Raw genomic sequence first — 53,700 nt, 5'->3', positions numbered from 1 at the left:
TGCTGTTCAACAACGCGGGCACGTTCGGCCCCGGCGGTGTGCCGGTCGAGGAGCTGCCCTACGACGCCTGGCGGCACGTGGTGGACACCAACCTCAACGGGGCGTTCCTGTGCGCGCAGGCGGCGTACCGGCAGATGAAGGAGCAGGACCCGCGGGGCGGCCGGATCATCAACAACGGCTCGATCTCCGCGCACACGCCCCGCCCGCTGTCGGTGGCCTACACGGCCACCAAGCACGCGCTGACCGGCCTGACCAAGTCGCTGTCGCTGGACGGGCGCTCGTACGGGATCGCGGTGGGGCAGATCGACATCGGCAACGCGGCCACCGACATGACGTCCCGTATGCAGACGGGAGCCCTGCAGGCAAACGGGGAAGTCGCCCCGGAACCGGTCATGGACGTCGCTGACGTGGCCCGCACGGTGCGGCACATGGCGGAGCTGCCGCTGGAGGCGAACGTGCAGTTCGCGACCGTGCTGGCGACGGCGATGCCGTACGTCGGACGCGGCTGAGCGCGCGGCGGATTTCGTCAAGTCGTCAACCTGCACAAGCGGAATAAGAACGTCCGACCCATTGCGGCCGGTAGGGGAATTATGCTCAACTCTTCTACACCAAAGCTTCACACTTGGAACAGAGCGCTTCCGTGGGCCACATCCGAGGGGGGAGGCGGCAGTCGTTCCACCGCACCGGTTGGGGGTGGACTTCGCGAGGGACCGCGGAGTACACACCGGTGCGCGTGGAACGACTGCCGCACACGTCAAGGACCGGATGCCGCGAGTCGGAGCGCACACGGGGACAAGCCCCTGCGAGGGGGGCGGGTTTCAGGCCTGCCCGGTCTCGAAGCGCGTGATCCTGCCGTCGTCGTCCACGGTGAAGCTCCACCGGGTGCGCATCTCGCCCCAGGTGTCGTTGCTGTAGCGGGCGATGAGGGAACGGCCGCCGTTGGACTCGTTGTCGACCTCCATGTGGCCGTGGGAGGAGAAGATCTCCCGGTCCACCCAGTCGGCGAGGTCCCGTTCGGAGCCGTCGTCCGTCATGGTGGCGTCCGGCGCGAGGAGCCCCATGAAGCTCTCGCGGTCGTGGTTGTTCACGGCGGCCACGAAGGCCCGGACAGCCGGATCGCTGAGGCGCGTGATCTGAATCGTCATACGAGCCAGCCTCGTACCGGCCACCGCCCCACGCCACCCGTGCCACCCGAACGGCGTCCCGGGCGGCTCCGCCAGGTGTAGCCCGGGGCCGCGGGTGCGACGGTGGAACCGGCGAGAGACGCCCTTCTGTTCCTGCTGCTCTGTCCCTGCTGCTCTGTTCCTGCTGTCCGCTCCGGGAGACGACGTGACGCGTAACGACCGACGTGATCTGGGCCTGCTGCTGCTCCGGCTGGGGGCGGGCGGCGCGCTGGCCGCCCACGGCGCGCAGAAGCTGTTCGGCTGGTTCGGCGGGCACGGCATCGAGGGGACCGGCCAGTTCATGGAGTCCGTCGGCTACGTCCCCGGCAAGGCGAGCGCGACGGCGGCGGGCCTCGCGGAGACCGGCGGCGGCACACTGCTGGCCCTGGGCCTGGCCACCCCCGCCGCGGGTGCGGCGGCGGCCGGTGCGATGGCCGGCGCGGCGGCGGTGCACGCCCCGAACGGCTTCTTCAACCAGGGCGGCGGCTACGAGTACGCGGCGACCCTGGGCCTGACCGCCGCGGGCCTGGCCGTCACCGGCCCGGGCCGCCTCTCCCTGGACCACCTGCTCGGACACGCGGTGAACCGCGGCTGGATGATCCCGGCGGCCTTCGCGGCGACGGCGGCGGGCACGGCGGTGGTGGTGGGAGCCCGGGCGAGGCGGCTGCGGAAGGCGAAGGAGGGGGAGCAGGAGGCGTTGTTCGAGGAGGAGTACATGGAGTAGGGGGCCGGGACCCGGGGCATTGTCAGTCCCGCATGGCAGGCTGCGCCTCCATGAACGAACAGTCCTCCGCCCCTGAACTCTGGTCCACCATCGACGCCTTGTCGGAGTGGCTCGACACCAACCGCCCGGTCGAGGGCCGCGAGGGCCTCTTCCTGCGCATCCTGAAGCTCACCGAGGAGGTCGGCGAGGTCTCCGAGGCCGTGATCGGGGCGACGGGGCAGAACCCGCGTAAGGGTGTGACGCATACGTGGGACGACGTGCAGTCGGAGCTGTGCGATGTGGTCATCACGGCGCTGGTGGCGTTGCGGACGTTGACGCCGGAGGCTCGGGAGGTGTTCGGGGGGCATCTGGAGCGGGTCAGGGAGAGATCGCTGACGTCGACGCGCCCGTGACCGGTCCGTAGGTCCCGTCCGGGTCGACCAGAACTGCATCCTGCCCCGGCTCAGGCGGCCGAGTGGACCAGTTCGGCCTTGTGGCGACCATGGCGTTCCCTGCAATCCCGGCAGAGTGCGCGCGGATCCTGCGAGCGGAGGGCGCGTTCACAGCCGTCGCAGCCGACCAGCGGTACCGGTTGCGATGGAGACGTCACCGTCGCCGTACGGGCAGGTCCTGGCGGCAACGGCGGTGGGAGAAGAGTGGTCGGGCGGTATTCGAGGAGCCGGGCCGGATTACGGAGGGCGTCGGCCTCGTTCGGACACGAACCGGCTGCACGATGCCGCCGGTGGGGACTTCCACCTGGCGAAGATCACGGAGCACGAGGCGCGGGAGACCTGCGTACACGAGCTCGAGCAGGTCTATGACCTGCTGCCGGACTTCCGGATGGGTTTCATCCAACGTGTCGACGTCGTCTCCCCAACCCTGCGGGACATCCGTCTCCAGACCGCCAGCCTGCCTGGTGCGCAGGACAGTTACCGGAATCCACCGTCCACTGCGCAGGGCCGGGCCGATTGGATCGCTGCGAACAAGGAGATCATCAAGGCTGCGGCACCAAATGTGGGGCTGCCGCCGGACATGGTTGCCGGTATCGCGTGGCAGGAGGTCGGCGGACAGCCCGGCATCCTGGACGACATGACCGAACAGCTCAAGGCGGAGAGCGAGTTCGCCGCGCGCTACAACGGCGGGCCGTACTGGGAGACCGACGACGCCCAGGACTACGGGCGTCGGTTCGCGAACAATCTGGACGAGCCAAGGAACGCACTGCGCTGATGACCAGCCCTTCCCACGTGGACGACGACCGCGGCTGCCTCCGTCTCGTCCTCGCCGTACCCCTCACGCTGCTCACCCTCATCGCCGCGTACTTCTGCTGGACGGCACTGACCATCACGCCGTCCGGCTCCTGGGACGACGACGCGTACGCCGGAATCGTGCTGTCGTGCGTCGTCACCATCGCGGCCGCCGGGGCTGCGGGGGCGCTGTGGCTGGCGCCTTCGGTGCGAAGGGCCATGCCGTGGTGGTGGACATCTCCGGCTCTGCTGTTGGGCGTGGTTGCAGGAGCGCGGTGGGTGGTGGGCGGTTAGGCCCACCACCACCGTCTCGGGTTACATCCGCCGTGCCTTGCGATCAGGACATCCCGGACCACCGATGCCGGCGGCTGGACGAAACGCAGGACAGGGCACGGGTTGACGGGTTCACCGCCGACTGCCGCACACCGCCGCGTACACGAAACACACCGTCGCCTACCGCACCTCGCTGTGTGCGCATCGGATCTGGGCGCCGTGGGCGGTCCCGCCAACGTAGGCGCCATGAACAGCAAGCATTCTCCGCCGCGCTCTGCACCGGCTCGGCTACTCAGGGGGCCCGCTGCCCCGGAGATGGGCTACCCCCCCGCGGAAGGCGCCGGCGGAGCGACTTCTGCTCCTTGCTCTGTGCGGGAGCGGGCGGTTGCGGCTGGGGCGCGCCGGCCGCGTGAGCGAGGTCGTTGCTCATCCGGAGCGACACCGCGGTGCTCCGCAGGTGCGGGTGCCGTGGTTTCCCTCGGCACCCGCACGGTGCATCAGGAAACGGTGCCCCGAAGGGATCTCCGTCAAGGACGCGGGCCTCCGTCCCAGATCAGAGGCCCTTTCCCAGGTAAAGCCGCCGCTGGCGGCAGACGAGTCGGGCTGTACGCCGGGTTCTGTTCCCCGGTTCCCTCGCGGGAGCCGGGGCGACGGCCATCCATCTAGGGCCGGCGTTGCCACCGGCCTCGTGCGGTCTACCCGCGGACTCGGGCGGGCAGCCCTCGATCGTCCGCGCAGAGACACCGAGGTGTCTCCTCTTGACCTTGCTCCGGGTGGGGTTTACCTAGCTGCCCAGGTCACCCTGGGCACTGGTGGTCTCTTACACCACCGTTTCACCCTTACCGAGGGCCGTACGGATACGGTCCCCGGCGGTTTGCTTTCTGTGGCACTGTCCCGCGGGTCACCCCGGGTGGCCGTTAGCCACCACCCTGCCCTGTGGAGCCCGGACGTTCCTCGGGAAGCTCCCCGTCAGGGGGACTCCACGCGGCCGTCCGCCCGGCTCGTCTGCCGTGTCGACCATGGTACCGGTCGGGAGGACGGCTTCGGTCCCGCGGCCGTCGCCAGGACCGAGCCCGCGAGGATCAGGGTGAAGGCCACGCCGATGCCGAGGGTCAGCTCCTCGTCCAGGAAGAGGGCGCCCGCGGCGACGGCGACCGCCGGGTTGACGTAGGTGATCACTCCCGCCCGGGTCGGGCCGATCTCCTTGATCAGCTCCAGGAAGGCCACGAACGCTACCGCGGTGCAGATGACGCCGAGGCCGGCGAGGGCGGCCAGGACCTCACCCGAGGGCATGGTGGCCGGCCGGGTCAGGAAGGCGGCGGGGGCGTAGACGACCGCCGCCAGGGTGAGGCAGGGGGTGATCAGCTGGAGGGTCGGCACGTCCTTGAGGTGCCGGGCGGCTATCAGAGGGGCGGTGGCGTAGCCGACGACCGTGACCAGCACCTCGGCCAGCGAGCGGGCGTCGCCGCCGGTGAGGTGCGGCAGGGTGAGGACGGTGACGCCCGCGAGGCCGAGGGCGAGTCCGGTGGCACGGCGGGCGCCCACGCGTTCCTCGGCGCCGAAGAAGCGGGCCAGGAGTACGGCGACGATCGGCACGCCCGCGATGAGGAGCCCGGCGGTGGAGCTGGACAGGTGGCGTTCGGCGTCGGTCAGGGTCCACCAGGGGCCGACGATCTCGATGACGGCGAAGGCCAGCATCGGCTTCCAGTGGACCCGGACGGTACGGGCGAAGCCGCCCTGGCGGAGAGCGAAGGGGAGCAGGAGCGCGGCGCCGAGGGCGCAGCGTGTGAACACCACCATGGACGGGGACAGGTCGTCCACCGCCACCTTGATCATCAGGTAGGGGACGCCCCAGACCACTCCCATCAGGGAGAACAGGAACCAGCCGCGTGCAGTCATGCGGTGAGTCTCGGCCGTCTCAACCCGCTGTGTCTTGAACGCTGTTGCGGTACGCCGCCGGGGTCACCCCCAGCACCCGGCGGAACCAGCGGGTGAGGTGCGCCTGGTCGGCGAAGCCGACGAGGCCGGCGACCTCGGCGGGGCGCAGTCCGGCTTCCAGGAGGCCGCGGGCCCTGGCGACCCGGTGCTGGGCGAGCCAGGCGTACGGCGGTACGCCCATCGTCGTGCGGAAGGCGCGGAGGAGTTGGTAGCGGGAGAGGCCCAGGTCGGTGGCGAGGGCAGCCAGGGACGGGGGGTCCAGCAGTTCGTCCGCCAGGCGGTCGCGTACGGACCTGGCGATGTGGCCGGTGCCGGGCACGGTGTCGTCGGTCGCCCGGGCCGTGGAGTGGCGGCGGGCCAGGGCCGTGAGCAGCCAGGGCAGCCGGGATTCGGTCTCCAGCGGGTCGGGGCAGGTGCTGATGTCGGTGTGGGCGGCGCGGAGGGCTGCCGCCAGTTCCGGGTCGTGGAGGACGGGGTTCCGGAAGTGCGGATGGCCGCCGAGGGTGCCGTCGGTGAGGAGGGCCGGTTCGGCGTAGAGGGCCTGGTAGGCGTAGCCGTCGGCCGCTGCCGGGCCGCCGGTGTGCATCTCGCCGGGCTCCAGGACGACGATCGAGCCGGGGTAGGAGTGGATGTGCCCGCGCCGGTACGCGATGACCTCCGAGCCGCCGACGGTGACGCCGATGGTGAACTCGTCGTGGGCGTGGGGGGCGTAGACGTGGCTGTCGAAGTGGGCGGTGAGGAGGTCGAGGGGCGGGCCGGCACGGCCCAGGCGTGCCCTGGTCCAGCTGGTCTGTTCGCGCATCCCCATATCGCACCCCCGCCCACAGGGGATCAGAGGAGGTCGGCCGTGTCCAGGTCGAAGGCGAACGGTTCCGGAAGAGCGATGGGCTTGCCGAAGGGGCGGGCGCAGTGCTCGCGGTAGTCGTCGTCCTTCGGCTCGCTGAACACCGTGACTTGCGCCGTGTCCCGGTCGACCAGCAGGTAGAGCGGGATGCCCGCGCGGGCATAGCAGTGGCGCTTGGCCTCTCGGTCGGCCGGCGGCCTGGTGGAGGTCACCTCCATCACCATGGCTACGCCGTCGCACGACATCCAGGAGCCGACTCCGCCGAACAGGTCGCGCTCGATGGGGCCGAAGGTGACGTCCGGAACCAAGTGGTTCTTGGGGCAGGAGCCTCCGCTCCGCACCTTCAGCCCCTTGTTCCCCGAGAAGTCCATGTCGGTCCGGGAGTACCTGATCACTTGCCTCACGATCCGGCTGATGCACTTCTCGTGATCCCCGTCCGGCGGCGGCGTCACAACGATCTCCCCCTCGATCAGCTCGGCCCGGAAACCCTCCGGGGTGTCCAGGGCGAGAAAGCCCTCCAGCAGGACGTCTTCCTGCGAGAGCGGCTCGTGGGCGATGGCAGTCATGTCACGCCCCTCCTTCGGTCGCTCGCCAGACTGGGACATCGGCTGATCACCTGTCCGTGAGATCGGGACCCCTTCCCTCGATCGTGGCACACGATCAACGCCGCCGTCAGGCACCGAGCCGCTCGCTTGACCTTGCCGCAGCGTCAACGTCTTCACTGGTGGCATGCGGATCGGAGAACTCGCCGTCACCGTCGGCGTCACCACGCGGGCCGTGCGGCACTACCACCATCTGGGGCTGTTGCCCGAGCCCGAGCGGCGGGCCAACGGGTACCGGGAGTACGGGTTGCGGCATGCCGTCGTGCTGGCACGGATCCGGCGGCTGACGGAGCTGGGGCTGGGGCTCGCGGAGGTGCGGGACGTGCTCGCGGACGATGCCGGGAAGGACCTCGTCGAGGTGCTCACCGAGCTGGACGAGGATCTGGCGCGGCAGGAGGAGGCCCTCCGGGAGCGGCGGGCGCGGTTGCGGACCTTGCTGGACGGGGAGGGCGGGGTGCCTGCCGAGGGGCCGGTGTCGCCCGAGCTGGCCGCGCTGTTCGCCGGGACCGCGCATCTCTCCGACTCGCCCATGGCCGCCAGGGACCGCGAGATCATCGCGTTCCTGGAGACCGCGATGCCGGCCGAGGACCGGGAGCGGTTGATGTCGTCGGTGGGTGAGGCGCTGGGCAGTCCGGGGGCCGTGGCGCGGGCCGGTGAGGCCTATGCGCTGCTCGACGGGCTCGCCGGTGCCGAGCCCGATGACCCGCGCGTCGACGAGGCGGCCCGGGCGCTCGCCGGCTGCATCCCGCCGGGGGTGTTCCCGGAGGCCGGGGAGCTCGACCAGGACGGCGGCTTCCTGCGCGCCTTTTACGACGATCTTTCTCCGGCCCAGGCGGAGGCCGTACGCCGTACGCTGCGGATCCTCGCCGAGGAGCGGCGATGAGGGCCGGGTGGCTGCTGGTCCGGCACGAGGTGCGGTTGCTCGCGAGTCTCGCCCTGTGGGTGGCGCGGCGTACACATGGGGCGGGGAGCGGGCGGGCCTTCGGGTACGCGCGCGGGCAGGGCGCGATGATGGCCGGGTTCGCGTTCGTGTGCCTGGTCGAGACGGTCGCGCTGTCCGTGCTGCTGCGGGACTGGCCCGCCGTGCACGCGGCGTTTCTCTTCCTGGACGTGTACACGATCGTGTTCGTCGTGGCGCTGCACGCCTCGTCGGTCGTACGTCCGCATGTGCTGGATGATGACGGCGGCTCGCTGCGGATACGGCGGTACGTCCATGTCGATCTGCTGGTGCCGCTGGAGCGGATCGGCTCCGCGCGGCGTGAGCTGCGGATGACGCACGAACCGGCCGACGGCGAGCTGAACGTCGAGGTCGGCTCGCAGACCACCGTCACGCTCGAACTGACGGCACCGGTCACGCACGTCACCTTCTTCGGGCGGCGCCGGGAGGTGCGGCTCGTCCGTTTCCACGCCGACGACGCCGACGGCCTGGTCCGCGCCCTCGGCCGGGCGCGCGTCTGACCCCCCGTACGCCCCCGTACGCTGTCGGCTGCAGTTCGATCGAAGGAGTACGCGTGCTTGTCCTGCTGCCGCCGTCCGAAGGCAAGGCCTCCTCCGGCCGCGGTGCCCCGCTGAAGCCGGAGTCGCTGTCGCTGCCGGGGCTGACAGCCGCCCGGGAGGCCGTTCTCACCGAGTTGGTCGAGCTGTGCGCCGGCGACGAGGACAAGGCGCGTGAGGTGCTGGGGCTCAGCGAGGGGCTGCGGGGCGAGGTCGTCAAGAACGCGGAGTTGCGCACGGCGGGGGCGCGGCCGGCCGGGGAGATCTACACCGGCGTGCTCTACGACGCTCTCGGCCTGGCGTCCCTCGACACGGCCGCCAAGCGGCGGGCGGCGCGGTCGCTGCTCGTGTTCTCCGGGCTGTGGGGTGCCGTGCGGGTGACGGACCGGATTCCGTCCTACCGGTGCTCGATGGGCGTGAAGCTGCCGGGGCTCGGTGCGCTGGGCGCGCACTGGCGTGCGCCGATGGCGTCGGTGCTGCCCGAGGTGGCCCGGAGCGGGCTGGTGCTGGATCTGCGGTCCGCCGCGTACGCCGCCGCCTGGAAGCCGAAGGGCGAGGTCGCCGAGCGGACGGCGTCCGTGCGGGTGCTGCACGCGCCCACGCGGAAGGTGGTCAGCCACTTCAACAAGGCGACCAAGGGGCGGATCGTGCGCGGCCTGCTGACCTCCGGGGCCGACCCGAAGGGACCGGCCGAGCTGGTGGAGGTGCTCCGGGGTCTCGGGTACGTCGTGGAGGCGCAGGCCCCGGCGAAGTCGGGGCAGGCGTGGTCGCTGGATGTGCTGGTGGACGAGGTCCACTAACGCGCCATTGCACTGTGCGCAACGTCCTTTGCGCGCTGTGCTCGGGCGACGGCAGGATGACGCCATGGCCTCCGCCTCTCCCCTGCCCGCCTCGGTGCTGGATCTCGCGCCCGTCGTCCCCGTCGCCGTCGTCGAGGACGCCGGTGACGCCGTACCGCTGGCGCGGGCGCTGGTCGCGGGCGGGCTGCCGGCGATCGAGGTGACGTTGCGGACGTCCGTGGCCCTGACGGCGATCCGGGAGATCGCCCGGGAGGTGCCCGGGGCGCTCGTCGGGGCCGGGACGGTGATCAGCCCCGAGCATGTCACCGAGGCGGTGGCCGCGGGCTCCCGCTTCCTGGTCAGTCCCGGCTGGACGGACGTCCTGCTGGAGGCGATGCGGGCGTCCGGGGTGCCGTTCCTGCCGGGGGTGTCGACGGCGTCCGAGGTCGTGGCGCTGCTGGAGCGCGGGGTGCGGGAGATGAAGTTCTTCCCGGCGCAGGCCGCGGGCGGTACGGCGTATCTGAAGTCGCTGTCGGGGCCGCTCCCCCAGGCCCGTTTCTGCCCCACGGGCGGGATCGGCCCGGCCTCCGCCCCGGATTACCTCGCCCTGCCCAACGTCGGCTGTGTGGCCGGGAGCTGGATGCTGCCGCGGGATGCCGTGGCGGCTCGCGACTGGGGGCGCGTCGAGGCCCTGGCCCGTGCGGCGGCGGGGCTCAGCGCAGGTGGGACGTGTCGTTGAGGAGGCGGACGCTGGCGTTTCCGTCGGCGTAGTACGCGACCACCGACAGGGACGCGGCCGACAGTTCCATGCGGAACAGCGACTCCGGCGGGGCTCCCAGGGCGAGCCGGACGAGCGTCTTGATCGGCGTCACGTGCGTGACGAGCAGGACCGTCCGGCCCGCGTGGGCCGCGACCAGCTTGTCGCGGGTGGCGGCGAGCCGGGTGGCCGTCGCCGCGAAGCTCTCGCCGCCGCCGGTGGGTTCGGCTTCCGGATTGGCCAGCCAGGCGTTCAGGTCGTCGGGGTGGCGCTCGCGCACCTCGGCGAAGGTGAGTCCCTCCCAGGCGCCGAAGTCCGTCTCGCGCAGCCCGTCGTCGATGCCGACGTCGAGCCCGAGCCGGGCGGCGACGATCCCGGCGGTCTCCCGCGTACGGGTGAGCGGCGACGACACGACGGCCTGGATGGTGCCTCGCCGGGCCAGCATCACGGCGGCCCGCTCGGCCTGCTCCCGCCCGGTGGCGGAGAGGGAAGGGTCGGTTCCGCCGCTGCCGGAGAACCGCTTCTGGGGCGTCAGCGGGGTCTCGCCGTGCCTCAGCAGGACGAAGGTGGCGGGGGCACCCATGTCGGCGGGGGCCCAGCCGGGGGCGGCTACGGCTTGGGCGGCGCGGGTGTCGGCGTCGGCGCCTGTCTTCGCGGCACCGGCATCGTCATCGGTCTTCGCGGCACCTGCGTCCCCGACCGCCCTCGCGGCACGCGCATCGGCATCGGCCTTCGCCGAGCCGGACGGGATCCCGGCTTCGCCGCCCTGTGCACCACCCTCGGCCCTCTCGGCTTCTCCGCCCGGTGGGTTCGTCGTGACGTGGCCGGAAGCGGGCGCCGCGCCCGGAACGTCCCGGAAGGGGTGTGCCGCGGCCCGCACGGCATCCGGGCCGGAGCCCGCCGCCGCGGCCGATGCGCGGCCTTCCGCCAGAGCTCCGCGCACCCGCGCCGCGCCCGCCGCCGCGTCACCGGGCGGCCCGGAGGGCGCGACGGCCTCAGCGCGCCCGGGACCCCCGGCAGCCGAGTCCAGCTCAGCCGTGGATCCCGACTCCGACCACCGCTCCCCCCTGGCCCCCGCGTCCATCGCCTCGTTGGCCAGCCGGTCCGCGTGCTTGTTCCGCTCCCTCGGAATCCACTCGTACGTGACCCGCCCGGGTGGGAAGACCCGGGCCGCCTGCGCGGCCAGGGGCTTCATGTCGGGGTGCTTGATCTTCCAGCGGCCCGACATCTGCTCGATGACGAGCTTGGAGTCCATCCGGACGTGGACCGTCGCCGCCGGGTCCAGCTCGTGGGCGGCGCCCAGGCCGGCCAGGAGGCCGCGGTACTCGGCGACGTTGTTCGTGGCGACGCCGATGTACTCGGCGGTCTCCCGCAGGGTCTCCCCCGTCGCCGCGTCGCTGACCACGGCCCCGTAGCCGGCGGGCCCCGGGTTGCCCCGTGAGCCGCCGTCCGCCTCGACGATGAACTCCCGCACCGGAAAGTCTCCTTGCAGGCCTAGAGGCCGGACTCGGACGTGCGCACCAGGATGCGGCGGCAGTTCTCGCAGCGGATCACCGTGTCGGGGGCCGCCTTGCGGATCTCGGCCAGCTCGGTGATGGCGAGCTCCTGCCGGCAGCCCTGGCAGCTGCGCGCGTACAGCTTCGCCGCGCCGACGCCGCCCTGCTGCCCGCGCAGCTTGTCGTAGAGCTTGAGCAGGTCGGCGGGGATCGAACCGGCGATGACCTCGCGCTCCTTGGTGACCGTGGCGACCTCGCCGTCGATCTGCTCGCAGGCCGCGTCGCGGCGCGCGGTCGCGTCGTCGATCTTCGACTGGACGGAGGTGACGCGCTCGGTCAGCTCGGCGACCCGCTCCTGCGCGGACTCCCGGCGCTCCATGACCTCCAGCACCACGTCCTCCAGATCGCCCTGCCGCTTGGCGAGGGAGGTGATCTCGCGCTGGAGGTTCTCCAGGTCCTTGGGGGAGGTGACGGCACCGGAGTCGAGGCGCTGCTGGTCGCGGGTGGCGCGCTGGCGCACCTGGTCCACGTCCTGTTCGGCCTTGGTCTGCTCGCGGGCGGTGTCGCTCTCCTCGGTCTGCGCGGCCACGAGCAGGTCGCGCAACTGGGTGTGGTCCTTGGTCAGCGACTCGATCTCGGCGTGCTCGGGCAGCGACTTGCGCTTGTGCGCGAGCTGCTGGAGGCGGACGTCGAGGTCCTGGACGTCGAGGAGTCGGATCTGGTCGGCGGGCGCGGCGTTCAGTTCGGGGCTCCAAGGGGGTCAGAAGTGGCAGAGGCCGCGTGCGCGGTCCAGGGGTCGGTGACCGTCTTCGAGACGTGGACGCGCAGGTCCCATCCGTGCCGGTCGGAGATCTCGTCGAGCTGGCTCGCGGCCAGCTCGCACCAGGGCCACTCGGTGGCCCAGTGCGCCGCGTCGAGCAGCGCGAGGGGACTGTGGGCGCGATCCGCCAGGAACTCGGACGCGGGGTGGTGGCGCAGGTCCGCGGTGAGGAAGGCGTCGGCCCCGGCCGCGCGGACGTGGTCGAAGAGGCTGTCGCCGGAGCCGCCGCTGACGGCGACCGTGCGCACGAGCGCCTCGGGGTCGCCGGCGACCCGGATGCCCTGCGCGGTGGCGGGCAGCCGCGCGGCGGCGCGGGCGGCGAACTCGCGGACGGTCACCGGGTGGTCCAGCGCGCAGAGGCGGCCGAGGCCCCGGCGGCCCTCGGGGTCGGTGGGGTCGGGCACGAGCGGCCCGGTGACGCGCAGGTCCAGCGCGGACGCGAGGGCGTCGGAGACACCCGGGTCGGCGGTGTCGGCGTTGGTGTGGGCGACGTGCAGCGCGATGTCGTTCTTGATGAGGGTGTGCACGACACGGCCCTTGAAGTGCGTCGCCGCGACCGTCGTCGTGCCGCGCAGATAGAGCGGGTGGTGGGTGACGAGCAGGCCGGCGCCCAGTTTCACCGCCTCGTCGACGATCTCCTGGACCGGGTCGACGGCGAACAGGACCCGTGTGACCTCCTGGTCCGGGTCGCCCGCGACGGTGCCGACCGCGTCCCAGGACTCGGCCCGCTCGGCGGGCCACAGGGTCTCCAGCGCGGCGATGACTTCAGACAGACGGGGCACGGAAGCAAGGCTACCCGCCTGATCTGTGGCGTTGCACCGCCACCGCCCGCTCCCGGCACCCATGGCCCCGCTCAGCACAATCGCCCCCTTTCCCTCAGGCGAATCGTTCCTGGAACACCCTTATGTGTGAAGTCTGCGCCCGTGGAATTCCCCGCCCGCGTGCGAAAACTACGTTCGTCACTGGAGGTGACCGAACGATGACTGCCTGTGCGATCGAGCCTTCGGCGGGACACGAGGACGAGGACGGAGCCGCGCCGGCAGGCTGCACGCTCACCGCGGACGGTGCCTACGGCGCGCGTCTCGCGTCGGCCGGCGACTCCTGGTTCCCGGAGCGCTGGACCCTGGACGGCCCCGAGCCGTACGCGGTGCCGCTGCCGCGCAACCAGCCGGAGGAGCCCGGCACCGAGGTGCAGCCGATGGGCGACGGGCGGGTCCTCATCCACCGGGTGGTGGCCGGGCGGCACGCCTTCTCGCTGCTGTACCCGACCGGGCCCGGTACCGGAGAGCTGCCCCTGGGCGCGGTCGAGTGCCCGGATGTCAGGGCCCGGCTGCGGCTGCTGCCCCCCGCCCCGGGCGGTGAGCGGGCCTACGCCCTCGCGGTCGGGCCGCGTACGACGTCGGTGTGGCTGGTGGCGGGCGGCGCCTTCGGGCCGGAGCGGCTGGCCGAACTGCCCGGCCGCTGCTCGGGCGGGGTCTGGCTGGACCGGGCGGGACGGCTGCTGGCGCTGGACCGGGAGACCGGCGGTCGCACCAAGGCCGTCGTGGTGGACCTGGAATGCGGCGGCGAGGTGTCGCCGCTGCTGCAGATCGCCGCCGACAGCGACGACCGGCTGCTGCTCGCCGACCACGACAGCGGGCTGCTGATCGTCCGCTCGGACGCGCCCTCGCCGGGGCAGGAGCGGCTGGGCTGGGGTGTCCTCGGCAGCACGCTGCCGGTGCGCTTCCCGGAGTGCCTGCGGCTGCGGGACTGCTCCGTCACGCCGTTCGCGATCCAGCCGGGGCAGGTGCTGACGCCGGAGAGCTGCGCGGTGGCGCTGCGGGTGGACGGACCGACGGGCAGCTGGGTCGGTGTCTGGCGGCCCGCCGAGCGGCGCTTGCATCATCTCCGGGCACCCGAGGGGTGGTTGGCGGGCACGGGCCTGTGGACGGCGGAGGGGGTGCTGCGGCTGCCGTACGCGACTCGGGCCGTGCCGTGCGGGGTGGCGCGGGTGAGCCCGCCCGGGGCCGTGCTCGCCCCGCCGGAGCCGGACCCGGCACCCCCGGTTCCGGAAGACCCGGGACACCCCGGACACCCCGAGGAGCCCGAATCACCCGACTCACCAGCGCAGGCCACCCCGCCCGCGACCCCTGCGGCGGCACGCCCTGTGCCCCTCCAGGAGGCGCCGTTGGGACGCCTTGTAACGAACTAGTGCCGGTTGGCGTGGCTGGCTGGATCCGAGGTCAGGGGTGCCGGTTAGACTCACCCGGCTGTAAAAAAGATCATGTTGACGGGGTGAATTCCATCCGATGAGCGACGCCAGCACGACCCAGCCGCGTACTGCCGACGTCCAGCAGACCTCCTCCTCCGGCCGTGGCCGGCACCGTGGTGAGGTCTCCACGCAGGACGGCGAGACGGCTCCGCGCGGACGCCACCGCAAGCCGGTGGCGGAGACCGAGCAGGCCGTGACTGCGGCCTGACGGCACGTCAGTCACCAGACAGCGAACGGCCCTTCCCGCCGAGCGGGGAGGGCCGTTCCGTGTCTCTCACCCGCGTCTCAGGCCCAGCACCTCCGCCGCCGCGAAGGTCTCCCCGGCCGGCCGGTCCGCGTAGTAGGGCCCGAGGACGGCCTCCAGCTCGTCGTAGGTGAAGGTGTCCTGCTTGCTGTCGAACCTGGCGGCGACCCGCGGGCGTTCGACGACGGCGACCATCCCGCCGTGCACCACGAGGAGCTGCCCGTTGACGTGCGCGGCGGCGGGTGAGGCCAGATAGCCGACGAGCGGCGCGACATGCTCGGGGGCGAGCGGGTCGAGGCCCGTGCCGGAGGGCTGCTCGATGCCCGCGAAGACGTCCTCGGTCATCCGGGTGCGGGCGCGCGGGCAGATGGCGTTGGCCGTCACGCCGTACTTGGCGAGGGCCAGGGCGGTGGAGGTGGTGAGGCCGACGATCCCGCCCTTGGCTGCGGCGTAGTTGGGCTGCCCGGCGGACCCGGCGAGGAACGCCTCCGAGGAGGTGTTCACGATCCGCCCGAACACCGGCTCCCCGGCCCGCTTGGACCGCTCCCGCCAGTGCGCGGCGGCGAACCGGGTGGTGTTGAAGTGGCCCTTGAGGTGCACGCGGAGGACGGAGTCCCACTCCTCCTCGGTCATCGAGAACACCATGCGGTCGCGCAGGATGCCCGCGTTGTTGACGAGGATGTCGAGCCTGCCGAACGCGGCGACCGCCGACTCCACGAGCGTGCGCGCCTGCTCGAAGTCGGAGACGTCACCGGTGTGTGCGAGCGCGGTCCCGCCCGCTGCCCGGATCTCGGTGGCGACCTCCTCGGCGGGCCCCGCGGACGCCTCGCCCGTTCCGTCGCGGCCGGGCTGCCCGTGGTCGTTGACGACGACGGCGGCGCCGAGCCGGGCGAGTTCCCGCGCCTCGGCCCGGCCGAGTCCGCGGCCCGCGCCGGTGACGATCGCGGACAGTCCCTGGAGCGGCAGCGGCATATCGGAGGTCCTCACATCTCGATGCACGTACGCAGGGCGGTCCCGGTCCGCATCTGGTCCAGGGCCTCGTTGATGTCGGCGAACGGGACCCGGTGGGTGATCAGGCCCGCCAGGTCGACCCGGCCGGCGCGCCACAGGGCGATGGTGCGTTCGTAGGAGCGCAGGACGTCTCCGCCGCCGTACATGGACGGCAGGATCCGCTTCTCGTCGAAGAACAGCTCGAACATGTTGAGCTGGAGGAAGTCGTCCATGGCGCCGGCGCCGACCACGACGAGGGTGCCGCCGCGCCGGGTGTTCTCGTACGCGGTGCGTGCCGTGGCCGACCTGCCGACGACCTCGAAGACGTGGTCGAAGCCCTCGCCGGCGGTGATCTGCTGTTTTGCGTCGGGCAGTTCGTCGGGCGAGAGGGCCCGGGTGGCCCCGAACTTCAGCGCGGACTCGCGGCGCGCGGCGATCGGGTCGACGGCGACGATCTCGGCGGCTCCCTTGAGCCGGGCGCCCTGGATCACGGAGATGCCGACGCCCCCGCAGCCGATGACCGCCACCGACGAACCGGCCTCCAGGTCGGCCGTGTTGAGCGCGGCGCCGAGGCCGGTGGTCACTCCGCAGCCGATGAGGGCGGCGATGTCGAAGGGCACGTCGTCGGGGATCGGCACCGCGCAGCCGGCGTCGACGACGACCTCCTCGGTGAAGGTGCCGGTGCCGGCGAAGCCGAAGAGGTCCCCGCCGGGGCGCTTGAAGTTGGGGGTGCCCGCGTTCATGAACCCGGCCAGGCACAGCTCGGTCTGGCCGCGCCTGCAGGCGGGGCAGGCGCCGCAGGCGGGCAGCCAGCACACCACGACCCGGTCACCGGCCTTCAGGTGGCTGACACCCTCGCCGGCTTCGAGGATCTCCCCTGCGCCCTCGTGCCCGGGCACGAACGGCGCGGGCTGCGGCAGCACTCCGCTCATCGCGGACAGGTCCGAGTGGCACAGCCCCGTGGCGCGCACCCGGATCCGTACCTTTCCGGGTCCGAACCCCACCGCCTCGACGTCGTCGAGGACCTCCAGCTTGTCCTGGCCGATCTCGTGCAGTACGGCTGCGCGCATGGTGCGGACTCCCCTCGTACGGCGGTGTGGACTCAGGCGTGTTCGACGATGGTGTCGGCGAGGACGGGCGCGTCGTCCCGCTCGACGGCGCTGACGGCGACCCGGGTGGACTCCGGCGTGTGCCACATGCGGATCCGCAGGGTCTCCCCCGGGTACACGACCCCGGCGAAGCGGGTGGTGCAGGACCGCACCCGGGTCACGTCCCCGCCGAGCAGCGTGTCGACGACCGCCTTGAGCGTGATGCCGTAGGTGCACAGGCCGTGCAGGATGGGCCGCTCGAATCCGGCGACCTTGGCGAACTCCGGGTCGGCGTGCAGCGGGTTCCAGTCGCCGGAGAGGCGGTAGAGCAGGGCCTGGTCGTCGCGGACGGGCCGCTCGACGGTCCGGTCGGGTTCTCCCACGGGCGGTTCCAGGCGGGCCGAGGGGCCGCGGTCGCCGCCCCAGCCGCCCTCGCCGCGGATGAAGATCTGGGCGTCGTTGGTCCACAACGGGCCCTCGGCGTCGGCGACCTCGGTGCGCAGGACGAGGACGGCCGCCGTGCCCTTGTCGTACACGGCGGCGATCCGGTTGGTCGCGGTGGCGGTGCCCGCCGCCGGGAGGGGCCGGTGGATGACGAGGCTCTGGCCGCCGTGCAGGACGCGGGCCAGCTCGACCTCGATGCCGGGCATGGACAGACCGCTGGTCACGCCGGGCTTTCCGGCGCCCGCGACGGTGGCGAAGCTCGGCAGGACGTGCAGCCGGGACTCCAGGGTGTAGCGCAGTTCGTCGGGGTCGGTGGCGGGGCTGCCCGCGCCGATGCCGAGGTGGTAGAGCTGCACGTCCTTGTGGTCCCAGGAGAGCTCGCCGGTCCGGGGTCCGGCGGCGAGCGCCTTGGCTGCGTCGATGGGCATGGGGCTCCTGATCGCCGGAGGAAGGACCTCGGTACGGCCGTCCGCACCGTCGGCCGCACCGAGGCCGTCTGGGACCGGACCGGGACGCGAACTGAAACGCGTTCCAGTCCCGCGCCCTCTGTATAGCCGAGGCCCCGGCACTTGTGAAGACTCCTGACACTGCGTCAGATCGGCGTGGCGATGACATTTGTCCTGCCGGAGTCCGTACAAGCGCATCTGCCGCAGACCCCCCGCCGGTCCGTAACGTCACTGCCATGACCACGCAGACCCCACGGGCCGTGCCCTCGACCGGCACAGCCGGGAGGAGGACCACGACATGTCCTGGAAAGACAAGGCCGGGTGCCGGTTCGAGGCGATCCGGCCGAAGGTCCGCGAGGCCCGGGAGCACCGGCACCACCGCGAGGCGGACCAGGACCGGCTCAGGGCCGGGTGGCGAGCGGCCCGGAAGGAGGGCTGTCCCGAAGCGGTCACCGGCCCGCCGCCCACCGCCTTCACCCTGCTGCCGTGGCTGCTGATGGGGATGGGCGCGTTCTCCAACCTCTTCCAGGGCCGCGCCCCCAACCCGTGGATCGGCGGCCTGGGGCTGCTGACCTTCAACAGCCTCTACATCTACGTGGCGTTCCGCTCGTTCGACAAGTGGAAGCGCGAAGCCCTCTCCACCCGGGTGGCGCTCGCCCTGCTGGCGGCCGTGACCTGCGCACTCGCCGCCGGCTACGGCGGCAACTGGCTGCTGTTCCTCCCGCTGCTCGGCCTCGCGACCGGCGCGGCCCTGCGGCTGTCGCACCTGCGGCCCGCCGGTGCGGCCGTGGCGGTGGCGGCGGGAGCGGTGGCCTGCTTCCACGACGGCTGGGGCGGCCTCGGCATCGCGTACGCCACCTTGATCTCGATGATGGTGACAGCAGCGATCATGCGCCTCTCCGAGACGGTGCGCGAGCTGCGCGCCGCCCGTGAGGAGCTGGCCGACCGGGCGGTCGAGAAGGAACGGCTGCGCTTCTCCCGCGACCTGCACGACCTGCTCGGGCACACGATGTCGGTGATCGTCGTGAAGTCGGAGGCGGCCCGGCGGCTGGCCGGCCGCGACCCGGACGCGGCGCTGGCCCAGGTCACGGACATCGAGGCCGTGGGCCGGCAGGCCCTGACGGAGATCCGTGAGGCCGTGACCGGCTACCGGCAGGGCAGCCTCGCCACGGAACTCGACCGGGCGCACTCGGCCCTGACGGCGGCGGGCGTCACGCTCGTCGTGAGCCGCTGCGGCCCACCGCCCGGGCCGCAGACGGAGGCGCTGCTGGGCTGGGTGGTCAGGGAGGCGGTCACCAACGTCGTACGGCACAGCGGGGCCGACCGCTGCGAGATCACCCTGTGGGGAGGCGGGGAGCGGGTGCGGCTGACGGTCTCCGACGACGGGGGCGGCGGGGCCGTCGCCGGGGGCACGGTGGTCTCCCCCGGCACGGGTCCGACCTGCTCCCACGGCACGGGGCTGACCGGGCTGACGGAACGTCTCGCGGCGGCGGGCGGTTCGCTGACGGCGGGGTCGCGGGCCGGGGGCGGGTTCGCGGTGACGGCGGAACTGCCGCCGGACACGGCGGAGGAACGGCCGGCGGGGGCGGGACGATTTCGCAGCGAAGCGGACGTGTACGTTGGCCGGTGGTCCGCGCCGGCGCAGGTCGAGCGCGTAGGCAACCGCTAGGGGAACGGGAGCACATGGGACGCGTCGCCGTCATCACCGCGCCGAACATCGGGTACCGCAACACGGGCATGCTGACCGTGGACTTGGCGTTCGAGTCCCTGCGGCGGCGGATGGCCACCGACGTCGACGCCACCTGGTACACCCTGCACACACCGGAGACCGTGCCGCTGCGCGACGGTGCGCTCGGCGCCGGATTCCCCTTCCGCTTCCGTCCGCTGGCCGACCACCTCGACACGCTCCGCGACCATGACGCGGTCGTCTTCTGGGGCGACTTCCTGCACACCCGCCACTACCTGGCGCAGGACGCCACGAACCGCCTGCTCGACTTCGGCTTCGCCGCGGACCGCGACGACGCCCGGGGGCAGCTGAACCGGGCCCTGCTGTTCGCGGACCAGCCGGACGAGGTCCTCGCGCGGACCCTCAGCTACGGCGGGACGATCCTGCACAACACGCAGTCCGACTACGAGGACAAGGAGTACGGCCCGCTGTTCTCCCGCCTGGTGAGGCGCAGTCACCGGATGTGGGTGCGGGATCCGCTCTCGGCGGCGAAGATCGCGCACCTGCGGGGGGACCGTACGACCGACCACTTCGGTTCGGACGCGGCGCTGCTGTCCCGCCCCGGCGACCTCGACCACCTGCCGACCACGCCGTGGTCCCGGTCGGTGCCCGACGGCGGTGCGATCGGCGTCTTCCTCGGCGCCCGTACGCCGATCCCCGACTGGCTGCCCGCCTTCTGCCAGGGCCTGTCCGGCCGGCTGGGCGCCCCGCTGGAGTGGCTGCCCTGGTTCGACCGGGACGTCCCCGCTCCGGTCAGCCACATCGCGGCCCGCCCGGGAGACCCCACCGTCGGCGACCTGGTCGGGGTCCTGCCCCGCTACCGGCTGGTCATCACGGACACGTACCACCTGGCCGTCAACGCGTGGGGCGCCGGTACCCCGGCGGTGTGCGTCGGTGCGCCCGAGCCGACCCCCAAGACGCACGACGACTACCTGACGCTGAGCGATGTGAAGAAGCACGTCTTCCACATGGCGTACGACGCGACGGACTTCTACCTGACCACCCAGGAGGGGCACGGCCAGGACCTCGACCGGCTCGTCCACCTCCTGGAGGGCGGCGGCGCCGAGGCCGTCGCGGCGCGCATCCGCGACCACGCGGACCATTCGGCGAGGGCGTTCACGCGGACGCTGACCTCGCTGCTGGACACCGGCCGCCCTGCCCTGAGCCCGTGACCGGCCGGCCCATCCGCGTGCTGCTCGCGGAGGACCAGGGCATGATGCGCGGTGCGCTCGCGCTGCTGCTGGGGATGGAGGACGACATCGAGGTCGTCGCACAGGTCGCCGCGGGCGACGCCATCCTGGACGCGGCACTCGCCCACCACCCCGACGTCGCCCTCCTCGACATCGAACTCCCGGGCAGGAGCGGCCTGGACGCCGCCGCCGACCTGCGCGCCCGGGTCCCCGGCTGCCGCGTGCTGATCCTCACGACCTTCGGCCGCCCCGGCTATCTGCGCCGCGCGATGGAGGCGGGAGCCACAGGCTTCCTGGTCAAGGACGGCCCCGTGGAGGATCTCGCCGCCGCCGTCCGCCGGGTGCTGGCCGGCGAGACGGTCGTCGACCCCGACCTGGCCGCCGCCGCCCTCAGCGCGGGCCCCAACCCGCTCACGGCCCGCGAGAGCGACGCGCTCAAGGCCTCCGCGGACGGCGCTACGGTCGCCGACATCGCCGCCGGGCTCCACCTCTCGGAGTCCACCGTCCGCAACTACCTCTCCTCCGCCATCGGCAAGACCGCCACCCGCAACCGGATGGAGGCCCTGCGCGAGGCCCGCCGCCAGGGCTGGCTCTGACGCTCTGCGTCCGCCTGTTCCCTGTTGCACGTCGTCGACAGGGCGTGTGTTCCGGTCCGTCCGGCCCCCTTCCGCGACCGCCAACGGTAGGCCTGGACCCCGAGAAAGGCCAGGTCAGAGCAGCTTTCTCGGCGGGTCGGGAGGCGCTCCACCGCCCGTGGGGAAGCGCGCGGGCCGCGCCGACGGACCACTGCGGCCCCGGAGCGCGCAACAGCGGCGGCGCACCCGGGGAGGGCCGTCACGCCCCTGTTGCGGGCCACGCCGCCCGTGGTTTTCAGGCACCCTGCTGTTCGCCCGCCCGCCGCGGCAGCCACACCCACATCAGCACGACGCCGGCCGTCAGCACCCCGGCCCCCACGCGGAACGCGAGTGCGTAGCCGTCCGTCAGGGCCTGCGGGGTCGTACGGCCCGACGACTCGGCCGCCGCCAGGGTGGACAGGACGGCCAGCCCCAGGGAACCGCCCATCGTGCGGGACGTGTTGACCAGACCGGAGACCAGGCCCGCCTCTTCGGGGGCCGTGCCGGAGGTGGCCAGGGAGGCGAGGGGGGTCGCCGCCAGGCCCGCGCCCAGCATCATGAGGATGCCGGGGAAGAGGATGGCCGTGGCGTAGGAGCCGTCGGGGGTCATCGTGGACTGCCAGGCGAAACCGGCCACGGCGACCAGGGTGCCCAGCGCCGCGACGTTGCGCGGGCCGACCGGCCGCATCAGGCGGGGTGCGAGCTTGGAGCCGAGGATGACGGCGAGGGAGCTCGGGACCAGGGCGAGGCCCGCCTCGAGCGGGGTGTAACCGAGGACGTTCTGCGCGTAGAGGGTCATGAAGAACCACATGGCGAACATCGCGGAGCCGCACAGGAGCATCGAGACGTTCGCGGAGGAGACCGACCGGACGCGCAGGAGGCCGAGCGGCATCAGCGGGCTCACGGTACGGGCCTCGACCGCGAGGAACGCCCCGAGCAGGACCAGCCCGGCGAGCAGCGGCAGCAGGGTGGCCGGCGCCGTCCAGCCCTCCGCCTCCGTCTGGGAGATGCCGTAGGCCAGCGTGGCCAGCCCGGCCGTCACGAGCAGCGCGCCCGGCAGGTCGAGGCGCCGGCCGTCCCCGGCCCGGCCCTCGGTGAGGAACCAGGCGGCGGCGCACAGCACCACGGCCCCGACGGGCACGTTGATCAGCAGCACCCAGCGCCACGACAGGGTCTCCACCAGCAGCCCGCCGACCAGACCACCCGCAGCGCCACCGCCGGCGCCGACCGCCGTCCACGTCCCGATGGCCCGCGCCCGGGCGGCGCCCTCCGGCACCGACGCCGTGAGGATCGTCAGCGTCGAGGGCGCCAGCACCGCCGCGCCCAGCCCCTGTACGGCCCGCGCCGCCAGCAGCTGCCAGTCGTCCTGCGCCAGTCCGCCGGCGGCCGAGGCGAGGGTGAACAGGCCGAGCCCGACGAGGAACATGCGCTTGCGGCCGTAGAGGTCCCCGGCGCGCCCGCCGAGCAGCATGAACCCGGCGAAGGCGATGGAGTAGGCGTTCACGACCCATTGCAGACCCTGCTCGCCGAGTCCCAGCCCGGTCCGCATCGACGGCAGCGCCACGTTGACGACGGACACGTCCAGCACGACGAGGAACTGCCCGGCGCACGTGAGCGCCACCACGAGCCACATCGGCGGCGCCCCGCGCGGACGCAGCCGGGACAGTCGGGATATGGGGGCGGGGGCGGCGTCGGCGGATTCGAGCATGGGTGTCATGCTCTCAACCGCCTTGCACCCCTTGCATCGGGATTTCGCCGGGCCGGGCCTCGGTCCCGGGGCCTAGGACTCCTGCGATCCCAAGGAAGGGTCAAGTTTTCGTTAGGGTGCCAAAGCAATGGAATAGTTGCCTGGACATACAAGGTTCAGAGTCCACGTAAGCCGACGCTCCCCGGCCTGGAGGCCCCCTTCCATGACGCAGACGACAACAGACCGCCCGGCCGGCAGAGCGAGCGGGGCCGTGGTCCCGGTGCTCGCCTTCGCGGGCATCGTTGTCGCGGTGATGCAGACCCTGCTCGTCCCGGTGATCAAGGATCTGCCGCAACTGCTGGACACCTCCCCCAGCAACGCCACCTGGGTCCTCACCTCGACCCTCCTCTCGGGCGCGGTCGCCACCCCCATCATGGGCCGCCTCGGCGACCTCTACGGCAAGCGCCGCATGCTGATCCTGAGCCTGGCCGTGATGGTCGTCGGCGCCCTGGTCAGCGCGCTCACCAGCGATCTGCTGCTCATGATCACCGGTCGTACGCTCCAGGGCTTCGCGATGGGCGCGATCCCGCTCGGCATCGGCCTGATGCGCGACATGCTGCCCCGCGAGAAGCTCGGCTCGGCGATGGCCCTGATGAGCTCCTCCATAGGCGTCGGCGGCGGCCTCGCCCTGCCCGCCGCAGCCCTGGTCGCCCAGCACAGCGACTGGCACGCCCTCTACTACGGCGCCGCGGGCCTCGGCGTGCTCGCCATCGCCCTCACCCTCCTCGTCGTACCGGAGTCCCCGATGCGCGCCGAGGGCTCCTTCGACCTGCCGGGCGCGCTCGGCCTGTCCGCCGGGCTCGTCCTGTTCCTGCTGCCGATCACCAAGGGCAGCGACTGGGGCTGGGCCTCCGGCACCACGCTCGGCCTGTTCGCCGCCTCGGCGGTCGTGCTCGTGCTGTGGGGCGTGATGGAACTGCGCGTGAAGGCCCCGCTGGTCGACCTGCGCACCACGGCCCGCCCGGCCGTCCTCTTCACCAACCTCGCCTCGATCATGGTCGGCGTCTCCTTCTACGTCGTCTCCCTGGTCCTGCCCCAGCTGCTCCAGCTGCCGGAGTCCACCGGCTACGGCCTCGGGCAGTCGATGGTCGTCGCGGGTCTGCTCGTCGCGCCGCTCGGCCTGACGATGATGTTCACGGCGCCCGTCTACGCCCGGCTGTCCGCGAAGTACGGTCCCAAGTTCACCCTGATCCTCGGCCTGCTGATCATCGCGATCGGCTACGGCGCCGGCCTCGGCCTGATGAGCGCCGCCTGGCAGAGCCTGGTCATCTCGGTCCTCCTGGGCGCGGGCATCGGCCTCGCCTACTCCTCGCTGCCCGCGCTGATCGTGGGCGCGGTCCCGGCGTCGGAGACGGGTGCGGCGAACGGACTCAACACCCTGATGCGGTCCATCGGCACCTCGGTGTCGAGCGCCGTGATCGGCATGGTGCTGGCGAACACCGCGAACAACGTCGGCGGCGTCGAGATCCCGACCATGCACGGCTTCCGGGTCTCCTTCCTGATCGCGACGGGCGCGGTCGCCGTGGGCCTGCTCCTGGCGCTGTTCCTGCCGGGCCGACGGCCGTCGGACAAGCCGCAGTTGCGGGCGAGCAGCGAGGAGGACGCGGCGCTGGAGCGTGCCGAGGAGGTCCTGCGCGGCTTCCGCGGCCGGGTGCTGGGCGCCGACGGCTCCCCGGTCGCCCGCGCCAGGGTCACGCTGATCGACCGCCGCGGCCGCCGGGCCGGTGCGACGCTCTCCGCCGAGGACGGCAGCTACGCGCTCACCGTCCCGGCCCAGGGCTCCTACGTCGTGGCCGCCCGGGCCACGGGTCACGGCCCGCTCGCCTCGTCCGCGGCCCACGCGGGCGACGAGCGCCCGGTCGACCTGGACCTGTCGCTGCCGGGTGAGACGGTCTCCGCCTGACCCCGCCCGCCCCTCCTGCTCACCGGTATCCCCTGTCGTCCCCCGTGGCAGGGGATACGGCACGATGGGCGCGCTGACCGCCGTACGACCGAGAGGAACCCCATGCACGCGGCCCCGAAGCCCGAGATCCTGGCCGCCTTCGAGGCGGCGAAGGGGTTCATGCCCGCCGGCGAGGGGCTGGCGTTGTACGCGGCGGCCGTGGAGGCCGGGCGGCTCGGGCTGCCACTGCTGGAGGTCGGCACCTACTGCGGCCGGTCCACGATCCTGCTCGCCGACGCGGCCCGCGAGGCCGGGGTCAGCGCGCTCACCGTCGACCACCACCGCGGGAGCGAGGAGCAGCAGCCGGGCTGGGAGTACCACGACCCGGAGACGGTCGACCCGGAGATCGGCCTGATGGACACGCTGCCCACGTTCCGCCGCACGCTCCACCGGGCGGGTCTGGAGGAGCACGTGGTGGCGCTGGTCGGGCGTTCCCCGCGGATCGCCGCGTTCTGGCGGACGCCGCTGGGGTTCGTCTTCATCGACGGCGGCCACACCGACGAGCACGCCACCGCCGACTACGAGGGCTGGGCCCCGCACGTCGCCGAGGGCGGCCTGCTGCTCATCCACGACGTCTTCCCCGACCCGCAGGACGAGTTCACCGGCCAGGCCCCCTACCGGATCTACCTCCGGGCGCTCGCCTCCGGCGCGTTCACGGAGGTCTCGGCGACGGACTCGCTGCGGGTCCTGCGGCGCACGGGGCCGGGCGTCTGACGCGCTGCCACGCCCCGCGGCGGCTGGGCGGGTGAACTGCACCCCCCGCACCCCCGCACGGTCGGCCCACGGGCGGCGTGGCGAGTCGGCGGGCGACCGGCACTGCCCAAGGATCCGGGCGCGTGGCACACACCTTCGGAGAGCTCGTGGAGAAGCAACGCGCGGCGGACGATGCGTACGCCCGCGTGCGTCACCTCCAGGACGCGTACGGCCCGCCCACCCAGACCAAGTGGAGCGACCAGCAGACCACCACCTGGGAGACGGCCTGGCGCGCCTGGCGTGATCTCGCCCGGGACGTCCAGGCTGCGGTGACCGGGTACGCGAGGCAGGAGGACACACCGCGCCAGGAGATCGAGGCGCGGGTGAAGGAGGCGGTACGGCACGGGGACGGCGACGGGAACGGGGCGTAGCCGCCACCCGATCGGGCCGTCCACTGCCCACCTCCCCAGCGGGCGGCGGCTAGGGTGGCAGACGTGTCGTACGCAGGCCCGGACTTCGAACCTCCCCAGCCCCGCCGCCCCCGCCGCGGCCCCCTGACCGTCGCGCTCGCCGCGCTGGTGCCGGGGGCGCTGCTCGGCTGGCTGGTGTACGAGACGGTCGGCGGCCCGGGGGACGACGGGGGTTCGGGGCGGGCGACCGTACGGTCCTCCCCGCCCGCCGCGTCGAGCGCGCCCTCCGACGACGCCAAGGAGCCGAGCGCCTCCCCGAAGCCCACGGAAACGCCCTCGGCCTCCGCGCCCGCCGCCTCCGGCCCGCTCAAGGGCAAGGTCGTCGTCATCGACCCGGGGCACAACCCGGGCAACTTCCGGCACGCGTCCGAGATCAACCGCACGGTGGACATCGGGACGAACCGCAAGGAGTGCGACACCACGGGCACATCCACCAACGACGGTTACATCGAGGCCGAGTTCACGCTGGACGTGGCGCACCGGATGCGCACGCTCCTTCAGGAGCAGGGCGCCACGGTGAAGCTGACGCAGGACGGCGACCGGCCGTACGGGCCGTGCGTGGACGAGCGGGCCCGGATCGGCAACGAGGCGAAGGCCGATGCCGTGGTCTCGGTCCACGCGGACGGCTCGGGCGCGGGCAACCGCGGCTTCCACGTGATCCTGCCCGGCGCCGTCCACGCGGGCGCCGCGGACACCCGGGCGATCGTCGCCCCCTCCCGCGACCTCGGCGACCACATCGCGGGGCGCTTCGTGGCCGTCACCGGCAGCGCGCCCTCCAACTACGTCGGTGACGGCTCCGGTCTCGTCACGCGTAAGGACCTGGGCGGTCTCAATCTGTCAACGGTTCCCAAGGTGTTCATCGAGTGCGGCAACATGCGCGATAGCAAGGACGCGGCGTTGCTCACCAGCGGCGCGTGGCGACAGAAGGCGGCGCGAGGGATCTCTGAGGGAATCGTGAGTTTCCTGCGCGGGTAGTCCCGGACCGGCAGAACCCGGCGGACACCCTGATCGGGCGGACGATAGGGTCCTCCTTACGATGAGGGGCCACCCCCGCGCTTCACACCGAGTCCGGACGGCGGCATGGTGACAGCGACGCCTCTACCGACGATGAGACGACCTACGAAGGACCTGAAGTGAATATCCGCTCCCTCACTCGAGGCGACGGCGTGGTGATCGGAGCAGCGGTATTGCTGTTGATCGCGTCGTTCCTCGACCTCTACTCGTTCGACAGTGTCCCCGACAACGTCGACCTCCCCATGCTGTGGGGCAGCGGCCCGGTCGTGTTCAGCGTCGTGCTGGCCGGGATCATCGGCGCCGCGCTCGTCGTCGTCTCCCGCGGCCTGCCGCAGGCCCCGAAGGTCGCGGGGATCGAGCTCGGGCAGTTCGGCGCCGCCTTCACGGTGTTCGCCGCGTGGAGCGCGCTCGGCAACATCTTCGACGTGCCCGGCGGCTTCGACAACATCGGCGACAACGCGAGCGACGGTGCCCCGAGCCCCGGCATCGGCATGATCCTCGCCCTCGTCGCCACGCTGCTGCTGGCCGCCGCCGCCGTCGCCACCCCCCTCGTCCCGGCCCTCAAGGGCGCCCTCCTGCCGGCCCCCCGTCCGGCCGCCCCGCAGCCCTACGGCGCCCAGCCTCCCGGTGGTTACGGCTACCCGGGCGCGCAGCAGCCCGGCGGCTACGGCCAGCCGCAGCCGGGGCAGCCGTACGGCGGACAGCCGCAGCCCCAGCAGGCGCAGGCCCAGGCGCCGCAGCCGCCGGCCGGGGACTTCTCGCCGTTCTGGTTCGCGGTGCCGGTGCCGCGGCCGCTGTTCGCGGAGGACGGTTCGCCCACGCCGATCGCCGAACTCGCCCCGGGTACCTGGTACCTGGCCGTCGAGCAGCGCGGAGCGGCTCTGGTCGCCCAGACGCAGGACGGCCGCCGCGGTGTCCTGCAGGACACGTCGGGCATCCAGCGCGGCTGAGCCCCGCAGCGACGCACGGCCCCTCGCCCTTCCGGGCGGGGGGCCGTTGTCGTACAGTCGGCGTCCCGCCCGAACTGACGGACCGTCAAGGAGTTGCGATGCGGCTCGGTCTCGCGCTCGGCTACTGGGGCCGCGGCCCCTCGCCCGGCCATGTGCCCCTCGCGCAGGAGGCCGAGCGGCTCGGTTACGACTCCGTCTGGACGGCGGAGTCCTGGGGCTCGGACGCGTTCACCCCGCTCACCTGGATCGCGGCGCACACGTCCCGGATCCGGCTCGGCACCGCGGTCGCGCAGATGGCGGCCCGCCCGCCGGCCACGACCGCGATGCACGCCCTCACCCTGGACCACCTCTCCGGCGGCCGCATGATGCTGGGTCTCGGGCTCTCCGGCCCGCAGGTCGTCGAGGGCTGGTACGGCCGCCCGTTCCCCGCCTCGCCGCTCACCGCCACCCGCGAGTACGTCGACGTCCTGCGGCAGGTGCTGCGCCGCGAGGCACCCGTGGAACTGGCGGGCCGCTTCCACTCCCACCCCTACCGGGGCCCGGACGCCACGGGTCTCGGCAAACCCCTCAAGCCGATCACGCACCCGCTCCGCGCGGACCTGCCGATCCTGCTCGGCGCGGAGGGCCCGAAGAACGTCGCCCAGACGACCCGGATCGCCGACGGCTGGCTGCCGCTGTACTGGTCGCCGACCCGGCCGGAGGTCTACGGCCCGGCCGTGGCCGAGCTGCCCGAGGGGTTCCTGGTCGCGCCGATGGCACAGGTCCGGGTCTGCGACGACGTCGCCGAGGGCCTGCTGCCCGTCAAGGCGATGCTCGGCTTCTACATCGGCGGCATGGGCCACGCGGCCCGCAACTTCCACGCCGACCTGATGGCACGCATGGGCTACGAGGCCGAGGCCCGCCGTATCCAGGAGCTGTTCCTCTCCGGCCGCCGGCAGGAGGCCGTCCTGGCGGTCCCCGACGCCTTCGCCGACGAGATCTCCCTGGTCGGCCCGCGCGAACGGATCGCACAGCGGCTGGAGTCGTGGCGCAAGGGCCCGGTGACGGACCTTCTCGTGCTCAGCCCCGACCCTCATACCCTGCGCGTCCTCGCGGAGTTGAACTCCTGAGCGAATTCCCGGGTTTCATCCGGAGTCCAAGGGCAATCCGGAAGGTATGTCCCCTCGATATCGCAACGGTGCGAATCAAGCCGGCACGATCGTGGCGGTCGTGGCCGACATCATGGCCTTCATCCTGGGTCTCTGGATCCTGATGTACCTGCTGGACGCCAACCCCGGCAACTCGTTCGTCCAGTTCATCCACGACGCGGCCCGCTGGCTCGCGGGCTGGTCGCACGACCTGTTCACGTTCGACGAGGCGTGGGCCCGAGTGGTCTGCGGCTACGGGCTGGCAGCGGTGGTGTACCTGTTCGTCGGGCACGCCATCGCCAACCGAGCACACCGGCACTGAGAAAGCCTTCAGGGCTTCGACCTCAGGGGCGCGGGGCTGTGTTCGACATGCGGCTCCGCCGCGTGGGCGCGATCAACCACACACGACCCGCGCCCCGCCACCCGGCAGCAATCCCCCGAGTTCTCAGGCGCAGCAGTCCGACTCGAGCCCGACAGGCAAGTCCGCACCACCGAACACCTGGCACGTGGCCTCGTGACCCCCCAGCGCGGCCACGGCCAGCAACAACGACCCCGCGGTCCACGTGGTCAACTCCCGGGGCCAGACCGCGTCGTCGTCGAAGACGTACCCGGTCCAGTACAGCCCGCTCTCCGGGTCGCGCAGGTGCTGGATCGACTGCAGGATCTCCAGGGCGCGGTCCGATTCCCCCATCGCCCACAGCGCGAGCGCGAGTTCGGCGGACTCGCCGCCGGTCACCCAGGGGTTGGGAATCACACACCGCACCCCGAGCCCGGGGACGACGAACCGGTCCCAGCCCTCCTCGATACGGGCCTTGGCCTCCGCGCCGGTCAGCGCACCGCCGAGCACGGGGTAGTACCAGTCCATCGAGTAGCGGTCCTTGTCGAGGAACCGCTCGGGGTGGTGGCGTATGGCGTGCCGCAGCGCACCCGCCGCCAACTCCCAGTCCGGTTGCGGCTCTTCCCGCTGCTCGGCGATCGCCAGTGCGCAGCGCAGCGCGTGGTGGACGGAGGAGCTTCCCGTGAGCAGGGCGTCCGTCGTCTCCGTACCGTCGTCGTCGCGCCGCCAGCCGATCTGGCCGCCGGGCTGCTGGAGGCGCAGCACGAACTCCACCGCCGCGTACACCGCCGGCCACATCCGGTCCAGGAACGCGTCGTCGCCGGTGGCGAGGTGGTGGTGCCAGACGCCGACGGCTATGTAGGCGACGAAGTTGGTCTCGCGGCCCCGGTCGGTGACCGCGTCGGGCTCGCCGTCGGTGTAGGCGGCGTACCAGGAGCCGTCCTCGTTCTGGTGCCGGGCCAGCCACAGGTAGGCCCGCTCGGCGGCCTCGTGCTCGCCGGCCGTGTCGAGGGCCATGGCGGCCTCGACGTGGTCCCACGGGTCGAGGTGGTGTCCCCGGAACCAGGGGATCGCCCCGTCCTCGCGCTGCACGGCGAGGATGCCGGCGACGGTCGCGGCGGCCTCCCCCGCGGTGAGGACCCCGGGCAGGACCAGATGTTCCGTCCGGGGAGTGGTCACGTGGCGTCCGCCCCGTTGTCGGCCAGGCGCGGCAGGTGCGGCTTGGTCGCGTACGCCACGAAGCTCTTGCCGATCAGCGGGTTCAGCGCCTGCTCGGCGACCCGGGTGGCCAGCGGCTTCTTCATGATGTCCCAGACGAGCAGCTTGTGGTACGCCCGTACCGGCAGCGCCTTGTCGTTGTCGACGCCGAACGCGCACTTGAGCCACCAGTAGGGCGAGTGCAGGGCGTGGGCGTGGTGCGTGCCGTACGGCTTCAGGCCGGCCTCGCGGATCTTCGCGAGCAGTTCGTCCGCCCGGTAGATGCGGATGTGGCCGCCCTCGACCTCGTGGTAGGCGTCGGAGAGGCTCCAGCAGACCTTCTCGGGGCCGTAGCGCGGGACGGTGACGGCGATGCGCCCGCCGGGCTTCAGCACCCGCACCATCTCCCCGAGGACGCCCTTGTCGTCCGGGATGTGCTCCATCACCTCGGAGATGATCACGACGTCGAAGGACTCGTCGGGGAAGGGCAGCGCGAGGGCGTCGCCCTCCATGGCCGTGGCGGTGGCGCCCTCGGGGGCCTCGCCGGCCTCCTTCATCGCCGCGAACCACTTCGCGACCTCGCGGATCTCCTCGGCGTTCTGGTCCAGCGCCACGACCTGCGCGCCGCGCCGGTAACACTCGAACGCGTGCCGCCCGGCCCCACAGCCGAGATCCAGCACACGGTCACCCGGCGCCAGCGGGAACCGGGAGAAGTCGACGGTCAGCACGTGGCCCTGCTTTCGGAGTTGACGCCTTCTACATCTGTGGGAGCCGCGGACACGGCCCCCGCCGGAGTCACGCCCCCGGCACCGGCCGGAGCCACGGCCCCGGCACCCGCCGGAGCGACGCCTCCGGCCCCTGCGGCAGCCGCAGCACCGGCCTCCGCCGACGCCGCCGGGCCGGCACCCGCCTCGGCGGCGGAGCCTGCCTCCGTCGAGGCCGCGGATCGGCTCGGAGACCGGGACGCGGAGCGGTCGACAACACCCGTCGCGGAGCGACCGGAGGTCTCCGGCGCGGAACGGCGGGAAACCCCCGGTGCGGAGTGGTCGGTGGCGGCGGACCGGGCGATCGCCTCGCGGTAGCGGGCCACCGTGCCCTCCGCGGCCCTGGCCCAGGTGAAGTGCCGTAGCACCCGTTCGCGTCCGGCCGTGCCGAGGCGGGCGCGCAGGTCCGCGTCGGCCAGCAGGCGGCCCAGACCCGCGGCCAGCGCGTCCGCGTCGCCTGGCGGTACCGCCAGGCACGTCTCCCCGTCACGGCCGGCGACCTCGGGTATGGCGCCACCGGTCGTCGCGAGCAGGGGCGTGCCCGTGGCCATGGCCTCGGCGGCAGGCAGCGAGAACCCCTCGTAGAGCGACGGCACGCACGCGACCTGGGCCGAGCGCACGAGGTCGACGAGTTCCGCGTCGGAGATGCCCTTGACGAACTCGACGGCACCGGCGAGGCCGTACCGCTCCATCGCCTGGGCGACCGGCCCTTCGGTGGGCCGCTTGCCGACGACGACGAGGTGGGCGCCGGGGTGCTCCGTCCGCACCTTGGCCAGCGCCTCGACGAGATGCACCAGGCCCTTCAGCGGCACGTCCGCGCTGGACGTCGTCACGATCCGGCCCGGCACGACCGGCACCGAGGGATCGGGCGAGAACAGATCGGTGTCGGCGCCGATGTGGACGACGTGGATGCGGTCGCGCCGGACACCGAGATGCTCGATGATCTCCTGCTGCGACGTGCCGGACACGGTGAGCACGGACGGCAGCCGGCGCGCGACGCGCTTCTGCATGCGCGTGAAGGCGTACCAGCGCCGCACCGAGCAGCGCCGCCTCCAGCCCTCCGCTGCGTCCAGCTCCAACTGCCGGTCGACGGTGATGGGGTGGTGGATCGTCGTCACCAGGGGCGCGCCGACGTCTCCCAGCAGGCCGTAGCCGAGGGTCTGGTTGTCGTGCACGACGTCGAACTCGCCGCGTCGGGCGCGCAGATGGCGGCGGGCGCGCAGCGAGAACGTCAGCGGTTCCGGGAAGCCGCCCGTCCACATCGTCGCGACTTCCAGCGCGTCGGTCCAGTCGCGGTACTCGCCGCGCCCGGGCGTGCGGAAAGGATCCGGCTGGCGGTACAGGTCGAGGCTGGGCAGCTCGGTGAGGCTCAGCCCGTCGTAGCCCTCGTCGAGGACCGGGTACGGCTGGGCGCCGATGACCTCGACCCGGTGGCCGAGGCGGGCCAGCTCGCGCGAGAGGTGCCGGACGTAGACGCCCTGCCCGCCGCAGAACGGGTTCCCTTTGTAGGTGAGGAGCGCGATATCGAGCGGTCGCAAGCCGTCGGCAGCGGGGCCCTCCGGAGCCCCGGCCTCCCTGGCCTCAGCGGTCACTCTGGGCCCCCTTCTCCCTGCACTGTCCCGCGAGATTACGCCGGGACGCTAATCTAGAACAAGTTTCAGACTTGATCGTCCGGAGGCTCTGAATCTACCGGCAGGTAAGGGCACTGTGAGCAGTGGATCAGGTGATTCACGCCACGGCCGGCGCGTGCCATGCTGTGTGATCACCCGTTCTCACGGACGGTCACGGAACGGGACCGACACATGCCCGCGGAAGCCAAGGTGAGCACCAAGGTGAACAAGCCGGCCAAGGTGGAAGCCGGAGCGGCGGCCCCCGCCTCCCCGCCCCTCACGGAGCGGCAGGAGGCCCGCCGCCGCCGCATCCTGCACGCGAGCGCGCAGCTGGCCAGCCGGGGCGGCTTCGACGCCGTGCAGATGCGCGAGGTGGCGGAGTCCTCCCAGGTGGCGCTCGGCACGCTGTACCGCTACTTCCCTTCCAAGGTCCACCTGCTGGTCGCCACGATGCAGGACCAGCTGGAGCACATGCACGGCACGCTGCGGAAGAAGCCGCCGCAGGGCGAGACGGCGGCCGAACGGGTCGCGGAGACGCTGATGCGGGCCTTCCGGGCGCTGCAGCGCGAGCCGCATCTGGCGGATGCGATGGTGCGCGCGCTGACGTTCGCCGACCGCAGTGTGAGCCCGGAGGTCGACCAGGTCTCCCGGCAGACGACGGCGATCATCCTGGACGCGATGGGCCAGGAGAACCCCACTCCGGAGCAGCTCTCGGCGGTCCGGGTCATCGAGCACACCTGGCACTCGGCGCTGATCACCTGGCTGTCGGGCCGTGCCTCCATCGCCCAGGTGAAGATCGACATCGAGACGGTGTGCCGCCTGATCGACCTGACCGCGCCGGCCCCCTGACACACGAAGGACCTACGAGACGGGTTCCCTTCGCCGGTATGGTCCGGATCAGGTGATGGGGGTCGCCTCCGGGTGCCGGTTTTCGGCCCGGCTCCCTTCTGGCCTCTCAGCCCTACCGTCTCAGTCGGCACCGGCGGAGACTGCAGCCTCCTGCCGACGTCGGCCACTCCGGTCGGACTCCCTCACTCGTCTCGTAGGCCTGCTTCCAGGATAGAACTCCGCCGCAGGAATGAAACCCCCGAAGGGGAACTTTTCGGGCGCTACTCCTCCGGCGGGAACACCACCTCGCCGCCGCCCCCCAGGGTGATCGTGATCGCCTCCGTCGGACAGCTCTCCGCCGCCTCCAGCACCCGCTCGTTCGCGTCCATGTCCGGGGCGGCCGGATGGGACTGGCGGGCGGTGTCCAGACGGAAGCCGTCCGGGGCGTGGTGGAGGCACTGCGCGGAGCCGATGCACAGGGAGCGGTCGACCTCGACGTGCCAGCGGTCGCCCATCGCTACACCTGTGCCGGGAGGTGGATCATCTTGTGCTCCAGGTACTCGCCGTACCCCTCAGGGCCGAATTCCCGCCCCAGTCCCGAGTTCTTGTAGCCGCCGAAGGGGCCCAGCATGTCCAGGCTGAAGGTGTTGACGGAGTACGTGCCCGTCCGGACCTGCCGGGCGATGTCGATGCCGTGCTCGACGTCCGCGGTCCAGACGCTGCCGCTCAGCCCGTAGTCGGAGTCGTTCGCGATCTTCACGGCGTCGGACTCGTCGTCGTAGGGCAGCAGGCAGATCACGGGGCCGAAGATCTCCTCGCGGGCGATGCGCATGGAGTTGTCGACGTCGCCGAAGAGGGTCGGTTCGACGTACCAGCCGCGGTCGAGGCCGGCCGGGCGTCCGCCGCCGGTGAGGATCTTGGCCCCCTCCTCCTGCCCGATGCGGATGTAGTCGAGGTTGCGCTGCTGCTGCCGCCGGGCCACCAGCGGGCCCACCTGGGTGGCCGGGTCCAGCGGGTCGCCGACCGTGAGGGCGCCCGCCGCGGCCGCGAGGGCGTCGGCGAACTCGTCGTAGCGGGAGCGCGGCAGGAGGACGCGGGTCTGGGCGACGCAGGCCTGCCCGTTGTTCATCCAGGCCGCGGGGGCGATGCCCGCCACGGCCGTCTCGACGTCCGCGTCCGGCAGCACGACGGCCGCGGACTTGCCGCCCAGTTCGAGCGTGACGCGCGTGAGGTTGCGCGCGGCCACCTCCATCACGCGCTTGCCGGCCGCGACCGACCCGGTGAAGGAGACCTTGTCGATCCCGGGGTGCCCGACCAGGTACTCGCTCACCTCCCGGTCGGCGGGCAGGATCGACAGCACCCCCTCCGGCAGCCCGGCCTCGCGGGCGATCTCGCCGAGCAGATAGGCGTCGAGCGGCGACTCGGGCGAGGGCTTGAGCACGACCGTGCAGCCGGTGAGCAGCGCGGGAGCGAGCTTGGCGGCGGCGACGAACTGCGGCACGTTCCAGGGGACGACGGCGGCCACGACCCCGACGGGCTCGCGCCGCACGAGGATCCTGCCGAGCACCCCGTCGCGCCGCTCCTCGTGGGTGAAGTTCCGGGCGACGGTGATCGCCGAGTCCCAGACCATCACCGCGCCGAGCGCCTGGGCCAGGACGCTCCAGGAGTACGGCGAGCCGTTCTGGGCGGAGATCACGCGGGCGATCTCGTCGTGCCGGACGGTGACGGCGTCCTTGATCCGGCCCACGACCTCGATCCGCTCCTCGAGGCTCATGCGCGGCCAGGGCCCCTCGTCGAACGCCCGCCGGGCCGCGGCCACGGCCCGGTCGACGTCCGCCGTCGAGGCGTGCGGGACGCGGCCGATGACCTCCTCGGTGTGCGGCGAGATCACCTCGATGACGTCCTGGCCCAGGGGGTCGGTCAACTCCCCGCCGATGAACAGCTGTCCGTGTTCCACGAGCTCGGTCATGGCCGACTGCCTCCCCGGGGGCGTTCTCTGACGATCCATCAGATATGCCCACTGATACCAGCCCCGCCCGCAGGAGTCCACGGACCGCGCAGCACGGGGAGCCTCCCCTTGGAACCCGTTCTAGTTATAGTGACGGGGAGCCGGCGACAGGGGAGCCCATGACACAGGTGACCGACCACGGCGGAGGCGTCCGGTCCCTCCGGGTCCCCATCCCGGACAACCCGCTCGGCCACACGCTGGTGTACGTCGTCGACACCGACCGCGGCCCGGTGCTGATCGACACCGGCTGGGACGACCCGGAGTCCTGGGACACCCTCGCGCAGGGCCTCACGGCCTGCGGCACCTCGGCCGCCGAGATCCACGGCGTGGTCATCACCCACCACCACCCCGACCACCACGGCCTGTCCGGCCGGGTGCGGGAGGAGTCGGGCGCCTGGATCGCGATGCACGCGGCGGACACCGCGGTCGTACGGCGGACCCGCCAGGCCCGTCCCGAGCACTGGTTCTCGTACATGGCGGCCAAGCTCGCCGCGGCCGGTGCGCCCGAGGAGCACATCGCGCCCCTGCGTGAGGCCCGGTCCCGCACCCTGCCCGGCCTCTCCCCCGCCCTGCCCGACCGCGACATCGTCCCCGGCGAACTCCTGGCACTGCCCGGCCGCCGGCTGCGCGCGATCTGGACCCCGGGGCACACACCGGGCCACGTCTGCCTCCACTTGGAGGAGACCCACCCGTCCCGGCTACCGGGCCGGGGCCGCCTGTTCTCCGGCGACCACCTGCTGCCCGAGATCACCCCGCACATCGGCCTCTACGAGGATCCCGAGGACACCACTGTCACCGACCCCCTGGGCGACTACCTCGACTCCCTGGAGCGCGTCGGCCGGCTGGCCCCCGCCGAGGTCCTCCCGGCCCACCAGCACCCGTTCTCCGACACCGTCGCCCGCGTCAGCGAGTTGCTCACCCACCACGAGTCCCGTCTCACCGGCCTGCTGGCCCTGCTCGCCGAGCCCCTCACCCCCTGGCAGCTCGCCCAGCGCATGGAGTGGAACCGCCCCTGGGACAAGATCCCGTACGGCTCCCGCACCATCGCCGTCTCGGAGGCCGAGGCGCATCTGCGGCGCCTGGTGAAGCTGGGGCGGGCGGAGGCGGTGCCGGGAAGCGAGCCGGTGACGTACGTGGCGGCGTGAGGACGGCGCAGGCACGTGCGACGCGAGGTGAAACCGCGTCGCCGGGCGGCCCGCCGGGATGCTACGAAACTCCCATGGACCCCATGGAACGCCTCCTCGCCGAACGCGCCTGCGAGCGCCTGATCCTCGACTTCGTCCACCGGCTCGACCTCGGCGAACCCTCGTCCGTCGCCGGGCTGTTCACCGAGGACGGCGTCTGGCAGTGGCCGCATGACGGGCGGCTGGTCGAGGGCCGCGACGCGTTGCGCACGTACTTCGGCTCCCGCCCGGCAGACCGGCTCTCCCGCCGCATGATGTCCAACGTCCTGGTCACCGTGACCTCGCCGGACACGGCCGGGGCGGTCTCCTGCTTCACGACTTACCGCGTCGACGGCTACGAGGGTGGTGTCGTCCCGGCCGGACCGCCGGTCCAGATCGGGCACTACGAGGACACGTTCCGCCGGGCCGACGGGACCTGGCTGCTCGCTTCACGGACCCTCCACCTTCCCTTCGGCGGACCCACCCCGCGCCCGAACGTGCCTGCGGCATAAGGCTCTTGACGTTGCGGCGGCCCCCTAGGATGGTCGGACGCAACGCTCGCACCGGGAGAGATGCCCATGGGCACCGAAGAGGCCGCACGCACGACGACCGGCAGCGGGGGCCTGGACAGCGGGTGTGCCGGGCCCATGGTGCCGCGGCTGGCCCTCGGCGCCCGGCTGCGCGTGCTGCGGGAGGAACGGGGCATCAACCGGGCGGACGCGGGGCACGTCATCCGCGCCTCCCCCTCCAAGATCAGCCGGATGGAGGCCGGCCGCCACGGCTTCAAACTGCGTGACGTCGCCGATCTGCTCACTCTCTACGGCGTCACGGACGAGGCCGGGCGGGCCACCCTGCTGGCGCTGGCCGAGCAGGCCAACACCCCCGCCTGGTGGCGCTCCTACAGCGATGTCGTGCCCGCCTGGATGCAGACCTATCTCGGGGCGGAGCAGGCGGCGAGTCTCATCCGCTGCTTCCGGGTCCAGCGCGTCCCCGGCCTGCTGCAGACCGCCGGCTACGCCCGGGCCGCCGTCCGGCTCACGCACCCGGACGCCGGTGCGGCGGAGATCGACCGCCGGGTCGCGCTGCGGATGGCCCGCCAGCGGATCCACCACCGGCAGCCGGCGACCCGGTTGTGGGCCGTGATCGACGAGGCGGCCCTGCGCCGCCCGGTGGGCGGCAACCGCGTGATGCGGGAGCAGCTCAGGCATCTCATCGAGATCTGCCGGCTCCCGCACGTCACGGTGCAGATCCTGCCGTTCCTCACCGGCGCCCACGCCGCGGAGGGCGGTCCGGTCACCATTCTGCGGCTGCCCGGTGGGCAGTTGCCCGACGTGGTCTACCTGGAACAGCTCACCGGCGCCCTCTACCCCGACCGGCCGGCCGACATCGAGTGCTACTGGGACGCCATGAACCGGCTGGTGGTCGAAGCCGAGCCGCCGGACGAGACTCCGACCATCCTGCACCGCATCCTTCAGGAGACCTGAGGGTCAGCGCTTGAGAGCGACGCCGCCGTACTGGTGCACCTCGGCCGGGAGGTCCAGGGCCGCCGCGTCTGGACGCCAGCGCGAGCAGGAGGCCACTCCCGGTTCGAGCAGTTCCAGACCGTCGAAGTAGCGCGCGATCTGCTCGGGACTGCGCAGGATGTACGGGATCGAGCCGCCGTCGTTGTACTGCTGGATGGCGCGGACGTAGTCCTCGCTGGTGTCGGTGGAGTCGTACTGCACGAGGTAGCTGCCGGGGGGCAGGGCATCCACCAGCCGCCGCACGATCGAGCGGGCCTCGTCGTGGTCCTCGACATGGCCCAGGATGCCCATCAGCATGAGGGCGACGGGCCGGTCGAAGTCGAGCGTCTTCCCGGCCTCCCGGACGATCGTGTCCGGCTCGCGCAGGTTGGCGTCGACGTAGTTGGTGACGCCTTCGGGGGTGCTGGTGAGCAGCGCGCGGGCGTGGGCCAGGACCAGGGGGTCGTTGTCGACGTAGACGATCCGGCTCTCCGGGGCCACCCGCTGGGCGATCTGGTGGGTGTTGTCCACGTTGGGCAGGCCGGTGCCGATGTCCAGGAACTGGCGGATGCCCTCTTCGGCGGCCAGGTGGCGCACGGCGCGGGCGAGGAAGTAGCGGGCGGCGCGGGCGCCGGTCTCGATCCCGGGGAAGATCTCACGGAACGCGTCACCGGCCACACGGTCGACTTCGTAGTTGTCCTTCCCGCCCAGCCAGTAGTTCCAGATCCGGGCCGAGTGCGGCACCGAGGTGTCGATCTTGGGGAACGGCTCCTGCTCGGCGTTCTCCACCTGGTCGGTCATGGACGCTCCTGCGTGTGTGGGTCGGGGAGCCCACGTTAGCCGTTCTGCGCCCTGGAGAGGATCAACTCCTCTACGGATCCCGGGAGTTCGACGTCCTCGTGAGTGGGCCGGGTCGATGCCCGCCCGGCACCCCTCGGCCCGATTCCTACGGGCGGGTACAGTATGCGGGTCGTCATCACATCGTACGGGGGGAAGCCGGTGCAATTCCGGCGCTGACCCGCAACCGTGAACCGCCGCCCGCGGCGGTGAGCCGGATCGCTTCGTACGGTTCATGACCGGCTCACGTGCCCGGCAGCCCGCCGGTACACGGCACCGTCGAGGTATACGGGGCCGAGCCGCCCGGGGGTGCCCCGTGCTGCCCGGCTCCCCCACAGGGAGAGGCACCCGCCGATCATGAACGTCCGCCGCAGCGCCACGGTCCTGGCCGCCGTCGCAGTGATCGGCGCCGCCACCCCGGCCGCCGCCGACCCGTCCCCGTCGCCCTCCCAGGCGTTCCCGTCCGCCCTGTACGGCGGCACGGACCCCAAGTTCGACGGTGTCTGGCGCCAGTCGCTCGCACTGCTCGCGCAGGACACCGTGGGGGTGAAGCCGGCGGCGAAGTCCGTGGAGTGGCTGACACGGCAGCAATGCGAGGACGGCGGCTTCGCCTCCTACCGCGCCGACCCCACCACCGCGTGCGACGCCAAGACGATGCTGGACACCAACGCCACGTCCGCCGCCGTGCAGGCCCTCACCGCCCTCGGCGGGCACGACGACGCCACCGGCCAGGCCGTCGACTGGCTGAAGTCCGTCCAGAACGAGGACGGCGGCTGGGGCTACTCGCCCGGCGGTGCCAGCGACACCAACTCGACGTCGATCGTCATCGGCGCGCTCGCCGCCGCGGGCGAGAAGCCGGACCAGGTCGAGAAGGACGGCAAGTCCCCCTACGACGCGCTGCTGAAGCTCGCGCTGCCCTGCGGCGGGGACGGCGACGGCGCGTTCGCGTTCCAGCCGGACAAGAAGGGCAAGCTCGCCGCCAACGCGGACGCCACGGCGGCCGGTGTGCTCGGCGCCCTGGGCCAGGGCATGGTCGTCGAGCCCGGCAAGAAGTCCGACGCGACCTGCGAGAAGGCCGAAGCGCCCGAGCAGGCCGCGGCCAACGGAGCGGCGTATCTCACGTCCGCCCTCGCCAAGGACGACGACCACCTGATGTCCGCCCTGGCCGGTGCCGAGCCCCAGCCCGACTACGGCAACACCGCCGACGCGGTCGTCGCGCTCGCCGCGCAGGGGAGCACCGCGCAGGCGGAGAAGTCCGTGCGGTGGCTGGAGAAGAACTCCGCGTCCTGGGCCGCGCAGAGCGGTCCGGCCGCCTACGCCCAGCTGGTCTTCGCCGCCCACGCGACGGGCACGAACCCGCGCGACTTCGGCGGCGCGGACCTCGTCAAGCAGCTCAACGCGACGGGCCCGGCCCCGCAGACCGCCGGGAAGGCCGAGTCCTCGGACGAGAAGCCGGGCGAGAAGGACGACTCCGGCTCCTTCTTCGGGGTCTGGTGGTACGTCGGCGTCTGCCTCGTCGCCGGAATCGGCATCGGGTTCCTGTTCACCGGCCGCAAGAAGCAGCAGCAGCTGTGATCCGCCGGGCCGTTCTCCTGCTCCTGGCCTCGCTCCTGCTGTGCGCGGGGGCGGGCCAGGCCCAGGCCGCCGGTTACCGGTACTGGTCGTTCTGGGAGCGCGACGCCGGTCACTGGGTCTACGCCACCCAGGGCCCGTCCCTGGCCCGCCCCTCGGACGGCGACGTCCAGGGCTTCCGCTTCGCGGTGAGCGAGGACTCCGCGAACGCGGCCCGGCCGCGCGGCACGGCCGACTTCGCGACGGTCTGCGCGAAGACGCCCGCGCAGGACGGCAGGAAGCGGGTGGCCCTGGTCATCGACTTCGGCACACCGTCGGACGCCCCCGAGGGCGAAGCCCCGCCCGCCGCCCGCACGGCCTGCGCCCGGGTCTCCCCCGACGCGACCACGGCCGAGGCCCTGGCGGCGGTGGCCAAGCCGCTGCGCTACGACACCAACGCCCTGCTGTGTGCGATCTCGGGCTATCCGGAGAAGGGTTGCGGCGAACAGGTCTCCCAGAAGGAACAGAAGCGGAAGCCGGTGGCGGAGCAGAACTCCGCGTCGGACGACGGCCCGTCCCTGGGCCTGGTGGCGGGCATCGCCGTGGTGGTACTCCTGGGCGGGGCGGCGTTCTGGCAGGTACGGCGGCGTGGATAGCGGCCCTCGGCGGCGAGGCCGGGCTCAGCTGCACCCCGGCGCCTGGTGGCTCTGGGCGCTGGCGCTCGGCACCGCGGCCACCCGCACCACCAACCCCCTGCTCCTCGCCCTCCTCATCGCGGTCTCCGCCTACGTCGTGGCCACCCGCCGCCCCGACACCCCCTGGTCCCGCTCCTACGGCGCCTTCGTCAAACTCGCCCTCGCCGTGATCCTCATCCGCCTGCTCTTCGCGACCGTCCTCGGCTCCCCCATCCCGGGCACGCACGCCCTCCTCACCCTCCCCGAACTCCCCCTCCCCGCCTGGGCCCAGGGCATCCGCCTCGGCGGCGAGGTGACCGCGGAAGCCCTCACCTTCGCCCTGTACGACGGCCTGAGACTGGCCACCCTCCTCATCTGCGTCGGCGCCGCGAACGCCCTCGCCAACCCCTCCCGCCTGCTCAAGTCCCTCCCGGGCGCCCTGTACGAGATGGGTGTCGCGGTCGTCGTGGCCCTCACCTTCGCCCCGAACCTCATCGCCGACGTCCAGCGCCTGCGTGCCGCCCGCCGTCTGCGCGGCCGCCCGGACAAGGGCGTCAGGGGCCTGCTGCAGGTGGGTCTCCCGGTCCTGGAGGGCGCGCTGGAGCGCTCCGTCTCGCTCGCCGCCGCGATGGACGCCCGCGGCTACGGCCGTACCGCCCAGGTCCCGCCCGCCGTACGCCGTACCACCGCCGCCCTCACGCTCGGCGGTCTGCTCGGCGTCTGCGCGGGAACGTACGGCCTCCTCACGGCCGAGGGCGCCGGCTACGGCTTCCCCCTGCTCCTCGCGGGTCTCGCCGCCGCCCTCGTGGGTCTCCAGCTCGGCGGACGCCGATCCCTCCGCACCCGCTACCGCCCGGACCGCTGGGACGTGCGCGCCGGGCTGGTCGTCGCCTCCGGCGTCGCGGTGGCGGCCCTGCTCGCCCTCGCCGCGGCCCGTGACCCCGCGGCCCTGCACCCGGGCGTGGTCCCCCTGGTCGCCCCCGCCTTCCCCCTCTGGCCGGCCGCGGCCGTACTGCTCGGGCTGCTGCCCGCGTTCGTCGCCCCCGATCCCAAGGAGCCGTCGTGATCCGCTTCGAGGAGGTCTCCGTGACCTACGACGGGGCCGCCGAACCCACCGTCCGGGGCATCGACTTCGAGGTCCCGGAAGGCGAACTCGTGCTGCTGGCGGGCCCGTCCGGGGTCGGCAAGTCGACCGTGCTGGGCGCCGTCAGCGGACTCGTCCCGCACTTCACCGGCGGCACCCTGCGCGGCCGTGTCACGGTCGCCGGGCGCGACACCCGCACCCACAAGCCGCGCGAACTGGCCGACGTCGTGGGCACGGTCGGCCAGGACCCGCTCTCCCACTTCGTCACCGACACCGTCGAGGACGAACTCGCCTACGGCATGGAGTCGTTGGGCCTCGCCCCGGACGTGATGCGCCGCCGCGTCGAGGAGGCGCTCGACCTGCTGGGCCTCGCCGACCTGCGCGACCGGCCGATCGCCACGCTCTCCGGCGGCCAGCAGCAGCGCGTCGCGATCGGCTCGGTCCTCACCCCGCACCCGAGCGTCCTCGTCCTGGACGAGCCGACCTCCGCGCTCGACCCGGCTGCCGCCGAGGAGGTCCTGGCCGTCCTCCAGCGGCTCGTGCACGACCTCGGCACGACGGTCCTCATGGCCGAACACCGCCTGGAACGCGTCATCCAGTACGCCGACCAGGTCGTCCTCCTGCCCGGCCCGGGCGCATCCCCGGTCCTGGGACACCCGGCCGAGGTGATGGCCGTGTCCCCGGTCCACCCGCCGGTGGTGGCCCTGGGCCGCCTGGCGGGCTGGGATCCTCTCCCCCTGACGGTCCGCGACGCCCGTCGCAGGGCAGCAGATCTGAAGCGACAGCTGGAGAACGCCGCCCCTAAGGGGCGCGGGGAACTGCGCGATCAACCACATTCGACCCGCACCCGCGAACGACCCCCACAACCCACCCCCGAAGGCGCCGCCCACATCCAAGCCCTCTCGGTCACCCGCTCCCGCATCCAGGCCCTACGCACCATCGACCTCACCATCACCCCCGGCGAGACCATCGCCCTCATGGGCCGCAACGGCGCCGGAAAATCCACCCTCCTCGGCTCTCTGGTCGGCCTCGTCAAGCCCGGCTCCGGAACCGTCCGCGTCGGCGGAGCCACACCCCACCGCACCGCGCCGAAGGACCTCGTCCGCAAGGTCGGCCTGGTCCCCCAGGAGCCCCGCGACCTGCTCTGCGCCGACACCGTCGCCGCCGAGTGCGCGGCGGCCGACCAGGACGCGGGCGCGGAACCCGGCACCTGCAGGGCCCTGGTCACCGAGCTGCTGCCCGGCGTCACCGACGGCAGCCACCCCCGCGACCTCTCGGAGGGACAGCGGCTCGCGCTCGCCCTCGCCGTCGTGCTGACCGCCCGGCCACCGCTGCTCCTGCTGGACGAGCCGACCCGGGGCCTGGACTACGCGGCGAAGGCCCGGCTGGTCGCGGTGCTGCGCACACTGGCCGCCGAAGGGCACGCCGTCGTCCTGGCCACGCACGACGTGGAACTCGCCGCCGAGGTAGCCCACCGGGTGGTGCTGCTGGCCGAGGGCGAGGTGATCGCGGACGGCCCGATGGCGGACGTCGTGGTCTCCTCGCCGTCCTTCGCGCCGCAGGTCACCAAGATCCTGGCGCCCCAGCACTGGCTCACGGTGTCCCAGGTCCGCGCGGCCCTGGAGGAGACCGGCCGATGAGTCTGAGGGAGACCACCCGCACGCACCCTCAGCGGCAGGCCCGGGCCGTCCGTCTCGGGCCCCGCTCCCTCGCCGCCCTGGCCCTGGTCAGCGCCGTGGGCGTCGCCGGTTTCACCTGGCCCTTCCTCGCCCCGCCCACCTCGCAGCTCAGCGCGCACGCCCAGGACGCGCCCTGGCTCTTCGCTGGCCTGCTGCTGCTGCTGGTGGCGGTCGTGGCCGCGGCGATCTCGGAGTCCGGGCTCGGCCCGAAGGCGGTCGCGATGCTCGGCGTGCTGGCCGCCACGGGAGCGGCTCTGCGCCCGATCGGCGCCGGTACCGCGGGCATCGAGCCGATGTTCTTCCTGATGGTGCTGAGCGGCCGGGTGCTCGGCCCGGGCTTCGGATTCGTCCTCGGCTCGGTGACCATGTTCGCGTCCGCGCTGCTCACAGGCGGGGTCGGCCCGTGGCTGCCGTTCCAGATGCTGGCGATGGGCTGGTTCGCGATGGGCGCGGGCCTGCTGCCCGGACCGGACCGGCTGCGCGGCCGGGCCGAGCTCGCGATGCTCGCCGGCTACGGCTTCCTCGCCGCGTTCGCCTACGGCACGGTGATGAACATGGCGGGCTGGCCCTTCATGAGCGCCCTCGCCTCGAACGTGGCCTTCGACCCGCACGCGCCGGTCGCCGCGAACCTGGCCCGTTTCGTCGCGTACTGCGTCGCCACCTCGCTCGGCTGGGACCTGGGCCGGGCGGTCGTCACGGTCGTCCTGACGCTCGCCCTCGGCCCGGCGGTCCTCAGGGCGCTGCGCCGGGCCACGCGCCGGGCGGCCTTCGAGACGCCCGTCACGTTCGACGCCGCCCCGAAGTGAGCCTGCCCACGTGACCCGCGTCATGTACGAAGCGGGGCCGTAGGGACAAGCCCCGGTCACAGGCCCCGAGCTGCCCGGTGCATGCCGTCATACCTAGTAAAAGGGGTCATTGCACGCATCCGGTGTGTCTGTTCTGGTGGACGACTGCTGCCCCCCACGAAAGGTCGCCTGTGCCCGCCACTTCCGTCCTCCGCCGTGCCGCCACCCCGAAGAAGGCCCTCGCCGGTGCCGCCCTGGCCGCGGCCACCTGCGGCACCCTGATCGCCGCGGGGCCCGCCCAGGCCGCTCCGACGGAGGCCTCCTCGGCGCAGGCGGTCGCGAAGAAGATGATCGGCGACGACGCGCAGTACCGGTGCTTCTCCAAGATCGTCGAGCAGGAGAGCGACTGGAACGTGAACGCCGAGAACGCCTCCAGCGGCGCCTACGGCCTGGTCCAGGCCCTGCCGGGCGACAAGATGGCCTCGGCGGGCTCCGACTGGAAGAACAACGCGGCCACGCAGATCGAGTGGGGCCTGGACTACATGAAGGACCGCTACGGCAGCGCCTGCGGTGCCTGGGACTTCTGGCAGGCCAACCACTGGTACTGAGCCGGCCCCACCCCACAGACCGAAGGCGGCGGCCCCCTGATCCCCGGGGCCGTCGCCTTCGCCATGCCCGGCCTTCCGCCGGGGCCTTCAGCCCGTGCTCACCGGAAGCTCCTTCACCCCGTTGATCCACGCCGACCGCAGGCGCCGCGGGTCCCCGACCAGCCTCAGCCCGGGCATGGCGTCGGCGATCGCGTTGAAGATGAGGTTGATCTCCAGCACGGCGAGGGACTTGCCCAGGCAGTAGTGGGGGCCGCCGCCGCCGAAGCCGAGGTGCGGGTTGGGGTCGCGGGTGACGTCGAAGGCGTCCGGGTCGTCGAAGACCTCGGGGTCGTGGTTGGCCGAGGCGTAGAACAATCCGAGCCGGTCGCCCTCGCGGATGCGCTTGCCGCCGAGTTCGGTGTCCTGGGTGGCCGTGCGCTGGAAGGCGGCGACCGGGGTCGCCCAGCGCACGATCTCCTCCGCCGCCGTCCCCGGCCGGTCGCGCTTGTAGAGCTCCCACTGCTCGGGGTGGGTGAGGAAGGCGTGCATGCCGTGGGTGATGGCGTTGCGGGTGGTCTCGTTGCCCGCGACGGCCAGCATCAGCACGAAGAAGCCGAACTCGTCGGAGCTGAGGTTGCCCTCGTCCTCCGCCGCGACGAGCTGCGTGACGATGTCGTGGGCCGGGCACTGCTTGCGGTCGGCGGCCATGTTCATCGCGTAGGCGATGATCTCCGTGGCCGACTCGGCGCCGACCTCCTCGGTGATGGCGTACTCGGGATCGTCGTACGCGATCATCTTGTTGGACCAGTCGAAGATCTTGTCCCGGTCCTCCTGCGGCACGCCCATCAGCTCGGCGATGGCCTGGAGGGGCAGTTCGCAGGCGACCTGGGTGACGAAGTCGAACGGCCCGGTGTGCGCGCGGGCGGAGTCGACGATGGAGTGGGCCCGCGCCCGCAGCCGGTCCTCCAGCGCCCGGATCGACCGGGGCGTGAACCCGCGCTGCACGATCTGCCGGACCCGGGTGTGCTCCGGCGGGTCCATGTTCAGCAGGATCAGCCGCTGCGCGTCGATGGAGTCGCGCTCGATGTGCTCGTTGAAGCGGATGATCGCCGTGTTGAGGGACGACGAGAACAACTCCGGGTGCGTGGACACGTACTTGACGTCGGTGTGCCGGGTGACGGCCCAGTAGCCCTCGTCCTGGAAGCCGGCGAGACCGGCCGGCTGCGCCACCCAGCAGACCGGTTCGACCCGGCGCAGCTCGGCGAACTCCGGCAGGGGCACGCGATGATGCAGCAGGTCGGGGTCGGTGAAGTCGAACCCGTCGGGCAGCGCGGGACAGGGCATGGGCGGCTCCCACCACTCGTACCGACTCTGAGGTCTGACGGCCCATCAGCTGTGCGGAGTTGCGGTGACGGTAGTAACGGGTTCTACAAGTAGCAAGAGGCACGGGCCCGCCAATTGCCCGCACGACCCTTGCGGTCACCGAGCGGCCCTCAGCACACTGGCGACAGAACTAGAACGCGTACTAGTTCCGCTGAGCCTCCCGGAGAGGACCCGCACCCATGGCTGCCGAACCCGTGATCGTCGAAGCCGTACGCACCCCCATCGGCAAGCGCGGCGGCGCGCTCGCCAATCTGCACCCCGCCTATCTCCTGGGCGAGACCTACCGCGAACTCCTCGGCCGTACCGGCATCCCCGCCGACTGCGTCGAGCAGATCGTCGGCGGTACGGTCACCCACGCCGGCGAGCAGTCCATGAACCCCGCGCGCACGGCCTGGCTGACCATGGGGCTCCCCTACGAGACGGCCGCGACGACCGTCGACGCGCAGTGCGGGTCCTCCCAGCAGGCCTCGCACATGGTGGCCAACATGGTCGCGGCCGGGGTGATCGACGTCGGCATCTCCTGCGGGGTGGAGTCGATGTCGCGCGTGCCGCTGGGGTCGGGCTCGAAGCACGGGCCCGGCAAGCCGTTCCCCGACGAGTGGAACGTGGACCTGCCCAACCAGTTCGAGGCGGCCGAACGGATCGCCCGGCACCGGGACCTGACCCGCGAGGACGTAGACGCCCTGGGCCTCGCCTCACAGGAACGGGCCGCCCACGCCTGGGCGGAGGAGCGTTTCAAACGGGAGACGTTCGCGGTCCAGGTCCCCACGACCGAGGAGGAGCAGCATGCCGGCCAGGGCATGTGGCGCCTGGTCGACAAGGACGAGGGTCTGCGCGACACGACCGCGGAGGCCCTGGCCTCCTTGAAGCCGATCATGCCCACGGCGGTGCACACGGCGGGCAACTCGTCGCAGATCTCGGACGGGGCGGCGGCGATCATGTGGGCGTCGAAACGGATGACAAGGGCGCTGAAGCTGCGCCCCCGGGCCCGGATCGTGGCCCAGGCGCTGGTCGGGTCCGACCCCCACTTCCACCTCGACGGCCCGATCGACGCGACCAAGGCGGTCCTGGGCAAGGCCGGGATGTCCCTCAAGGACATCGACGTGGTGGAGATCAACGAGGCGTTCGCGTCGGTGGTGCTGAGCTGGGCGCGGGTCTTCGACCAGGACCTGTCGAAGGTGAACGTCAACGGAGGCGCCATCGCGCTCGGGCACCCGGTGGGAGCGACCGGGGCCCGGCTCATCACGACGGCACTTCATGAACTGGAGCGCGCGGACAAGGAGTTCGCGCTGATCACGATGTGTGCGGGGGGCGGTTTGGCCACCGGCACGATCATTCAGCGGTTGTAGAGGTCCAGTTGACGAAGGTGGTGAACGTGGCGGGATCGAGGGTGAGCATCGGTCCCGCCGGGTTCTTGGAGTCGCGTATCGCGACGGTGGCAGAGGCTTCGGCGACCTCTACACAATCACCGCCCTGGTCACCGCTGTAGCTGGACTTACGCCACAGGATCCCCGCCTTGCTGGCCATAGCGTTCCTCCATTACGCGCCGGATCAACTCCGCCGAGTCCTTGAGGGAGAGCGCGGCGGCACGAAGATGATCGTAACGGAGCGAGCAGTCCTTGACGGTGTCCGGATTCGCGGTCGGATGCCCGCTGCCATACCCCTCGGTATAGACAATGTCCGGGTCGCGTTCGAATCGGTAGAGGTTGAATGCGCCTTGGAGCCCGACGTGCGCTCCGGCCGAAAACGGGAGCACCTGGATGTTGATCCGGGGGTTGCGCTCGAAGGCCAACAGGTGGGCCAGTTGACCCCGCATGGTCTCTGCACCGCCGATTTCCTGGTGCAGCGCCGCCTCGCTGACGACCATCCACAGGACCGGGGACATCTCCTTCTCGAAGATGCGCTGCCGGGCCAGCCGTACGGCAGTGCGGTCCTCCAGGTCCGTCTGATCCAGCACACCGAGGACGGCACGGGCGTACGACTGCGCTTGGAGGAGCCCGTGCACCATGTGGGTCTGGAACGTGCAGATCTCCAGAGCCCTGACCTCCAGCTCCGCCACCTGCTGAAACCACGCCGGAAGCCGACTGCGCAGCACCAGCTCGACGAGCCGGGAGAACATGCCGTCCGTGCCGAGCGCCGCATCCACCCGTTCGCTGAACTCCGGCGTCGGAAGCTTCCTGGCCGTCTCGATCTGGCCCACCAGCGAGCCGGTGTAGTTGAGGATGTCCCCCAACTGCCGCTGTGTCAGCCCGGCGGCCTCTCTGTGGCGCCGTAGCTCGTAGCCGTAGTAGTCGAGCGGCGACGCACCCGGGTCAAGGGCGTTGATGTGGGTCACGGCAGAAGCCCCTCTCACGCAACTCGGCCCACAACGGGACCGGTTGTATCCGTTCCGTAGCCGAGGGTAGTCACCGCACGTCAGCCTCGTCCCGTGAACGAATACATTCCCGCCCAGTACGCGATGCGCCTCACCGTCGGTGAACACGCCCCCCGGCACATCCGCCGTATCGTCCGCTCGTTCCTCGGCGAGTGGGACATGCTCGAGCTGTCGGGCGCCGCCGAACTGGGCGTGACCGAGCTGCTCGCCAACGTCGCACGACACGTCCCGGACCGCCGCTGCGCGCTGCTGTTGCTGCGGCAGCGCACGGGCGTACGGGTGGAGGTCACGGACGGCAGCGATGAACTGCCGTGCATGCCCGACACGTTGGACACGGAGGCCGAGAACGGCCGGGGACTGCTCCTGCTCGACGCGATGGCCGACAAGTGGGGCGTGTCGCTGTGGTCCGGCGGAGGCAAGACCGTGTGGTTCGAATGCGAGGCCGGTCCCGCGCCGGGGACACCGCACACCCGCGACCCCCAGACACGCGATACACAATACGCGAAAAAAGTTTCACGTAAGTATTGACGTACTTCGCGGGGGATGGAGACGCTGGAAGTGCCCCTCCATCCCTCTCCCGGAAAGCGCGACCGCCATGAACTCCACCCGCCCGAACTCCTCGTCCACCCCGACCACTCCCTCGGCCACCCGTCGGCGATCCCCGGTGGCCGCGGTACTGGCCGACCGCCTGGATGACACCGCAGTGGTGGACGCGGCCGTCCGACTCGCCGCCGCGCGCGGTGCACCACTGCTGCTGATCGCGGTCATGCCTCCGCCGCCACCCAGGGCCGGGAGCGCGCGCCCGGACTCGATGGCCGTCCGCGCGGTGCTGGGACGGGCCATGCCGCGCCTGGCCCGCGCGGGGATCGAGTACCGGACGGCCGTCCACCACCGGCCCGCCGTTCGCGAGGGCGGACGGCTGCACGCGGCGAAGGCCCTGCTGGACACGGCGGTCCTGCACGGCTGCTCACTCCTGGTGGTCTCGCACAGCGGGCCCGCGGACCTGGACGCCGGCAAGGTGATGGAGGCCGCCGCCCTCCGCTGCGGTCCGTTCGTCCACGCGGCCTCGCCGGTGCCGTGGGTACCGCCGGCCGTGCCCTGCCCCGGCCGCTGAGACTCGGGCGCCGGCGCCGCCGCGCTCGGCCGGGGCCGACTTACGAGGCGGAGCGTTCGCGGTCGTCGGCGGGGATGTCCTCGCGATGCAGGAAGGTGGCCAGGAGGTCGCCGACGGGATGGTCCGCCTCACTGGGGTGGCGCAGGGCGACGGTGGGATCGATGGTGTAGCGGTTGCGTCGGCCCACACGCTCGCGGGTCAGGTAGCCGGCCGCTTCGAGATCGGCGACGATCAACTGGACGGCGCGTTCGGTGATGCCGATGGCGTCGGCGACGTCGCGCCCGCGCGCTCCGGGGTCGCGGGCCAGGGCGATCAGGACCCGGGCGTGATTGGTCAGGAAGGTCCACTGATCGCCACGCGGGCTGGAGGGCTGACTCATGGCCTTCATCATACGAAGCAGACTTCGTATCACCAACAACATTTCACGAAAAGTAATTGCCGAAAAAGTTTTCGCGTAACACTTGACGGGAATCAGAGGGTCAGGTGACGCTGGAGACACCCCCACCGCACCGCCCGCGCTGCGGCCGCATCGCCGGCACCGCCCTACGGCGGCCCACCCGATCGGGGAGGTGAGCACCTGTCGCGACCACCAGATGAACCAGCGCCCGGGCCCGGCAGCCCTCCGTGACCCGCCAGGGCCCAGGGCACCACCCCCCTCTCGGTATTCGTCCTTCCGCCCTCGCCCGAGGAAGCCGATCCACATGAATGAACTGTCGTTCGCCGTCCCGCTGTGGGTGTGGGCCGCGGTCACCGTCGGCATCGGCGTCATGCTCGCCGTCGACCTGATCGCCCACCGCGACAACCACGTGATCGGCTTCCGCGAGGCCGCGCTGTGGAGCGGCCTGTGGATCGCCATCGGCCTCGGCTTCGGCCTCATCCTTCTGGCATGGCAGGGCGGCGAGGCGTCCTCGACGTACTACGCCGGCTACCTGATCGAGAAGGCCCTGTCGATCGACAACGTCTTCGTCTTCGCGCTGGTCTTCTCCTTCTTCGCCGTGCCCGACGCCTACCAGCACAAGGTCCTCTTCTGGGGCGTCCTCGGTGCGCTCGCGGCCCGCCTGGTGTTCATCTTCATCGGCGCCGAACTGCTCCAGGTGTTCTTCTGGACCGCCTACCTGTTCGGTGCGTTCCTGATCTGGACCGGCTGGAAGATGGCCGTCTCCAAGGACGAGGAGGTCCACCCCGACCGCAACCCCGTCGTCCGCCTGGTCAAGAAGCTCATCCCCACCGACCCGAAGTTCCACGGCGACAAGTTCTTCATCCGTGTCAGCGGCAAGCGAGTGGCGACGCTGCTGTTCGTGGTCCTGATCGCGGTCGAGGCCACCGACCTCATCTTCGCCGTCGACTCCGTCGCCGCCGTCCTGGCGATCACCACCAACACCTTCATCGTGTGGACCGCCAACGCCTTCGCCGTCCTGGGCCTGCGCAGCCTGTACTTCTGCCTGGCCGGACTCCTGCGCCGTTTCGCCTACCTGCACTACGGGCTCGCGGTCCTGCTCGCCTTCGCCGGCGTCAAGCTCATCCTGTCCGAAACGCCCGTCGGCAAGCTGCCCATCCCCCTCACCCTCGGCGTCATCGTCGTCACCATCACCGTCTCCATCGTCTGGTCGCTGATCGCCACCCGCGGCGAAGGCGGCGACCGCGGAGAGGCGGACGACGGGACCAGCACCGAACGGGACGACACGGCCCACAGCTCCCAGCCGCATCATCCGCAAGGACGGCCGTCATGAACCGCCTCGGCCGCGGCCGACGCGGACCGGCAGGCGGCCCTCACCGGGCGACCACCGGCCACGGGAGAGGAACTGTGCAGCGAGAGGACGGTGCGTCGGTGGCCATCGGTGTCACCGACGAGCGGCTCGCCGGGCTCCGGAGGTGGAACCTGGGGCTCGCGCTGCTGCACCTGCTCCAGGCCCTGGTGGTCGTGCTGCTCGCCGGAAGCTTCTCGATCACCGTCACCTCCTCCGTCCCCGAGGGGCCACCGGGGACGACGGCGCCCACCCCGGAGGCATTGTTCGACGTACCGATCGGCTGGGCCGTCGCCGTCTTCCTCGCCCTCGCGGCAGTGGACCATCTGCTGACGGCGACGGTGTGCCGCCGCGTCTACGAACGCGACCTCAGACGTGGCATCAACCGTTTCCGATGGCTGGAGTACGCGCTGAGCGCGACCCTGATGGTGCTCCTCATCGGCTTCTACGCGGGGATCACCAGCCTCAACGCCGTCATCGCCGTCGTCGGCGCCAACGTCGGGATGATTCTCTTCGGCTGGGTCCAGGAGGCGATGAACCCACCGGGACGGGCGCGGACCAGGATGCTGCCCTTCTGGTTCGGGACGCTGGTCGGCGTCATGCCGTGGGTCTCCATCGCGTACAACGTCGTCGCGGCCGAGACCGTCCCCGGCTTCGTGTACGGGATCGTCCTCGTCCAGGCCGCCCTCTTCTTCAGCTTCGGTCTCAACCAGTGGCTCCAGTACCGCGAAGTGGGCCGGTGGGCCGACTACGCATATGGCGAAAAGGCCTACCTGGTCTCAGCCTCGCGGCGAAGTCACTTCTGGCCTGGCAGATCTTCGCCGGCTCGCTGGCCGGCTGAACGTCCGTCAGCCCCGTCAGCAGAAGGGCGCGTCCGGGGCGTTGGCCCAGAAGGAGAGGAAGGACCAGGTCTGGGCTCCGATGCGACCGTCGACGACGATGCCGGCGCACTGCTGGAAGGCCCTCGTCGCGGACTGCGTGACGCGGCCGAAGTCCCCGTCCACGTCCAGACCGGCGTCGATCGCCTGGTTCAGATAGCACTGGGCCTGCTGGACCACCGCCCCGGACGACCCCAGACGGAGGTTCGGCCGGTTGATGGTGAAATCGCAGATGTCGTCCGGCCCTTGAGCCGCATGAGCTGCTGGACGGTTCAACTTGTCCGCGGCCTGCGCGGGTTGCACCACCGCGGTCGCAGAGGTCCCAGGTGATGCCGCTACAGCCGGTGCTCCCACAAAGGAGATTGGCACAGCCAGCGCCGCTACGGCGATGAACACACGTCGCATCCCGGATCACCTCCACAATGGGCGCCCCTTTCTCATCGTGCGCGGCCCTCACCCAGGTTGCATCTCGGGGATGACCGGGCCAGGGGTGGAGCCGGGCGGCGTGGGTCTCGGGATCCTGTCAGCCGTGCACGGGTTTGCGGGTCGGT

The 53,700-nt window shown here is 72.0% G+C and carries 57 protein-coding genes, 1 other RNA gene, 2 pseudogenes and 1 riboswitch (2 of these 61 running past the window's edge); of the genes and pseudogenes, 36 read left to right on the top strand and 24 right to left on the bottom strand.

Features of this window, described 5'->3' with window-relative positions; all coding sequences use genetic code 11:
* Window positions 1-509: the 3' portion of an SDR family oxidoreductase gene (locus tag ACFU3E_RS13350; RefSeq protein ID WP_384155975.1), read on the top strand. It extends 250 nt beyond the left edge of the window; the window shows 509 of its 759 coding nt (coding positions 251-759); the start codon falls outside the window, past its left edge; it ends in the stop codon at window positions 507-509.
* Between the two features lie 309 nt (window positions 510-818).
* Here the strand turns inward: ACFU3E_RS13350 and ACFU3E_RS13345 are convergent, their stop codons facing one another.
* Window positions 819-1,145, bottom strand: a complete 327-nt coding sequence (locus ACFU3E_RS13345) for a nuclear transport factor 2 family protein (protein WP_384155972.1) — start codon at window positions 1,143-1,145, stop codon at window positions 819-821.
* A 184-nt stretch (window positions 1,146-1,329) separates the two neighbouring features.
* Between ACFU3E_RS13345 and ACFU3E_RS13340 the strand changes: the two genes are divergently transcribed.
* From ACFU3E_RS13340 to ACFU3E_RS13325, 4 genes are all read left to right on the top strand, one after another.
* Window positions 1,330-1,887 (top strand): DoxX family protein, encoded by a 558-nt coding sequence (locus ACFU3E_RS13340; RefSeq protein ID WP_248501002.1) that lies wholly within the window; start codon window positions 1,330-1,332, stop codon window positions 1,885-1,887.
* Between the two features lie 50 nt (window positions 1,888-1,937).
* Window positions 1,938-2,279: a MazG-like family protein gene (locus ACFU3E_RS13335; RefSeq protein WP_384155968.1), complete on the top strand. Its 342-nt coding sequence runs from the start codon at window positions 1,938-1,940 to the stop codon at window positions 2,277-2,279.
* Between the two features lie 184 nt (window positions 2,280-2,463).
* The gene (locus tag ACFU3E_RS13330; protein ID WP_384155965.1) at window positions 2,464-3,093 is read left to right on the top strand and encodes a hypothetical protein; all 630 of its coding nucleotides are present in this window, start codon (window positions 2,464-2,466) and stop codon (window positions 3,091-3,093) included.
* A complete protein-coding gene (locus tag ACFU3E_RS13325) occupies window positions 3,093-3,404 on the top strand; it encodes a hypothetical protein (protein WP_384155962.1) in 312 nt (103 codons plus the stop codon). Before ACFU3E_RS13330 ends, ACFU3E_RS13325 begins: the two co-directional genes overlap by 1 nt.
* A gap of 569 nt (window positions 3,405-3,973) precedes the next feature.
* Here ACFU3E_RS13325 and rnpB read toward each other — a convergent pair.
* The 4 genes and pseudogenes from rnpB to ACFU3E_RS13305 form a co-directional block, all read right to left on the bottom strand.
* Window positions 3,974-4,387: RNase P RNA component class A (gene rnpB, locus ACFU3E_RS13320), an RNA gene on the bottom strand.
* A 115-nt stretch (window positions 4,388-4,502) separates the two neighbouring features.
* Window positions 4,503-5,219: pseudogene (locus ACFU3E_RS13315) on the bottom strand (DMT family transporter); the annotation flags it as partial.
* 82 nt (window positions 5,220-5,301) lie between these two features.
* Window positions 5,302-6,129 carry an AraC family ligand binding domain-containing protein gene (locus ACFU3E_RS13310; RefSeq protein ID WP_384155960.1) on the bottom strand — a complete coding sequence of 276 codons (828 nt, stop codon included), beginning with the start codon at window positions 6,127-6,129 and terminating at the stop codon, window positions 5,302-5,304.
* 23 nt (window positions 6,130-6,152) lie between these two features.
* A complete protein-coding gene (locus ACFU3E_RS13305; protein WP_384155957.1) occupies window positions 6,153-6,731 on the bottom strand; it encodes a Uma2 family endonuclease in 579 nt (192 codons plus the stop codon).
* 163 nt (window positions 6,732-6,894) lie between these two features.
* Between ACFU3E_RS13305 and ACFU3E_RS13300 the strand changes: the two genes are divergently transcribed.
* The 4 genes from ACFU3E_RS13300 (at window position 6,895) to eda (ending at window position 9,779) form a co-directional block, all read left to right on the top strand.
* Window positions 6,895-7,650 (top strand): MerR family transcriptional regulator, encoded by a 756-nt coding sequence (locus tag ACFU3E_RS13300; protein ID WP_384155954.1) that lies wholly within the window; start codon window positions 6,895-6,897, stop codon window positions 7,648-7,650.
* Window positions 7,647-8,225, top strand: coding sequence for a hypothetical protein (locus tag ACFU3E_RS13295; protein WP_384155951.1), 579 nt, complete (start codon window positions 7,647-7,649; stop codon window positions 8,223-8,225). Before ACFU3E_RS13300 ends, ACFU3E_RS13295 begins: the two co-directional genes overlap by 4 nt.
* A gap of 53 nt (window positions 8,226-8,278) precedes the next feature.
* Entirely contained in the window at window positions 8,279-9,061 is a 783-nt protein-coding gene (yaaA, locus tag ACFU3E_RS13290; protein ID WP_384155948.1) for a peroxide stress protein YaaA, read from the top strand.
* A 64-nt stretch (window positions 9,062-9,125) separates the two neighbouring features.
* On the top strand, window positions 9,126-9,779 hold the full coding sequence (gene eda, locus ACFU3E_RS13285; protein WP_384155945.1) for a bifunctional 4-hydroxy-2-oxoglutarate aldolase/2-dehydro-3-deoxy-phosphogluconate aldolase: 654 nt from the start codon (window positions 9,126-9,128) through the stop codon (window positions 9,777-9,779).
* Here eda and ACFU3E_RS13280 read toward each other — a convergent pair.
* From ACFU3E_RS13280 to ACFU3E_RS13270, 3 genes are read right to left on the bottom strand one after another with little or no spacing between them, the layout of a single operon-like run.
* Entirely contained in the window at window positions 9,754-11,271 is a 1,518-nt protein-coding gene (locus ACFU3E_RS13280; protein WP_384155942.1) for a bifunctional RNase H/acid phosphatase, read from the bottom strand. The two genes, eda and ACFU3E_RS13280, sit on opposite strands and share 26 nt — an antisense overlap.
* Before the next feature lie 20 nt (window positions 11,272-11,291).
* Window positions 11,292-12,035: a zinc ribbon domain-containing protein gene (locus tag ACFU3E_RS13275; protein ID WP_384156122.1), complete on the bottom strand. Its 744-nt coding sequence runs from the start codon at window positions 12,033-12,035 to the stop codon at window positions 11,292-11,294.
* Complete coding sequence (locus ACFU3E_RS13270; protein ID WP_384155939.1) at window positions 12,032-12,895, bottom strand: Nif3-like dinuclear metal center hexameric protein; 864 nt, start codon at window positions 12,893-12,895, stop codon at window positions 12,032-12,034. Before ACFU3E_RS13270 ends, ACFU3E_RS13275 begins: the two co-directional genes overlap by 4 nt.
* A gap of 197 nt (window positions 12,896-13,092) precedes the next feature.
* Between ACFU3E_RS13270 and ACFU3E_RS13265 the strand changes: the two genes are divergently transcribed.
* Complete coding sequence (locus ACFU3E_RS13265; protein ID WP_384155936.1) at window positions 13,093-14,304, top strand: hypothetical protein; 1,212 nt, start codon at window positions 13,093-13,095, stop codon at window positions 14,302-14,304.
* 97 nt (window positions 14,305-14,401) lie between these two features.
* The gene (locus ACFU3E_RS13260) at window positions 14,402-14,572 is read left to right on the top strand and encodes a hypothetical protein (RefSeq protein WP_384155933.1); all 171 of its coding nucleotides are present in this window, start codon (window positions 14,402-14,404) and stop codon (window positions 14,570-14,572) included.
* A gap of 66 nt (window positions 14,573-14,638) precedes the next feature.
* Here the strand turns inward: ACFU3E_RS13260 and ACFU3E_RS13255 are convergent, their stop codons facing one another.
* Genes ACFU3E_RS13255 through ACFU3E_RS13245 form a run of 3 tightly spaced genes read right to left on the bottom strand, consistent with a single transcriptional unit; the run spans window position 14,639 to window position 17,558 of the window.
* Window positions 14,639-15,580, bottom strand: coding sequence for a 3-oxoacyl-ACP reductase (locus ACFU3E_RS13255; protein WP_384155930.1), 942 nt, complete (start codon window positions 15,578-15,580; stop codon window positions 14,639-14,641).
* A gap of 11 nt (window positions 15,581-15,591) precedes the next feature.
* Window positions 15,592-16,668, bottom strand: a complete 1,077-nt coding sequence (locus ACFU3E_RS13250; RefSeq protein WP_384155927.1) for a Zn-dependent alcohol dehydrogenase — start codon at window positions 16,666-16,668, stop codon at window positions 15,592-15,594.
* 32 nt (window positions 16,669-16,700) lie between these two features.
* Window positions 16,701-17,558 (bottom strand): MaoC/PaaZ C-terminal domain-containing protein, encoded by an 858-nt coding sequence (locus tag ACFU3E_RS13245; protein ID WP_384155924.1) that lies wholly within the window; start codon window positions 17,556-17,558, stop codon window positions 16,701-16,703.
* A 316-nt stretch (window positions 17,559-17,874) separates the two neighbouring features.
* Between ACFU3E_RS13245 and ACFU3E_RS13240 the strand changes: the two genes are divergently transcribed.
* From ACFU3E_RS13240 to ACFU3E_RS13230, 3 genes are read left to right on the top strand one after another with little or no spacing between them, the layout of a single operon-like run.
* Window positions 17,875-19,245: a sensor histidine kinase gene (locus ACFU3E_RS13240; protein ID WP_384155922.1), complete on the top strand. Its 1,371-nt coding sequence runs from the start codon at window positions 17,875-17,877 to the stop codon at window positions 19,243-19,245.
* 14 nt (window positions 19,246-19,259) lie between these two features.
* Window positions 19,260-20,474, top strand: a complete 1,215-nt coding sequence (locus ACFU3E_RS13235; protein ID WP_384155919.1) for a hypothetical protein — start codon at window positions 19,260-19,262, stop codon at window positions 20,472-20,474.
* Window positions 20,471-21,088 (top strand): response regulator, encoded by a 618-nt coding sequence (locus ACFU3E_RS13230; protein WP_384155916.1) that lies wholly within the window; start codon window positions 20,471-20,473, stop codon window positions 21,086-21,088. The genes ACFU3E_RS13235 and ACFU3E_RS13230 overlap by 4 nt, the downstream gene beginning before the upstream one ends.
* Before the next feature lie 274 nt (window positions 21,089-21,362).
* Here the strand turns inward: ACFU3E_RS13230 and ACFU3E_RS13225 are convergent, their stop codons facing one another.
* On the bottom strand, window positions 21,363-22,823 hold the full coding sequence (locus ACFU3E_RS13225) for an MFS transporter (RefSeq protein ID WP_384155913.1): 1,461 nt from the start codon (window positions 22,821-22,823) through the stop codon (window positions 21,363-21,365).
* 193 nt (window positions 22,824-23,016) lie between these two features.
* On the opposite strand from ACFU3E_RS13225, the gene ACFU3E_RS13220 reads away from it, so the two are divergent.
* The 7 genes from ACFU3E_RS13220 (at window position 23,017) to ACFU3E_RS13190 (ending at window position 29,371) form a co-directional block, all read left to right on the top strand.
* Complete coding sequence (locus ACFU3E_RS13220; RefSeq protein ID WP_384155910.1) at window positions 23,017-24,756, top strand: MFS transporter; 1,740 nt, start codon at window positions 23,017-23,019, stop codon at window positions 24,754-24,756.
* A gap of 102 nt (window positions 24,757-24,858) precedes the next feature.
* Entirely contained in the window at window positions 24,859-25,509 is a 651-nt protein-coding gene (locus ACFU3E_RS13215) for a class I SAM-dependent methyltransferase (protein ID WP_384155907.1), read from the top strand.
* A gap of 122 nt (window positions 25,510-25,631) precedes the next feature.
* Entirely contained in the window at window positions 25,632-25,919 is a 288-nt protein-coding gene (locus ACFU3E_RS13210; protein WP_384155904.1) for a hypothetical protein, read from the top strand.
* A 63-nt stretch (window positions 25,920-25,982) separates the two neighbouring features.
* Window positions 25,983-26,933, top strand: coding sequence for an N-acetylmuramoyl-L-alanine amidase (locus ACFU3E_RS13205; protein ID WP_384155901.1), 951 nt, complete (start codon window positions 25,983-25,985; stop codon window positions 26,931-26,933).
* 158 nt (window positions 26,934-27,091) lie between these two features.
* Window positions 27,092-27,922: a hypothetical protein gene (locus tag ACFU3E_RS13200; protein ID WP_384155898.1), complete on the top strand. Its 831-nt coding sequence runs from the start codon at window positions 27,092-27,094 to the stop codon at window positions 27,920-27,922.
* A gap of 98 nt (window positions 27,923-28,020) precedes the next feature.
* A complete protein-coding gene (locus ACFU3E_RS13195; protein ID WP_384155896.1) occupies window positions 28,021-29,031 on the top strand; it encodes an LLM class F420-dependent oxidoreductase in 1,011 nt (336 codons plus the stop codon).
* A 46-nt stretch (window positions 29,032-29,077) separates the two neighbouring features.
* Window positions 29,078-29,371, top strand: coding sequence for a hypothetical protein (locus tag ACFU3E_RS13190; protein WP_384155892.1), 294 nt, complete (start codon window positions 29,078-29,080; stop codon window positions 29,369-29,371).
* A 123-nt stretch (window positions 29,372-29,494) separates the two neighbouring features.
* Here ACFU3E_RS13190 and ACFU3E_RS13185 read toward each other — a convergent pair whose 3' ends face one another.
* From ACFU3E_RS13185 to ACFU3E_RS13175, 3 genes are read right to left on the bottom strand one after another with little or no spacing between them, the layout of a single operon-like run.
* Window positions 29,495-30,565 (bottom strand): prenyltransferase, encoded by a 1,071-nt coding sequence (locus ACFU3E_RS13185; protein ID WP_384155890.1) that lies wholly within the window; start codon window positions 30,563-30,565, stop codon window positions 29,495-29,497.
* Entirely contained in the window at window positions 30,562-31,311 is a 750-nt protein-coding gene (locus ACFU3E_RS13180) for a class I SAM-dependent methyltransferase (RefSeq protein ID WP_384155887.1), read from the bottom strand. The genes ACFU3E_RS13185 and ACFU3E_RS13180 overlap by 4 nt, the downstream gene beginning before the upstream one ends.
* Window positions 31,305-32,939 (bottom strand): glycosyltransferase family 4 protein, encoded by a 1,635-nt coding sequence (locus tag ACFU3E_RS13175; protein WP_384155885.1) that lies wholly within the window; start codon window positions 32,937-32,939, stop codon window positions 31,305-31,307. The genes ACFU3E_RS13180 and ACFU3E_RS13175 overlap by 7 nt, the downstream gene beginning before the upstream one ends.
* A 210-nt stretch (window positions 32,940-33,149) precedes the next feature.
* Here ACFU3E_RS13175 and ACFU3E_RS13170 point away from each other — a divergent pair, with 210 nt between their 5' ends.
* On the top strand, window positions 33,150-33,806 hold the full coding sequence (locus ACFU3E_RS13170; RefSeq protein WP_384155883.1) for a TetR family transcriptional regulator: 657 nt from the start codon (window positions 33,150-33,152) through the stop codon (window positions 33,804-33,806).
* 260 nt (window positions 33,807-34,066) lie between these two features.
* Here the strand turns inward: ACFU3E_RS13170 and ACFU3E_RS13165 are convergent, their stop codons facing one another.
* Window positions 34,067-34,300, bottom strand: coding sequence for a ferredoxin (locus ACFU3E_RS13165; RefSeq protein ID WP_384155881.1), 234 nt, complete (start codon window positions 34,298-34,300; stop codon window positions 34,067-34,069).
* A gap of 2 nt (window positions 34,301-34,302) precedes the next feature.
* Complete coding sequence (locus ACFU3E_RS13160) at window positions 34,303-35,754, bottom strand: aldehyde dehydrogenase (RefSeq protein WP_384155879.1); 1,452 nt, start codon at window positions 35,752-35,754, stop codon at window positions 34,303-34,305.
* 158 nt (window positions 35,755-35,912) lie between these two features.
* On the opposite strand from ACFU3E_RS13160, the gene ACFU3E_RS13155 reads away from it, so the two are divergent.
* From ACFU3E_RS13155 to ACFU3E_RS13145, 3 genes are all read left to right on the top strand, one after another.
* Complete coding sequence (locus ACFU3E_RS13155; RefSeq protein ID WP_384155876.1) at window positions 35,913-36,938, top strand: MBL fold metallo-hydrolase; 1,026 nt, start codon at window positions 35,913-35,915, stop codon at window positions 36,936-36,938.
* A gap of 74 nt (window positions 36,939-37,012) precedes the next feature.
* Window positions 37,013-37,468: a nuclear transport factor 2 family protein gene (locus tag ACFU3E_RS13150; RefSeq protein ID WP_384155873.1), complete on the top strand. Its 456-nt coding sequence runs from the start codon at window positions 37,013-37,015 to the stop codon at window positions 37,466-37,468.
* A gap of 66 nt (window positions 37,469-37,534) precedes the next feature.
* A complete protein-coding gene (locus ACFU3E_RS13145) occupies window positions 37,535-38,440 on the top strand; it encodes a helix-turn-helix domain-containing protein (protein WP_384155870.1) in 906 nt (301 codons plus the stop codon).
* Between the two features lie 3 nt (window positions 38,441-38,443).
* Here ACFU3E_RS13145 and ACFU3E_RS13140 read toward each other — a convergent pair whose 3' ends face one another.
* Window positions 38,444-39,259 carry an SAM-dependent methyltransferase gene (locus ACFU3E_RS13140; RefSeq protein WP_384155867.1) on the bottom strand — a complete coding sequence of 272 codons (816 nt, stop codon included), beginning with the start codon at window positions 39,257-39,259 and terminating at the stop codon, window positions 38,444-38,446.
* A 189-nt stretch (window positions 39,260-39,448) separates the two neighbouring features.
* Window positions 39,449-39,516: riboswitch (cobalamin riboswitch) on the top strand.
* A 136-nt stretch (window positions 39,517-39,652) separates the two neighbouring features.
* On the opposite strand from ACFU3E_RS13140, the gene ACFU3E_RS13135 reads away from it, so the two are divergent.
* The 6 genes from ACFU3E_RS13135 to ACFU3E_RS13110 all read left to right on the top strand — a co-directional run bounded on the left by ACFU3E_RS13135 (window position 39,653) and on the right by ACFU3E_RS13110 (window position 45,676).
* Entirely contained in the window at window positions 39,653-40,870 is a 1,218-nt protein-coding gene (locus tag ACFU3E_RS13135) for a prenyltransferase/squalene oxidase repeat-containing protein (RefSeq protein WP_384155864.1), read from the top strand.
* Window positions 40,867-41,502: an SCO2322 family protein gene (locus tag ACFU3E_RS13130; RefSeq protein WP_384155860.1), complete on the top strand. Its 636-nt coding sequence runs from the start codon at window positions 40,867-40,869 to the stop codon at window positions 41,500-41,502. The genes ACFU3E_RS13135 and ACFU3E_RS13130 overlap by 4 nt, the downstream gene beginning before the upstream one ends.
* A complete protein-coding gene (locus ACFU3E_RS13125; RefSeq protein ID WP_384155857.1) occupies window positions 41,495-42,586 on the top strand; it encodes an energy-coupling factor transporter transmembrane component T in 1,092 nt (363 codons plus the stop codon). Before ACFU3E_RS13130 ends, ACFU3E_RS13125 begins: the two co-directional genes overlap by 8 nt.
* Window positions 42,583-44,244: an ABC transporter ATP-binding protein gene (locus ACFU3E_RS13120; protein WP_384155855.1), complete on the top strand. Its 1,662-nt coding sequence runs from the start codon at window positions 42,583-42,585 to the stop codon at window positions 44,242-44,244. The genes ACFU3E_RS13125 and ACFU3E_RS13120 overlap by 4 nt, the downstream gene beginning before the upstream one ends.
* Complete coding sequence (locus tag ACFU3E_RS13115; protein ID WP_384155852.1) at window positions 44,241-45,089, top strand: ECF transporter S component; 849 nt, start codon at window positions 44,241-44,243, stop codon at window positions 45,087-45,089. Before ACFU3E_RS13120 ends, ACFU3E_RS13115 begins: the two co-directional genes overlap by 4 nt.
* Window positions 45,090-45,259: 170 nt before the next feature.
* Window positions 45,260-45,676 carry a transglycosylase SLT domain-containing protein gene (locus tag ACFU3E_RS13110; RefSeq protein ID WP_384155849.1) on the top strand — a complete coding sequence of 139 codons (417 nt, stop codon included), beginning with the start codon at window positions 45,260-45,262 and terminating at the stop codon, window positions 45,674-45,676.
* Between the two features lie 87 nt (window positions 45,677-45,763).
* Here ACFU3E_RS13110 and ACFU3E_RS13105 read toward each other — a convergent pair whose 3' ends face one another.
* A complete protein-coding gene (locus ACFU3E_RS13105) occupies window positions 45,764-46,999 on the bottom strand; it encodes a cytochrome P450 (RefSeq protein WP_384155846.1) in 1,236 nt (411 codons plus the stop codon).
* Window positions 47,000-47,217: 218 nt separating this feature from the next.
* On the opposite strand from ACFU3E_RS13105, the gene ACFU3E_RS13100 reads away from it, so the two are divergent.
* Entirely contained in the window at window positions 47,218-48,387 is a 1,170-nt protein-coding gene (locus tag ACFU3E_RS13100; RefSeq protein WP_384155843.1) for a steroid 3-ketoacyl-CoA thiolase, read from the top strand.
* On the opposite strand, the gene ACFU3E_RS13095 is transcribed toward ACFU3E_RS13100, so the two are convergent.
* Window positions 48,371-48,565, bottom strand: a complete 195-nt coding sequence (locus ACFU3E_RS13095) for a DUF397 domain-containing protein (protein ID WP_384155840.1) — start codon at window positions 48,563-48,565, stop codon at window positions 48,371-48,373. The two genes, ACFU3E_RS13100 and ACFU3E_RS13095, sit on opposite strands and share 17 nt — an antisense overlap.
* Window positions 48,534-49,373 carry a helix-turn-helix domain-containing protein gene (locus ACFU3E_RS13090; protein WP_384155837.1) on the bottom strand — a complete coding sequence of 280 codons (840 nt, stop codon included), beginning with the start codon at window positions 49,371-49,373 and terminating at the stop codon, window positions 48,534-48,536. The genes ACFU3E_RS13095 and ACFU3E_RS13090 overlap by 32 nt, the downstream gene beginning before the upstream one ends.
* Window positions 49,374-49,496: 123 nt before the next feature.
* On the opposite strand from ACFU3E_RS13090, the gene ACFU3E_RS13085 reads away from it, so the two are divergent.
* Window positions 49,497-49,940 (top strand): ATP-binding protein, encoded by a 444-nt coding sequence (locus ACFU3E_RS13085; protein ID WP_384156119.1) that lies wholly within the window; start codon window positions 49,497-49,499, stop codon window positions 49,938-49,940.
* A 67-nt stretch (window positions 49,941-50,007) separates the two neighbouring features.
* Window positions 50,008-50,526 carry a universal stress protein gene (locus ACFU3E_RS13080; RefSeq protein WP_384155834.1) on the top strand — a complete coding sequence of 173 codons (519 nt, stop codon included), beginning with the start codon at window positions 50,008-50,010 and terminating at the stop codon, window positions 50,524-50,526.
* 40 nt (window positions 50,527-50,566) lie between these two features.
* On the opposite strand, the gene ACFU3E_RS13075 is transcribed toward ACFU3E_RS13080, so the two are convergent.
* Entirely contained in the window at window positions 50,567-50,905 is a 339-nt protein-coding gene (locus ACFU3E_RS13075) for a MarR family transcriptional regulator (protein WP_384155832.1), read from the bottom strand.
* 322 nt (window positions 50,906-51,227) lie between these two features.
* On the opposite strand from ACFU3E_RS13075, the gene ACFU3E_RS13070 reads away from it, so the two are divergent.
* A complete protein-coding gene (locus ACFU3E_RS13070) occupies window positions 51,228-52,256 on the top strand; it encodes a TerC family protein (RefSeq protein ID WP_384155829.1) in 1,029 nt (342 codons plus the stop codon).
* Window positions 52,253-52,990 (top strand): annotated as a pseudogene (heR, locus tag ACFU3E_RS13065) (heliorhodopsin HeR); the annotation flags it as partial. The gene ACFU3E_RS13070 and the pseudogene heR, both read left to right, overlap by 4 nt.
* Before the next feature lie 138 nt (window positions 52,991-53,128).
* Here heR and ACFU3E_RS13060 read toward each other — a convergent pair.
* Together ACFU3E_RS13060 and ACFU3E_RS13055 are read right to left on the bottom strand one after the other, a co-directional pair.
* A complete protein-coding gene (locus ACFU3E_RS13060) occupies window positions 53,129-53,554 on the bottom strand; it encodes a peptidoglycan-binding protein (RefSeq protein WP_384156116.1) in 426 nt (141 codons plus the stop codon).
* Between the two features lie 118 nt (window positions 53,555-53,672).
* Window positions 53,673-53,700 carry the end of a bifunctional glycosyltransferase 87/phosphatase PAP2 family protein gene (locus tag ACFU3E_RS13055; protein ID WP_384155826.1) on the bottom strand. 2,009 nt of this gene lie beyond the right edge of the window, so 28 of the gene's 2,037 nt are visible here — the last part of the coding sequence; the start codon falls outside the window, past its right edge — the gene reads right to left on this strand; its stop codon occupies window positions 53,673-53,675.

The sequence above is a fragment of the Streptomyces sp. NPDC057424 genome, assembly GCF_042803315.1.
GTDB lineage: Bacteria > Actinomycetota > Actinomycetes > Streptomycetales > Streptomycetaceae > Streptomyces.
The sequence above is the reverse complement of the archived record's forward strand: the minus strand, read 5'-3'. Positions and strand labels throughout refer to the sequence as shown.

Bases quoted from the DNA above. Each gene is read 5' to 3' on its own strand.
- ACFU3E_RS13115 (WP_384155852.1), top strand. From the start codon at position 44,241: ATGAGTCTGAGGGAGACCACCCGCACGCACCCTCAGCGGCAGGCCCGG.
- ACFU3E_RS13345 (WP_384155972.1), bottom strand. From the start codon at position 1,145: ATGACGATTCAGATCACGCGCCTCAGCGATCCGGCTGTCCGGGCCTTC.
- ACFU3E_RS13305 (WP_384155957.1), bottom strand. From the start codon at position 6,731: ATGACTGCCATCGCCCACGAGCCGCTCTCGCAGGAAGACGTCCTGCTG.
- ACFU3E_RS13335 (WP_384155968.1), top strand. From the start codon at position 1,938: ATGAACGAACAGTCCTCCGCCCCTGAACTCTGGTCCACCATCGACGCC.
- ACFU3E_RS13140 (WP_384155867.1), bottom strand. From the start codon at position 39,259: ATGACCGACCAGGTGGAGAACGCCGAGCAGGAGCCGTTCCCCAAGATC.
- ACFU3E_RS13250 (WP_384155927.1), bottom strand. From the start codon at position 16,668: ATGCGCGCAGCCGTACTGCACGAGATCGGCCAGGACAAGCTGGAGGTC.
- ACFU3E_RS13255 (WP_384155930.1), bottom strand. From the start codon at position 15,580: ATGCCGCTGCCGCTCCAGGGACTGTCCGCGATCGTCACCGGCGCGGGC.
- ACFU3E_RS13235 (WP_384155919.1), top strand. From the start codon at position 19,260: ATGGGACGCGTCGCCGTCATCACCGCGCCGAACATCGGGTACCGCAAC.
- ACFU3E_RS13260 (WP_384155933.1), top strand. From the start codon at position 14,402: ATGAGCGACGCCAGCACGACCCAGCCGCGTACTGCCGACGTCCAGCAG.
- ACFU3E_RS13225 (WP_384155913.1), bottom strand. From the start codon at position 22,823: ATGACACCCATGCTCGAATCCGCCGACGCCGCCCCCGCCCCCATATCC.
- ACFU3E_RS13155 (WP_384155876.1), top strand. From the start codon at position 35,913: ATGACACAGGTGACCGACCACGGCGGAGGCGTCCGGTCCCTCCGGGTC.
- ACFU3E_RS13085 (WP_384156119.1), top strand. From the start codon at position 49,497: ATGCGCCTCACCGTCGGTGAACACGCCCCCCGGCACATCCGCCGTATC.
- ACFU3E_RS13300 (WP_384155954.1), top strand. From the start codon at position 6,895: ATGCGGATCGGAGAACTCGCCGTCACCGTCGGCGTCACCACGCGGGCC.
- ACFU3E_RS13165 (WP_384155881.1), bottom strand. From the start codon at position 34,300: ATGGGCGACCGCTGGCACGTCGAGGTCGACCGCTCCCTGTGCATCGGC.
- ACFU3E_RS13325 (WP_384155962.1), top strand. From the start codon at position 3,093: ATGACCAGCCCTTCCCACGTGGACGACGACCGCGGCTGCCTCCGTCTC.
- ACFU3E_RS13145 (WP_384155870.1), top strand. From the start codon at position 37,535: ATGGGCACCGAAGAGGCCGCACGCACGACGACCGGCAGCGGGGGCCTG.
- ACFU3E_RS13100 (WP_384155843.1), top strand. From the start codon at position 47,218: ATGGCTGCCGAACCCGTGATCGTCGAAGCCGTACGCACCCCCATCGGC.
- ACFU3E_RS13195 (WP_384155896.1), top strand. From the start codon at position 28,021: ATGCGGCTCGGTCTCGCGCTCGGCTACTGGGGCCGCGGCCCCTCGCCC.
- ACFU3E_RS13105 (WP_384155846.1), bottom strand. From the start codon at position 46,999: ATGCCCTGTCCCGCGCTGCCCGACGGGTTCGACTTCACCGACCCCGAC.
- ACFU3E_RS13295 (WP_384155951.1), top strand. From the start codon at position 7,647: ATGAGGGCCGGGTGGCTGCTGGTCCGGCACGAGGTGCGGTTGCTCGCG.
- ACFU3E_RS13095 (WP_384155840.1), bottom strand. From the start codon at position 48,565: ATGGCCAGCAAGGCGGGGATCCTGTGGCGTAAGTCCAGCTACAGCGGT.
- ACFU3E_RS13215 (WP_384155907.1), top strand. From the start codon at position 24,859: ATGCACGCGGCCCCGAAGCCCGAGATCCTGGCCGCCTTCGAGGCGGCG.
- ACFU3E_RS13170 (WP_384155883.1), top strand. From the start codon at position 33,150: ATGCCCGCGGAAGCCAAGGTGAGCACCAAGGTGAACAAGCCGGCCAAG.
- ACFU3E_RS13310 (WP_384155960.1), bottom strand. From the start codon at position 6,129: ATGGGGATGCGCGAACAGACCAGCTGGACCAGGGCACGCCTGGGCCGT.
- ACFU3E_RS13265 (WP_384155936.1), top strand. From the start codon at position 13,093: ATGACTGCCTGTGCGATCGAGCCTTCGGCGGGACACGAGGACGAGGAC.
- ACFU3E_RS13060 (WP_384156116.1), bottom strand. From the start codon at position 53,554: ATGCGACGTGTGTTCATCGCCGTAGCGGCGCTGGCTGTGCCAATCTCC.
- eda (WP_384155945.1), top strand. From the start codon at position 9,126: ATGGCCTCCGCCTCTCCCCTGCCCGCCTCGGTGCTGGATCTCGCGCCC.
- ACFU3E_RS13245 (WP_384155924.1), bottom strand. From the start codon at position 17,558: ATGCCCATCGACGCAGCCAAGGCGCTCGCCGCCGGACCCCGGACCGGC.
- ACFU3E_RS13070 (WP_384155829.1), top strand. From the start codon at position 51,228: ATGAATGAACTGTCGTTCGCCGTCCCGCTGTGGGTGTGGGCCGCGGTC.
- ACFU3E_RS13075 (WP_384155832.1), bottom strand. From the start codon at position 50,905: ATGAGTCAGCCCTCCAGCCCGCGTGGCGATCAGTGGACCTTCCTGACC.
- ACFU3E_RS13240 (WP_384155922.1), top strand. From the start codon at position 17,875: ATGTCCTGGAAAGACAAGGCCGGGTGCCGGTTCGAGGCGATCCGGCCG.
- ACFU3E_RS13150 (WP_384155873.1), top strand. From the start codon at position 37,013: ATGGACCCCATGGAACGCCTCCTCGCCGAACGCGCCTGCGAGCGCCTG.
- ACFU3E_RS13080 (WP_384155834.1), top strand. From the start codon at position 50,008: ATGAACTCCACCCGCCCGAACTCCTCGTCCACCCCGACCACTCCCTCG.
- ACFU3E_RS13135 (WP_384155864.1), top strand. From the start codon at position 39,653: ATGAACGTCCGCCGCAGCGCCACGGTCCTGGCCGCCGTCGCAGTGATC.
- ACFU3E_RS13160 (WP_384155879.1), bottom strand. From the start codon at position 35,754: ATGACCGAGCTCGTGGAACACGGACAGCTGTTCATCGGCGGGGAGTTG.
- ACFU3E_RS13330 (WP_384155965.1), top strand. From the start codon at position 2,464: ATGGAGACGTCACCGTCGCCGTACGGGCAGGTCCTGGCGGCAACGGCG.
- ACFU3E_RS13190 (WP_384155892.1), top strand. From the start codon at position 29,078: ATGTCCCCTCGATATCGCAACGGTGCGAATCAAGCCGGCACGATCGTG.
- ACFU3E_RS13220 (WP_384155910.1), top strand. From the start codon at position 23,017: ATGACGCAGACGACAACAGACCGCCCGGCCGGCAGAGCGAGCGGGGCC.